The following is a 55,685-nucleotide window of genomic DNA, read 5'->3' as shown; positions in this document are numbered from 1 at the left end:
TCAGCAAGCCTGGCCTGGCCGACTCGCTGGCTGAAAAAATCACCTCGGCAGATAGTGTGCCGTTATCCTCAGTCACACCGGCGTTGCCCGTGGCGTCACCCGGCACGATCATTTGTATGGGTTTGAACTATACGGATCACATCAAAGAGGGCGGCTACGACATCCCCGAATATCCAACGCTGTTCATGCGCGGTAAGAATTCGATCATGGCGGCAGGCCAGCCTATGGTGCGGCCTGCGTGTTCGGAAAAACTCGACTACGAAGCCGAACTAATGCTGATCGTTGGAAAACGCGGCCGCCATATCTCGCAGCAGGACGCGCTGGATTATGTCTTTGGCTACACTGTATTCAACGATGGTTCGCTGCGGGACTATCAGCGCAAAACCGTTCAGTGGACGCCCGGCAAAAACTTTGATGACACGGGCGCGGTCGGTCCTTTCACCGTGACGCCGGATGAGTTGCCGGAAGGGGCATCAGGTCTGAAGATCGAAAGCCGTGTGGGCGATGAAATCCTGCAAAGCTCGAATACGGCCAACATGATCTGGGGGGTCCAGCAGGTAATTGCGACGATTTCGGAATATACCACTTTGGAGCCGGGGGATCTGATTGCGCTGGGCACGCCGCCTGGTGTGGGACACGCCAAAAAGCCCAATCCCCGTTGGTTGAAGCCCGGCGAAACCGTCGAGGTCGAGATTGAAGGCATTGGAATTTGCGCCAGCCCAGTCATTGACGAAAAAGACGCCAAGTCAAAGGTCGCCGCAGCATGACCGCACCAACCGAGGCAGAGCTGGAAGCACTGCGCGCCAAGGCGCAGCAAGATCATCGTGATCTGCGCCAGCGCATTCCGCGGTTGTCCGACGATGCAATCGCCTTGATCCTTCGCGAGTCCAGGTCTCACTATGCCTGGACCGACCAGCCGGTTTCTGACGATCTGCTCGAAGAGATTTACGACATCACGATTAACGGCGCGACCAGCATGAATACGCTGCCCGCCCGCTTCGTTTTCGTGAAAAGTGCCGAAGGAAAAGAGCGGCTTGCCAAGTCGTTGAAGTCGAAGAACGTGCCAAAAATGATGGATGCGCCGGTCACGGCGATCATTGCCTATGACATGGACTTCTGGAAGGAATTGCCTTTTCTTTTCCCGCACGAAGACCGACGGCCATTGTTTGAGAACAATCCCGAATATGTAGCCGATACAGCGTTTCGCAATGGAACGCTTCAGGGCGCTTACTTCATGATCGCCGCCCGAGCTGTAGGGTTGGATGTCGGTGCTATGTCCGGCTTTTCGAACAAGATCGTCGACGAGGAGTTCTTTGCAGGAACAACGCTCAAGTCGAACTTTTTGTGCAATCTGGGCTACGCAGATGAAACGGGACTGTTTCACAAGCTGCCTCGCTTCCCATTCGAAAAGGTTTGCTCTTATGCATGAGGAGGTGACCCAGTGGCCATGAAATTGAAACCTGTCGTCACGTACCGCACGACAGCTCAATGCCCGACGCACGCGCGTACCGAAATTCCCATTCGTGATTTGGATGTTGTCGTCGACGAACCGGTCGAACGGGGCGGAACAAATCTTGGCCCGTCTCCGACCGAAACCGCGATGGCAGCGCTGATCGCCTGCACCAACGTCATTGGGCACAAGAATGCGCACCGTTTGGGAATTGATCTTGGCACAGTGACGATAGACGCGAAATGCAGGTTGGATCGGCGCGGCGTCCTAATGGAAGAAGAGATCGATGTTCCGTTTCCGGAAATCGTACTCACCGTAAATTGTGAAACACCCGCCAGTCAGGAGGAGCTGACACGCGTTGGTGAGGAAACGGCCAAATACTGTGCCATCGCAAAGCTGTTCGAAGCGGCAGGCACTGACCTGACCGTCAACTGGGTCAAAACAAGCAGCTAAAAGTCAATAGACCCGACTTTCTGGGAGGAGAGAAATGAAAAACTGGACCAAACGCAGCCTTGTTGCGGCTGCTGTGGCAAGCGTCATGGCGATGCCTGCCAAGGCGGAAGAGACCATTTCAGCCGTTGTGATTGATGGGTACCCAGATCGGGCCCTATGGGTGAAGGAATTCACCAATTTCTTCATTCCAGAAGTGGACAAGCGGCTGGCTGAGTCCGGTAACTACAGGATGAATTGGCAAGAGAACTATGGCGGTTCGATCGTCAAGCCGAAGGGTGTTTTGGAAGGTGTCCAGCTTGGCCTTGGAGATATTGGGATCGTCACAACGATCTTCCATTCGTCAAAGCTTCCCAGTCAGGGTATCTCGGGTTCGACGCCCTTCGTTGCATCCGACGCCCGTGCTGTGGCCAAAGCCGTGGATGAAATCGCGCGTGAGTTCCCGGCGATGCAAAATGAGTTTGCCGCACAGAACCAAGTTTACCTGGCAACTGGTGTCGTGCTCGATACCTATCAGGTTTTCTGTACAGAGCCGGTTTCGGCTGTTTCAGATCTGGAAGGCCGAAAAGTGGCCGGAGCTGGACTGAACCTCAGATATCTTGAAGGCATCAAAGACGCGGCCGGGGTACGTGGTGGCCTGACCGATTTCTACAATATGCTTCAAACTGGCCTGGTTGATTGTGCGATGCTTTGGCCAGAGGCCGCCAAAACATTCAAGATCGCCGAAGTGGCTCCTTACATGCTCAAAGCTGACTTGGGTGCGGTGAATTCCAAGACGATAACTGTGAATTCTGACTATTGGGCAAAGTTGCCGGACGAAGTCAAAGACGTTCTTAAGGCCGTCGCCATCGACTACCGTGATCATGTGGCCGGTATCGCCATGGACCGCGCCGCGGCCTCAAGGGATGCCTATACCGAAGCCGGCGGAACGATTGTCGAAGTTTCGGACGAAGAACGAGCGGCTTGGGCCAACGCTATGCCAAATGTTGCACAGGAATGGGCAGCCACCCTGAATGAAAACGGAGAACAAGGCGACGCGATTTTGGCCGCTTACCTCGGCAAGCTGCAGGACGCCGGTTTCACCGGAGTTCGTGACTGGACGGCCAAATAACCAGTTGGCGATCCACGAAAGGGGCCTCTCATGCTGAAGACCGCAGTTGCTGGCTTGTCGCGGGTCGCCAATTCGCTTGCAATCGCCGCCAACGCATTGGGTACGCTCGTCGTCCTTGCGCTGGTGGTCATTCTGAATGTTGACGTCATTGCACGGGGTCTGTTTTCGGCCCCGCTGCGCGGAACCTATGAGATGGTGCAATTCTCGGTCGTGATGATCGTGTTCCTGCAGCTGGCCGACGTGGTCAGAGTGGATCGATTGACACGCTCGGACGGGTTTTTGAACCTGCTACACCATCGTCGCCCCGGTCTGACAGCCAATCTCAGGCGCATCATCAACGCGATTTCCGCAATCTTCATGGCCCTGATCGCTTATGTAACCTTCCCGGAATTTCTTCTTATGTGGGAGACACAGGACTACTTCGGAGTACCGGGTCTTTTCACATTGCCTTGGTGGCCGGTCAAACTGGTCATCGCGTGCGGTACCGCGCTTGCCTGCGTGATCTTCCTGCTCAAGGTCATCACGGCGCAGGACCGCCCGCAACTTGTCCGCACCCCAGAGCATGACGAGGCCGCAAAATGACTCCGATCGAGATTGGCCTGATCTCGGTCATCGCCATCGTCTTTCTGATTTACGCGGGCGTTTACATTCCTATCGCTCTGGGCGTGGTCTCGTTCGTGTCGATCTGGCTGATGCGGGACAACTTCACGCTTGCGCTCAACCTGTTGAAAGTGGCGGTTGGCGATAGTGCGATGGAGTATAGTTTTGCGACCATCCCGCTGTTTACTTTTATGGGGCTGATTGTTTCGAAGGCGGGTTTGGGTAGAGACATTTACGAAGTCATGACCATGCGGTTTCGAAAGGTCAAAGGCGGTATCGGTATGGCAACTGTCGGAGCCAACGCCGTCTTTGCCGCAGTTACCGGTTCGTCAATTGCATCTGCGTCCGTTTTTACCAAAGTCTCGGTCCCGCAAATGATGGCGCAGGCTTATAACCCGCGCTTTGCGGTTGGGGTTGTAGCCGGGTCTTCGGTCTTGGGGATGATCATCCCGCCGTCGGCAATGCTGATCATCTATTCCTTCGTCGCCGAACAATCCGTTGGGGACATGTTTCTGGCGGGGGTCATTCCTGGGATTATGCTGGCAATCGCTTATGTCGGCGCAATTTGGGTCATGGGGCGCTTCACCCCAGCTTTCGTCGGTGGTCGTGTTGTTGAAGACACTGAGTGGATTTCTGGGCGCGAGATCGCCTCCAAGACACTGCCGACACTGTTCATCATTACCATCGTTCTTGGTGGTATCTATACGGGTTGGTTGACAGCAGTAGAAGCAGGGGCCGCCGGGGCTTTTTTCGCGCTAATCATAGCGGTTGCCCGCAAGTCGATGTCACCACGCGCATTCTGGGACGCGTTGCTGGAAACCGGGCACATCACGGCGGCGATCCTGTTTCTGATTACGGCGGCTTCAATATACAGTCGAATGCTGGGACTGGCGGGGTTGCCCAATCAGTTGCAGGACTTGCTGGCAGGGAATTCCGCATCTTTCTGGTCGATCATGCTGCTCTATGTTCTGTTGATGCTGTTTCTGGGAACATTGCTCGACACAGCGTCGATCATTCTGATCGTTGTTCCGTTGTTCCTGCCCATGGCTGAAGCGCTGGATATGTCGCTGATCTGGTTCGGCATTATCACCGTGGTTGGAGCCGAAATCGGGCTTTTGACACCACCTTTGGGTATATCCTGCTTCGTTATCAAATCCACGATCAACGATGACCGAATATCGCTCAAGGATGTGTTCATGGGCGCACTTCCCTTTGCGTTCGTGATGCTGATCGTTCTGTTCATTCTGATTGAGTTCCCGATCCTCAGCCTTGCCCTGATTTAAGGAGGCCAAGATGCGCTCTGTCACCAAAGACAATATCACTGACGTCTTCATGGGGTACCTGTCCAAAGACACCGATCCACGGATGCGCGAAATCATGGGCTCTCTGGTCAAACACCTGCACGATTTCGCACGGGAAACCAACCTGACGCATGACGAGTGGCGGGCCGGGATTGCGTTTCTGGAAGGCTGCGCCGCGGTGGAAACCGAGGATAGGCATGAATTCGTGCTAGCCTCGGACGTGTTGGGCCTGTCGTCATTGGTTGACATGCTGCATTCCAGCCCTGACGCGACCAGCTCGTCTGTGTTGGGTCCATTTCACGTCTCGGGCGCCCCCCCGCTGCCGATCGGTGGCGATATGAAACGTAACTATGGAGGGCCGGTTCTGCTGGCCGAAGGCGTGATCCGGGATACAAGGGGCAATCCGATTGCGGGTGCCGAGCTCGACATCTGGCAAACAGCGCCAAACGGGCTCTACGCCAGTCAGGATGAGGAACAGGATATCTACTCTTTTCATGGCTTGATGACGGTCGGCTCAGATGGCCGTTACGCTTTCACCACGGTCAAACCAGTGGAATACACGGTGCCATCTGATGGGCCAGTCGGAGACATTCTGCGAGCCTGTGGTCGCCATCCCTGGCGACCGTCGCACCTGCATTACATCGTCAAAGCTCCCGGTTATCGGACTTTGGTGACCGAGGTATTTCCCGACGATGATCCCTATCTGGATGAAGACACGGTGTTTGGCGTGCGCGACGATCTAGTGATGACCTATGTTGAACGCCCAGCTTCTGAATTTCCTGATGGCATGGAGCTTTCTGGTAAGATCACTGAATCTTTCTTGCATGTGAATTTCGACGTGACGCTTGCCAAGGACTGATTGACAGATAGGAGGCTTGAGGTGCTGAAACGTATCTTCATTTTGGGCGCTGTGCTGTTTTGCAGTGCCGCCATCGCACAAGAGCGGCCCATCTTCGACGCGCATATTCATTACAGCCACGACGCCGTCGAACTGGTGCCACCAGAACAGGTGGCTAAAATCCTTCGGGATGCGGGAGTGCGGAAAGCGCTAGTTTCCAGCTCAGACGACAATGGCACTCAGCTGTTGTTGGCCGCGGCACCGGACATCGTCGTTCCAGCGTTGCGCCCGTACCGTCGTCGCGGCGAAATCAACACCTGGATGCACGATGAAACTGTAATTGACTATCTGGAAAAAAACCTGGCCAAAAACGACTACGAAGCTGTCGGCGAGTTTCACGCTTACGGCGACGATATCAAAACGCCGGTCATCCAGCGTATGATTGCACTGGCCAAAGAGCGGAACCTCATTTTACACCACCACGGTGATCGAGAGGCAGTTGACCTAATCTTCGAAACTTGGCCAGAGGCGCGGGTTTTGTGGGCGCATTCTGGCTTTGATGACCCGGCCAGTGTGTCTGACGCGTTGGATGCCTATCCCAGGCTTTGGGCGGACTTGGCTTTTCGGTCGGATATGGTGTCACGCGGCCGTTTAGATCCGGATTGGAAGGCCGCGTTCGAGGCGCATCCCGATCGGTTCATGGTCGGTACGGACACATTTGCGCCGGAACGTTGGTACTATGTTGGCCCCCACGCAGATTTTTCGCGTGAATGGCTGGATCTGCTGCCGGATCGGATCGCAGACAACATCGCCTATGCCAACGCTGAACGTTTGCTGGCATCAGAATGATCCGTTGGGTTGTCTGGCTTCTTGCTTCACCTGGCGCAGCAATTGCTTGTGACGCTGTGGGGCAACGCATGGGGTCGGAAGCCCCAGATGCGCCTGAGGTTTACTTGGATGTCATCGAAATTCCGTTGGCCAAACCGTTTTCCGTTCTGATTTCAGTCTGCGGTGAAGCAACAGCACATGAGATGCATGTTGATGCAATCATGCCCGCTCATCAGCACGGGTTGAACTACGCTCCCGAAGTTTCGCCATTGGGCGACGGAAAGTTCAGGGTCGATGATTTGCTGTTTCACATGCCGGGACTTTGGGAACTGCAGGCTGACGTTGATATTGGAGGGCGATCGTTGTCCTACACGTCAGAGATTACGCTCAAATGAAGTTCTGGGCTTTAACCGCGCTAATGACGCTTCCGGTTACTGTACACTCAGAAATTCTATTGTCCGAAGAGGAAATACAGCAAACGCTTTCCTTCGGGCCGTGGCCGCCAACATACCAGCCAGACCCCAGTAATCGCGTTTCAGGTGACATAAGAGCTATTTCGCTCGGCGCGGCTTTGTTCAACGATCCGGTGCTGTCGGTAGACGGCGCTTTTTCTTGCGCGAGTTGTCACGACCCCGAACAGGCATTTGCAACATCCGAGACGCGGGCGCTCGGCCGTGTCAGGTTGGATCGGAACACCCCATCCCTGAGAAACCTTGCGGGTCTGCGCTGGTACGGTTGGGGCGGCAAGAGCGATAGTCTCTGGGCAGCAAGTCTGCATCCGATCATCGAAGAACAAGAGATGGCTCATAGCAGCGAAAGTCTAAAGGCGGCAATTTCCGAGAGTTCTTATGCTGCTGATTTTGAGTCCATTTTTGGCAATATCCGAAATCAAGACCCGGAGTTGGTGCTGGTCAACACTGCCAAGTCTCTATCAGCCTATTTGGAGACGCTTAGAACCGAGCGGACACAATTTGACAGTTTCCGCGATGCGCTGGAACGCGGAGATCTGTTGGCGGCTGCGAACTATCCCGAAGCTGCTCAGAGAGGTCTAAAGCTCTTTCTGGGGCGCGGGAAATGTGCCCTTTGCCACAATGGCCCGGCATTTTCCAACAATGAATTTCACGACGCCGGGGTGCCTTACTTCCTAAGCGAAACCGAAGTCGATGAAGGACGGTTCGGCGGGTTGAACTTCCTGTTTTCAAGCGTCTACACACTGGACGGGGAATGGAACGACGATCCCGCCAAGCAAGGTGCATGGGCGGTTCGCAGTGTGCGTAGGCGTCATTCTGATTTTGGGACCTTTCGTACGCCAAGCCTGCGAGGTGTGGCTGAAACTCCGCCCTACATGCACGACGGCAGTCTGATCGACTTGGATGCGGTGGTCCGGCACTACAGCGAGCTTGATACCGAAAGGCTGCATGCCGACGGTGAGGCCATACTTTCGGAACTGAGCTTGTCCGAGCAGGAGATCGCTGATCTCGTTACGTTTTTGGAGACTTTGTCCGACGTTACATGGCGTTGAAATACTCTATTTCAGCCTAAGTGCCGCCCGAGTTATGCGGCACGCCGCATTTGGTTGACCCCATCTCCACGTCAGAGAGTGTGGCCATCAAACCAAGGTCGTTGCTGTCGTCCGAATGATCTATGCCGAATACCTTGTCGGCTACCGTGGTTGGGCCGTTCCCGAGTGAAATATCGTATTGCTCCAGCGCCTACCCACAAAAACTCTCGTCACGGGTCGCTTCGCATCCTGCAAGGCTGCACTAAGGCAATTGGGTTGGGCGCTATCAACAAACGGCAAATGGGCAGGTGACTCAACAACCACCTCGAGAATTCCCACCTGCCGTTTCGACGACTCGACCTCGCGTTACAGCGTTTCAAACACATGCGATATCTATAGAAATTTGCCGCCTTCAAATCCTCTGAATTTGACCACCTCAACTAGGAAAGATCGCTAACCAGCCCGGGCACCTTCAGGCTGATCCGCGCCGCCGGTCTCAGCGAGTGGTGTCAACTCTGTTCCGGACGGGTTTGGGGTTGCCGCGGTAAACTGAGACTAATTCGAATTCGCCTGACAGCGCCGCTACTCATTCCCGCCACCCTGCACTTAACTTTTCCGTCACGGGTTTCTGTCGACATTACCGTGGGTTGTGCCGCCTTCCTCAATCGGAGACGGCCCGATTTGCAGATTGAGGGCGCATTCTCGATGCAAGTCTCTGTTCCTTTTTTCGGACCAGGCCAGAGATTATTCGCTTGGAGGAAAAGACTGCATTCGGTTTCCGCTGCCGCTGCGGAATCTGGAGGATCTTGAGCACGAGCGCTGCATCGACGTGACCAATAATTCGGTACGGTCCTAGCGGCGGTTTGCGCACAGTTTGCGGCTGAGATGCGCAGGTAACACTTCCAGCTTATGCGCGGATATTCCAATTGGCGATGGCGCTTGGATGAGATGTTTGTGGGGATCAACGGCGACCGGCACTGCCTTTGCGGAGACTGGTTCTCATCCGTCCGACACCACGTTCCGGAAGACTGTTGGTTGTCCGCCCTAGGCCAAATCCAAAATCACTCCGCAGCGATCGCTTTTTCTTGCTGAGTCTTTTCGCCTTCAACCAACAGTGTGCGGGTCGGAAACGGAATATTGATATCGGCTTCGTCCAACGCCTCTTTGACCTTGCGCTTCATGTCCGCCTGGTATTGGAAATAGTCCGAAGATTTGCACCAAACGCGGACAAGAAAATCGACGCTGCTGCTGCCAAGATTGTTCACTTGGATGAACGGTTCTGGGTCTGCCAGCGAACGAGCGTCCGACATGATCGTGTCGCGAATTACACGCTCGGCCTCCGCCAGGTTGACGCCGTATCCAACGCCGAACGTCCACTCGGCACGACGGGTCTCGTAGACGGAATAGTTCTTGATGGTGTTTCCCCACACCTCGGCGTTGGGAACGATAACCTTGACGTTCCCCATATCCGCAATCTCGGTATAGTTCAGGGTGATGTCTTTGACGGTTCCGAGCACCCCATTCACGTCGACGAAATCCCCGATCTTGAGTGGCCGGAACAGGATGATCATCACGCCGGCTGCAACGTTGGACAATGTGCCTTGCAGCGCAAGTCCAATGGCCAAACCCGCGGCACCGATCAGCGCGATGATCGACGTGGTCTGCACCCCGAACGTGTTCAGAATGAACAGCCCCGTAAACGCCAGAATCGTATAGCGCGCCAGATTGCCGAGAAAGTTGAAGAGCGTATCATCCAGGCGTTCCGATTTTTCACCGACGCCCCGGATCTTCCGGCTGACATATCTTGAAATCACAAGCCCAAGAACCAGAAGGATCAGCGCCGCGATCGTGTTCGCGACGAGGCCAAGAAGGGCCTCGAGCGTCAGCAGGTCGCTTAGCGATTTCCCGTCATAAAGTTCGGTATTCAAAACTTGCGACAGTTCGGCCCAAACGGTGTTCGTCACGGTCTCTGCGGTCTGTGCAATCTCGTTTTCCATGGTGTTCCTCGTGTCTCATCGCCTGAGTTTGGGTGTTTTGCAGCGCGGTCCTGCCGCGTCAGACCTCGATCACGGCGCTAGAGGCAAAGAACATGGCCTGGCTGACGGCCGATTTGACCTGTTCTTCGGTGTAGGGTTTGGAAATCAAAAAGGCCGGTTCGGGGCCTTTGCCCGTCAGAAGGCGCTCGGGGAAGGCGGTGATGAAAATGACGGGGCAATCGCCGTGCTGGGCAATGATGCGGTTCACCGCATCGATCCCGCTGGATTTGTCCGCCAGTTGGATGTCTGACAGGATCAAGTCGAACGGCTCGCGCTCGGCCAGGTCGATGGCGGCGGTCTCGGTGCGAGCGACCCCGGTGACCCGGTGGCCCAGGTCGGTCACCATCGTCTCAAGATCCATCGCGATGATTGCTTCGTCTTCGATGATCAAAATGCGCCCAGAGGTGTGGCGGGCCATTTCCTCGTAGGCGATATCGATCAGCTTCTGAGCCTCGGCGGGTTCTATCTGCATGATCGCGGCGATATCGCTGACCGAGAACTCTTCGACCGTGCGCAGCAGCAAGGCCTCGCGCGTGTTCGGCGTCAGGCGTGCCAACTGGGCGTGAGCGCGCGATTGAATGTCAGAACTGCCGCCATCGGCGTCAACGGGCATTCCCGACGTTGACCAGATACCGTGAAAAACACGAAACAACGCGACCCGCGGCGTGAGATCGGCATCGAACTGGGCGGGATCTGCAAGGATCGCTTCAAGCGATGCTGCGGCGTAGGCGTCGCCACTGTCCTGTGAGCCGGTGAGGGCACGGGCATAGCGGCGCAGAAACGGCAGCAGCGGGCCAATTTGATCTGCGACGGAAACTCCGGTCAGCTCAGTCATCTATGTTTTCCTCATTTTTTTCTCTAAACTCGGGAACCAAACGCATACTGGGGCGTTATGGTTCCAGCAAAAGTAAAAATTTTTGATGATGCCATGACAAAACCACAGCCCAGCCGAGAACATCGGCAAGAAATAGAACAAAGGATCGACGAGAACCTCAAGCGGGCTTTCGATGAGGTTGCCAGCGAACCGGTTCCGGATCGGTTCGTCGATCTTCTTGAAAAACTGCGCAATCAGACCAGTGTTCCCAAGAGCGGTGACACGGGAGGCTCGGATGGTTGATCCCCGAGAAGAGCTTGTCGAACATATTGGCGCGATGCGTGCCTTTGCCATCAGCCTGTGCCGAAACGGGGCCACGGCCGATGACATCGTGCAGGACGCATTGATCAAGGCATGGAGCAATATCGACTCGTTTCAGGAAGGCACCAACATGCGGGCCTGGCTGTTCACCATCGTCCGGAACACCTATTTTTCCCTGCACCGCAAACGCAAGCGCGAGGTCGAGGATGTCGATGGTGCCATGGCCGAGAGCCTGTCGCAGAAGCCCGACCATGACGGACGTTTGGCCTTGAAGGATTTTGCGGTTGCTTTTGATCAGTTGACTGATGAGCAGCGCGAAGCGTTGGTGTTGGTCGGTGCACAAGGGTTTTCCTATGAGGAAGCGGCCGAGATGTGTGGCGTCGCCCTTGGAACGATCAAAAGCCGGGTGAACCGGGCCCGCGCGCAATTGGCCGAACTGATGGATTTGGAAGATGACGAACCCATCGAATTGACTGATGCGGTGACGGCGGCAATCGTTCAGACGCAACCGGCGGCCTGACGATCGATGGATGCGAAGCCGCGCAGCCTGACGGTTTATCTTGCCGCGCTGGTCACTCTGGCGCTTCTGCCGTTGGGCCTGATTGCCGTCCTCCAGACCCGTGCGGTCATCGCAGAAGCCGACGACAACTCGCGCTCTTCGGTTTTGGCCCGAACAATCGAGGCGGCCAGCCGGGAACAAGAGCTGTTGCAAAAGGCCGTGGGCGCCGGCGCCGGTTTGGCGGCGGCGCTGGCGGAGGTGCGGGAAGATGGGGTCGTCTGTTCCGCCCTTATGCAGCGGTTCCTGAAAAGTGCGCCGGAATTCGTATTTGCCGGGTTCATCCGACCCGACGGTATCATGGCGTGTTCGACAGCGGACGAAGTCATGGACCTGTCCGACGCTCCGGGCTTCTCCAAAATTATCGAAAACCCGCAGCTGACTTTTTCCGTCAACCGATCCGGCGCTGTTTCAGGGCAATCCGTGATTATCGTCACCCGACCGGTCATGGATCGGGCACAGCTGCTGGGGTTCGTATCCATATCCATCCCCCATGCCCTCGCCAGCATTCCTTTGGATGTCGAGGACCAAAAGAGCGACGTCGTCATTGCCCTGTTCGATGCGAGCGGTGAGGTGCTCTTGTCGAATGTCGGTCTGGACGAAGTGAGCGGCTATTTGCCTCCCGCGCCGGACAAGCGTTTGGTGCTTTCCAACTCGGGAAAGACGTTCTCTGACCGTACACCCCTTGGAGAGGAGCGTATCTTCGCGGTTGCGACGATCATTCCGGGTGAAGTCGCCGTGATTGGTAGTTGGCCACGAGACGTGGCCTTGGCTTCGGTCGGCGCCGGCAGTACCGCCCTGACCATTGCCTTCCCGATCCTTATGTGGGTAACGGGGCTGGGGGTGGCGCTGTGGGGCTTGCATCGGCTGGTGATCCGGCATCTCGACAGCTTGCGTTCGGCCGTGCGTCGTTTTGCGTTGGGTGAGCGCGATCCGATTGAAAGCCTGGAAGGGGCGCCGCAGGAGTTTCAGCAAATCCAGACAGCATTCAACCGCATGGTCTTGTTGATCCGCGAGGCTGAGGCGCAGCACGAACGCGATCTAGTCGAAAAAACGCTGTTGTTGCGCGAGGTGCATCATCGCGTCAAAAACAACCTGCAACTGATCGCTTCAATCATGAACATGCATTTGCGCAAGGCCGAAACCCCCGAGGCCCGGCGCTTGCTGGAACAGTTGCAGCGTCGGGTTCGCGGCCTGGCCATGGTGCACCAAACCTTGAACCAGAACTCGCAGATGACGACGATCAACACCGAGGCGCTCATCGGGCATTTGGTGGCCGAACTGGCGCATCGACCGCCAATTCTGGGTCAGGTGGTCGAGGTCGACTGTCGGATCGCTCCGGTCGAACTGGGGCAGGACCAGGCCGTCACGCTGTCGATGCTGGTGGCCGAGGCACTGACGAACGCGGTTAAATACGTAGGCGTTCCGCAGGACGGACCGCCGACAATTTCGGTGGAATTGACCCGACCCGAGGAGAACACCCTGCATCTGAAAATCTCCAACACGCGCGGGCAGACGGACGACGGTGCGGATCTGTTCCACAGTGGCGGGATCGGTCAGCGGCTGATGCAGGCCTTCCTCCGCCAATTGGACGGTTCCGAAACCATAACCGAGACGTCCTCGCATTATGTGTATGAGGTGACGTTCGATATCGCCGAAGTAGAAGGGGATAGCGAACCAAAGACCATTGCGGATGAGAGAGGCGGTGATGCCCGTGCCGCAGCAGAATGACTTTGAGGTCCTGATCACGGCCGAGCAAGCCTGGCCCGCCTTGGAAAAAGCGGTTCTGGAGGCCCGGCACCAAATCAAGGCAAGTTTTCGGGTATTCGATTTCATGACGCGGCTGCGCAGCGATGAGGCGCGCCAGATCGGCGATACCTGGTTTGACCTGATCGAGCATGTTATCCGCAAGGGTGTCTCGTTTCATTTGGTCATCAGCGATTTCGACCCGATCTTTGCGACCGAGTTGCACGAGCTGAGCTGGCGCACCAAACGGCAGGCGGTTGCGCTTGCGGAAATCCTCGGTCCCGAACTGGCCTCGCGCTTGAGCGTTCGCGTGTCCATGCATCCCGCGCGGGCCGGCGCATTGCCTTGGGCCACGCTGTTACCCGCGGTTTTGCGAAAAAAGGCGCAGCGGATGCAGGAACTGTCCCGCGAACGACGCGAACGGCAGGCGGTACGGCTGGGGTCGGACATGTTGCCCCGGCTTCACACCGTGTCGCACCATCAGAAAGTCGCCGTAATCGACAATGAGGTCTGCTACCTCGGCGGATTGGACTTGAACGAAAGGCGCTTTGACACACCGGATCACGACCGTCTGGCCAAAAACACATGGTCAGACGTTCAATTGCTGGTCCGCGGACCCGAGGCCGCCGAGGCCGCGCGCCATATCGACCGGTTCGAACATGAAATCGCAACCGGACAACCGGACCCTCAGACGACCCATCTGCGCCGCACCCTGTCCAGCCCACGCCGGTTTGCGTTCTGGCGGCTGTCGCCAAAGACCATCGCGCATGAGATCGAGGACGAGCACATCGCCGCCTTTCAGGCCGCGCGGCAACTTCTGCACATCGAGACCCAGTATTTCAGGTCAACCCGGCTGGCCGAGGCCTTGGCTGAGGCGGGCCATTCCAAGCAGGATCTGAAACTGGTGCTTGTTGTGCCAGCCTTGCCCGAGGAAGTGGCCTTTGGCGGGCATGACGGATTGGATGCGCAATTCGGGTTGGACCTGCAAGCCAAATGCCTGGAGATCATCCAGCAGGGGTTCCAAGACCGGGTTTCGGTGTCGACCCCGGTCCAACCGATTTCAGCCAGTGGGGCCGATGCCAGCGCCGAGGTTCTGAGCGGGTCTCCGATCATTCACGTTCACAACAAAGTTCTGGTGGTGGATGACCATCATGCTTTGGTCGGGTCCGCCAACCTGAACGGACGGTCTTTGCGGTGGGACACAGAAGTCGCCCTTCGGGTAACCGACCGGCAGCGGGTTGCGGTTCTGCGGCAGGCCCTGGTGGACCATTGGTGGTTCTCGGATGATCTGAGCAAACCGATCGAGCCCGATGCCATGTTCGCGTGGTGGAAGCGAGAGGTTCGCGCCAACGGCCTGCGTCGCCCCGAAGCGCGCAGTGGTTTCTTGGTCCCGCATGACGCCGATGTCGCGCGTGATATGCGGCAACCGTTGCCGGGGGTTACTGAAAACATCGTCTAGGTGTTTTCGATCGAACTCATGACCTTGGGGTTCATCAACACGCCGAACCACAACAGGATCGGCAGCGCGACGATGGCCCCGACCGGCCCCCACAGCCAAAGTCCGAAGATGATGGCGATGAACACGACCAGCGGGTTCACCTGTAGACGTTGGCCGACGAAGGCGGGTGTCACGAATTGCGCCTCGGACAAATTGATTGCGAGGAAAACCAGCGGGGGCAACAGGGCCGCTGCCCCGCCGAACTGAGTCAAACCGGCAATCAGAAGGCCGGTCATGATCATCAGAGGCCCCAGATACAGCACAAAGTTCAGAAGGCCGGCGGCCACCCCCCAGATCACGGCATCATTGATGCCTATCAGTCCCAAGGCCACGGCCGTTACCGTCCCGAGGCCGATATTGACCAACGTCACGGCAGCGAAATAGCGATAGACCGCGCGGTCGGCCAGATACAGCCGCTCCGTCAACGGGCCGGCTGCGGCATATAGCTCGGGTCGGGTCAAAACGAAGAAGAACAGCGTGCCGATGAAAATCAGGATCTTTGATCCGAAATTGGGCGCCAGCCACAAGGCATCCATCACTGACGGAAGGGCGGACTCCGTTTCCGCTGCCCCATCGGCGCCGACGGTTTCCTCGATCTCGCGTCCAAGCGTTTCGATACCCCGAATGAATTCGGACATCGCAGCGACCCAAGAGCGCAACTCGCGTTTGATGGCAGGCAACTGTTCGACCAGCGCGGACAGCAATGGTTCGAGCAGCAGGAAAGCCGCGACGATGACGGTGCTGGTCACGAACAGCAGTGACGAAGCGGATATCACACGTGGGCAACCGACCTTCTCAAGCTTGTCGGCAAGCGGGGCGACCACGACCCCCAAAACCAACGCAAAGGTGATCGGAGCGACGATGGACCGGGCCAGGTACAAAGCGGTGATGATGGCGATCCCGGTCAGGATCGCCAACATTGCACGCAAGGCCGATGGAGAGCTGAAGGCAGTTGGCATGGGCGCGCTTCACTGACTGCGCAAAGCGTCAGAGGCCCGATCAGCCGCCTCATCCAGCCGTGCGTTGGCCGCGGCATGCAGCTTGTCCAGTTCTTCGTTCAAAACCCTTTGGGCGTGTCGCATCAGCTGATCGCGCCGATGGCCCAGCAACTCGTCCTCTTTGCGGGTGTTGGGCAGCAGAGCGCCAGCCAGAATACCTACGCCCAGCGCCAATGCTCCGGCCGCCAGCGGCTGATCATGAACGAAGGTTTGCGAGGCCTTTGCCGCCTTCTGCGCACGCTTCTCGACCGCTTGCTGCGCACCGATTGCGGCCTTGCGCGCCTCGATCACACGGGCACGGGCCTGGGGTGAGAGCTTGTCCAGACCACGATCCAAGGCTGCAGACAGCACGCTGGCAGATTGGCTGTGTTCAGTCATACCGGTCATCTCCTGTTTCATGCGGCTGTCAGCGTCGGCAACACGCCGGTCAAACCCGTCGAAGGCCTGCTGCGGAGGTACGGCCTGGGGCGGGGATTGGGTGCTTTTTGCGTCAGACCCTGGACCCGCAACCAAAAGGGCTGCTCCTGCACCGAACAGAGCAAAGGCGGCCGGGTTTTTTCGAGCCGCGGACCAGAGTTGCGCACCGATCTGCCCGCCATAGGTTTCGAGCGTCGATTTCGCCTCGTCTGCCAGGCGCTGCGGTGCCAGCGTATCCGACAGAGCATTCAGCGAGCGCGCAAGGGCGCTGCGTTCATATGCGATCTGCGTTTCAAGGGGTGTCAGGTCAGACATGGGTGGACTCCTTCATCGCTTCGATGTCGCGCTGCAGGTTTTTCATGGCTTGCTCGGGAACCAAGGCGGTGGCGGACATGCGGGACCGGCCAAAAAGCGCCAGGCACGCAGCAACCAGTGCCAAGCCCGCGCCAACGAGCAACGAGGCCATACCCACCGATAAGCCATTGGCGGTGATATACGCGACCAGGGCTGTGACCATGAGGTTCAGCGCGATCATCAACAGGATCAGAGCAATGCCAATGCAGGCCAGCCCTACGCCCGCTCGCGTCAGGTTTCGGGACAACTCCTCCCTCGCAAGCTTCGCCTCAGCCTGAAGCAAACCTGACAGATGTTTGAGCGCGTGTGCCAAAAGCCCCGGTGCAGATCGCAGATCGTTGGGGTTATGCATCGCGGCCACCATTCATTCGCGCCAACGCGCTGGTGTGGCCCGAGGTATCGACCGAGGTCCCATGCAGCGGCGACGGATCAATATCCCAAGGATCTGCACCAAAAGATGCGGATTGGGCCGCGCCCGTATTGCGCGCGCTTAGGAAACGGGCTGCGGCAAACCCTGCCAAGGCAGCCGATCCGACGAACAACAGCGGGTTTTCCCGGGCGAAATCAGATACCTTTCGGCTCATACTGGCCAAGTCGGCAGAGCGCACCTGCCCAGCCACGGCCTCCATGTTGTCGGCAATCCTCGACAGGACCTGATGCTGCACAGATTGGTCGGGAAATGCATCGGCAGCTGCCTCGGCTGCATGAGCGGCACTCTCCGCCTCCTGCGCTGCGCTGTCTTTCAAGGATTCGGCCCGGGCCGATGCCTCGGCGGTCACGGTGTCCTTGACCTTGCCGGCCAGATCCTGGGCATGGGCTTTTGCTTTCTCCGTGGTCTCGGTTCGACGTGGCATGGTTCGATCTCCTGTGTTGAGGTCTCGGTCGTTCAACGCATGGTCGGCGAGATTGTTCCCAAGACCAGTTCGAACGCCACGGTGGACCCAGTTCGGTTTCTGTTCGATCCCCCCTTTTTGCGACCAATGCAGAAAAATTTCCGGCGCCCGGAACCAGCTCGCGTTTGGCGCGTTTCACTGACAGCGACGAAGCAATCGAAAGGAAATTACGATGAACTGGGACCAAATTCTTGGACGCTGGACCGAATTCAAAGGCAAGCTGATCGAGCGTTTCGGCGATTTGACTGATGATGAGATCGAACAAGCCCGGGGCGATCGCGAGCAACTGGAAGGCATCATCCAAAAGAAATACGGAGATTCGAAAGAAGACGTTCGGGAAATCGTGGATCGCCTGATGAAGGACATGTAGCCCAAAGGTAGATGCGCACATCGCGTGGGGTGGCGTCAGACCAATGGCGCCCCACACACTCCCAAAATCGACCCCAAAGGTAATCACGAGCGCCATGAAGCTGTCTGACCTCATCAACACGCCCGTTGTCCCAGCTGGAGCCGACCAAGCGATTGGTCGCGTTTCCGATATCGCCATCCGCGCTGGGCAAACCGAGTTGGAGTACGTCTTGGTCAATCTGAGCCTCACCGGAGGGAATGACCCGGTGGCGTTCACGGCCGATACGCTCGAATTTGGCGCAAGCGAGGTAACGTGCGCGATTTCCCAACAGCAAGTGGATCATCTGCGCCAGCGCAAAGACGACGAAGATCCCCTTGCAGTGGACATCGAAGGCCTGCCGCCCTTGGTCGTAGGGCCGTTCGGCAACGCGATTGCGCCGATTGTGATGGGGGCGGTCCTGAACGACGCCCTACGCAAACGCCCGCAACCCACGCCACCCGGAAGCAAATTCCGATGGTTTACGAAGTTGCAGGGCAACCCCGTGTTTGACGCGACTGGTGAGTTGGGCAGATTTTTGGATATTGAGATCGACCCAGACACCAAGACTCTGCGGTTTCTCCTGATCGACGGGCGACCAGCTATCCTGAGTTTTCCGTTCGCTGAACTACGCAATATTCCGGACGACGAACACTACATGGTTCTATCTAGGTCTTCCGACCCGCTGCACCCGGCCTGAGTATCTGGACACAACTTGTCAAACCGCGCAGATGCGCGGTTTTTTCTTTTTAAAACAAATATTTTTTGCATTTTTCTGGGAACAAGTCGCGGCGTCATTCGTTTGTTCAACAAGACCGCGGGAAATGCGGTCAGAACAGACCAAAGGAGTGAGCTATGAAACGTTTTGTGACCACAACTTCGATCGTTCTGGTGATGTCGGCATCGGCCTATGCAGAAAGCTCGAATGTCGAAGAAGTCGGCAAGAACCTGGAAGAGGCAGCCGAGGCAGCCGGTGATGCGCTGTCGAATACCGCGCAGGACATCAAGAACGCTGCCCAGAACACGGCGGAAGACGTCGACCAAGCAGCCGAAGCAACCGGTGAGTACATCAGCGAAAAAGCTGGACAGATGGCCGATGCAGTTGATCCCACCACCATCGACATCGAAGGTTATGTCCCCGTTGCCCAAGGCACCATCCCGGCCGAAGATCTGACCGGCATGCGCGTCTATGACGTCTCGCAAGAGTGGATCGGTGAGATCGAAGAGGTTGTCGTCGACATGGACGGATCGGTCGATGGGGCCGTGATCGGCGTCGGCGGGTTCCTCGGCTTGGGGGAAAAGGATGTTCTGATCGATTTCTCGCGCGTGTCGCTGATGCGTGAAGTCGATGGTGACACCACCTATGCCTTCGTTCACGCTGACAAAGAGATGCTGAAGGACATGCCGGCCTACGAAGGGTCGTAAACCGGCTCCTCAGTCGCAAAGAATGTGATCAAGCCGCCGGCCGATTTTTCGGTCGGCGGTTCTTTTATTCCTGTCCATCCGCCACGTTTAGATCAGCGGGCGCGGAACGGCTTCGGTGATTTCGACCAAGCCAAGCTCGGCTAGACCCTCAAGATCGTTAATCTGCAGCACATTGTTGGCCCACTCGGCCAGGCCGAGATCTTTCAGGCGGCGCAGGGTCTTGTTTGTGTGAACCAGCGACAAGCCCAACGCATCCGCAAGATCCTGCTGCCGGTAGGGCAGCGGACACCGCAAGTCTTTGGCCAATCCGACGGCCTGGGACCGTGTGTAGAAGCGGTGCAGGCTCCACGCGATCTTCTCGATCGCGCCGCGCTGGCCAACGGTTGTCAGGGCGTCGCCCAAGAAATGCTCTTCGACGGCGGCCAGGAATGTCAGGTCAAAGGCCCGATCTGGCTGGTTCTGATACAACTCGAACAGCCGCGAGCGATTGAACACGCACAGCCGCATCGCGGTTGTCGCTTCGACGGAGTGCCGCATCTCGCCCATGACCCCAGCCTGCAACCCGACCAGATCGCCGGGAAGCACAAAGCCGATGACCTGCCTACGACCGTTTTCCAGCGTTTTGTAACGAACGCCCATCCCGCTCAGAACCGTGAACAGATGCGCGGATTTCGCACCCTCGATGAACAGTTGTGTTCCGGGTTCGGCCTGCATCTCGCCGGTTTTGAAACTCTGCATGAACCTCAGGTCGTCTTCCGCGAACGGCAGGAAGACGTCCATCTGCCTCAGCGGACAGTCCGCACATGCGATCAGAGAAATTTTCCGTTGCTGTGTCATAGTTTATTGCGGCGCTGCGGGATTGGCCTACGGTGGCATCGAACAGATTTCAGGAAGGTATTGATGAAAGCCTCTTCCCGCAGCGTAGCAGATGTTTTGATTGTTACGGAAAACTTTATCGAAGCAGCGGACATCAGTGACGCCATCCCCGGAGTTTCGCCCGATCGCATTGTCCATATCCGCGAGCTGCACGCGGGCGGGCATTTCTGGCAGGATCCCAAATTCGCCCCGGCCTTAGGCGTTCTGAGCTATCGCAGAAGTGAGACGTCATTCAACGCCGTCGCACGGCTGTTGGTTGAACGCGGCAGTGCACTGTTGCTGTTGGACCCGTCCCCCGAGGTGCAAGCTCAATTTGAATGCGCGGCTCTGACACGGCCTTTCACGGCCGCGGATCTTACCCGCACGATTGCATCCATTGATTTCAGTGGGAACGGCTTGAAGATCGGTTCTGACACTGGGTGAAACGGCGCAGGGCGCGTTGTGCCTCCAATATCCTTGAACGAAAAAAGCGCGGCCGATGCCGCGCTTTGTTTTGTACTGACAATTTCCGAACTGATCAGATCGCGCTGCGCGCGGCCTTCGGGCCAAAGATCAGCCAGCAGATGAATCCGATGACCGGAAGCAACAGAACGAAAAGGACCCACAGGATTTTTGCACCGGTCGTCGCAGACGAACCGATGATCGAGATAATGGCCCAGATCGACAAAACCAGGACGATCAGACCGCCAATGCCATATACTTCCACCATACCGAAGTTCCTTTCGAATTACGTGTCGTTGTTCCTACGAGGATACAACGCGATAGGTGGCTGAAAGTTCCCGACAAAGATCTGGGTGTGATCCCAGTTCTCGTAGAAGTCTTGAGGATTTCTTCGCCTGACGGAACCAAAACGACCGGCAGAACGTTGGGATTGAAGGTCGATACATGGGGTCAAAATGTCCAATACACACGAAGCGCCGCGAAAAGATCTTGTCGAGAAAGAAAGCGAGCGCGAAGCGGTCGAAGAAGCGTCTGGGCTGTCTCCGCGCCTGATATTCGAGACCATCCGCCAAAACGGCGAGGAGGAACTGGATCGCCCGACCAAAGCGTTGTTCTGGTCCGGGATTGCCGCAGGAGTGCTGATCAGCTTTTCGGTGCTGGGCGAAGCGATCTTGCGGGCACATCTGCCCGACACCAGCGGTCGGTTCCTGATCGAGAACCTGGGCTATTCTCTCGGCTTTGTTCTGGTCATTTTGGGGCGGATGCAGTTGTTCACCGAGAACACGATAACGACCGTCGTTCCAGCCATGATTAATCCGTCTGTTGCCTGCTTCACCAAAACCGCGAGGTTGTGGGCAATCGTTCTGGGTGCCAATGTGCTTGGGGCGTTTGCGATATCTGCCTTCCTGATCCATACGCCGGTGTTGTCGCCCCAGCTCGTCTCAGTCATCAACGACCTGAGCCACCACGCCACTGGCATGGGCGCCTGGGTTGGCTTTCTGCGCGGAATACCGGCGGGGATCCTGATTGCGGCGATCGTTTGGATGCTGCCATCGGCACAGAACAACGAGGTGCTGGTCATCGTAATCTTCACTTGGATGATTGCGGCCGGTGACTTTACCCACGTCGTTGCCGGATCGGTGGAAATGGCGGTTCTGATGCTTCAGGGGCAGTTGCCACCAGGCGCAGCCGTTTTCAGCTTTTTCCTGCCCGTTCTGGCCGGCAACATCATCGGAGGAACCGCTGTCTTCACGATGCTGGCCTACGCCCAGATCAAACCCGAAATAGAAGAAGACCCAAAGCGCGGCTGAGGCGCTTTGGGTCTTTGGATCGCGGGTTGGTTGGCGTGGCAGTGACGAATAGCGGTGTCAGCGATTCCTGATGAAAAACCAGATCAGCAAACCGGCCAAACCCAAGCCGAGCATGGCCGGCAAGACGTATTCGATGCCCATATCGGTGGCGGTGTACCGCGTGTTCTAACCGCGATCCGCCTTGCGCAACGCGAGCCCCAGCAGGACACCCACGCCCAACGCTCCGACCATTGCCAAGCCCGGGTTCTCGCGAACGAATGCGGCACTTTTCTCGGATGTTTGCTTCAGCTGCTTTTGCGCCTCGTCGCGCGCCGTTTTCAACGTGTCACGCGTTGCGGTTACGCCATCTTCCAACGCTGATTTGGCCTCCTTGGCCACTTCGTCGATCCGCGCCGCCATCTCCACATGCGGAGTGTCCTGAGGGGCCTTTTTCGCCGTTTTCTGTGTCATGTCAGATCTCCTTTCACCGACCCAACGCGAGCGGTCGCCAATGGTTCCACCAAAATGATCCGGAACCATTCTGGGGTTCCAAGCGTTGACCCGTCAGTAGCCACAGAAATGAAAGGAAATCCCATGTTGTCCTGGGCGCTGATTTTTTTCGCACTTGCTATCGTTGCTGGCATCTTCGGGTTTGGCGGCATCGCGTCGGCCTCGGCCGGTATCGCGCAGATCCTTTTCGTGATCTTTCTGGTCCTGTTCATCGGTTCGCTGATCTTGCGGCTGATCCGTGGGTAAGCCCCCGCGCATCCGCACTCCCTGAAACAGTCCCCCGAGGTTCAAAGCCCTATGAAAGATGCCGTCCATACCCAAACCGCCGCCGAATTGCTGATTGCCTGCCTCGAGGCCAACGGCGTGACCTGTGCATTCGGTGTTCCGGGTGAGGAAACAACCGATCTGATCGCCGCAATCGACAAGTCGAGCATCGACTTTGTCCTGTGCCGGCACGAGCAGTCGGCGGCGTTCATGGCATCGGTTCACGGTCGATTGACGGGGAACCCGGCGGTTTGCCTTTCGACGCTTGGACCTGGAGCGACCAATCTTGTCACCGGTGTGGCTGACGCCACGCTTGACCATGTGCCGCTGATCGCCCTCACAGGACAGGGTGCGCGGTCCAGGCTGGGCCGCGAAAGCCATCAGATCATCGATCTCGAAGCACTCTTTGCGCCAGTCACCAAGTTGAGCCGAACGCTGATGGTCGCGGACGAAATTCCCCAAGTCGTTGCCGAGGCCGTGCGAATGAGCAAGATCAACAAACCCGGAGCCGTCCATCTTTCCCTGCCCGAGGACCTGGCCGAGGTCCCGACACTGGCCGAACCTTTCGTGGCCCCGCCGCCAGCCGAGGTGCGACCGGCGGCCGATGCGGTCATCCGTTCCGCGCGCCTGCTGGCCGAGGCGAAAAAGCCCTTGATCCTTGCAGGACATGGGGTGATCCGATCCGGCACCGCAAGCGACGTTCGGGCACTTGCGGAAAGCCTTTCCGCACCGCTCGTCACGACATTCATGGCCAAAGGCGTTTTGCCACCGGGGCACCCGCTCTCGCTGCATTCGATCGGTCAACCGGGCAAGGAATTGGCGTCTGAAGCCTTCGACCTGTGCGACCTGATCATTGCCATCGGGTTTGACCCGGTTGAATATCCACCCTCGAACATCTCGATGAGCGGTAAGAAGCCGGTACTCGAGATCACGGACGTGGCCTCGACTGTTGATGTGGACTGGCCGGTAAAGGCCGCTCTGACTGGGGATCTTCCGCACTGCATCGACGTTCTGGCCAAGGCCACCGCCGAACGTCCCACGCAAAGCTGGTTCAAAGGTCTCCAGCGGAGGATTGACGCCTCGCTGGAGGGTGGACCAACAGCTACCGATGCCGCCTGCGTCGCGCCGTCGGACATTTGTCAGGCGATTTCCGAGACGCTTCGCGAAAGCGACGTTCTGTTGTCTGGCGTGGGCCTGCACAAACTTTGGGTCGCCAGCAAGGTTCAAGCACGCCGAGCGGGTCAAATCATCATTCCGAACGGCCTGGCCGGTATGGGCCTTGCGCTGCCCGGAGCGATCGAGGCTGCCCGCCTGTTGGACGAGGGTCGGGTGATCGCCGTTTGCGGTGATGGGGACTTCCTGATGAACGTTCAGGAGATGGAGACGGCGGCCCGGTTGTGCGTGCCCGTGACCGTTCTGATCTGGGAAGACAACGGCTATGGTCTGATCGATGAAAAACAGCCAGGTGCGCGCGAGTTTTCCTTCGGCAACCCCGATTGGGAGTCACTTGCCCGATCCTTTGGCTGGGTCTACCACGACATCGAAAGCCACAGCAAACTTGCTCCTGCTCTGCAGGCGGCTGCCGACGTCGCCGTTCCGACATTGCTGCGGGTGTCGGTCGACTATTCGGCTGATGGCGGGATGCCCACTGTCACCTGATTATTTTCGTCGAAAGTGGAACCAAATCCGCCTTTGGCCGTTTCTTCCCCAGTAGAAAAAAGGAGTTGTCATGACCGACGCATTGAACGTTGTCCCGAACGAAAACCCCGTTTCGACTGGCGTGCGCGACACCGCGCCCTTGGCCAAGGGTCTGGCTGATGTTCTGGCCGACACCTACCGGCTGACTTTCAAGACACATGCGTATCACTGGAACGTGGAGGGCCCGCTGTTCTATTCGATCCACAAGCTGACGGAAGAACAGTACGAAAACATGTTCGCCGCCGCTGATGAGATCGCGGAACGCATTCGCGCGCTGGGCCATCTGGCGCCCTCGCGGATGTACGACATCCTGGATTTCTCGGCCATCAAGGATCGCGAAGGGGACCTGCCCGCCGCCGAAATGATCGAAGATCTGGCTGCTGATCACGAGCGGGTGGCGCACCGCCTGCACGCCCTGACCGAGCTTGCAGGAAGCCGCAAAGATGTCGTGACTGAAGATCTGGCGACCGAACGTTCAGCATTTCACGAGCAGGCAGCTTGGATGCTGCGGGCGATCTCGAAATCAAGCTGACGCGGTGACCGTGCGCGTGTGTCGTTTTGCGACCCAACTGTGCGCGTTTAAGGTCTTGTGCAGGCTTGCCGAAAAACCGGCAAGCCTGCACATTCCGATCTGGTGACTAGTCCAAAGGGCGGCAATGTCTGAAAAAAACACGAAAAGCCAAAACTTGGCCGAGGAGCGGACCGACTGGGCCGAAGACCGCACCATTTTGGCAAATGAGCGCACATTTGCGGGATGGATGAGAACCGGAATGGCATGCGTGGCCATCGCCCTTGGCCTCAAGGCCGTATTTTCCGCCGTCGAGCCCGAGTGGCTGGCGAAAGCCGCAGCCACTCTTTTTGTGTTGATCTCGCTGCTGATCTATTGGGGAGCGTGGATGAACGCCCGCCGCGTGTATTCCCGATTGGAAGCGCACAGCGCCCAACCGGCATCTCGCTTCCACTTGCAACTGGTTGTCGGAAGCCTGTCCCTAGGTTCCGTCGCATGTTGCCTTGTGTTGTGGTTGGTTTAGACGCCCTTGTGCCGTCGTTGTTTGACTTCGTTTACGGTGCGGCCAAAGAAAGCCAACCCTAATTTCCCGCTTGCCTGATCCCCAGTTGCTCTGCCTGCACTGGTCCAGGAAAAATCCAGCTTTCGGCGGTCCAATGCCGGGGAGCAGTGCACTAATTTTTGTTTGTTTTGCAGCATCGAAATTTTGGGCTCGAAGCGGCCCTTCGCGGAATTGCTTTGTGACCGCTCATTGGAGCTATCGGCCGTTTGCCCAATAGCCCGGGCTATTTAGAACGCGTCGATAGAACGAACCCTGACTTCGCGCCCGTATATCTTGCCTTCTGTGCACAGTACAAATTCAGATCTTCTGAGGTTGCGGTTTGCCTTGCGATTTTGGACAGGGTGCTTCGTCAGGCGATCAAATTTTTTAGTATGACAGGCTGACTGGCTTTGAGCCGCAATTCCTCTGGAACGACACTACTCCAGGAAACCTCCCCACCTTTCTCGGAACATACTTGCAATCGTGCCTCTTGGCGTAGTCACCTGCGGATGACGATCGGAGGAAGTCGATGAAGCCTTGGACAATCATGTTTTGTGCGTTCTGCACATTCGCTCTTGTCGCTTGTGCCCCGAAAGTTCGTACATATGAGAAGGTTAATTCGGTTTCATTTTCGGCTAGGACAAACAACGCACTTGGGCAGGCGGCGACCCGGCTTGGGGACCCAAAAGACGGCCGGTCCGGTGTCAAATTGATCAGCGACGGTGAACAAGCCTTGGTGTCACGGCTTCTACTCGCTGCAGCAGCTGAACAATCGATCGACGCTCAATACTACCTTTTGCATAACGACCCGACAGGTCATCTCTTTGCGGCCAGTCTTTTGCAGGCGGCGGACCGAGGCGTACGTGTTCGCTTGCTTTTGGATGACATGGACACATCCGGATATGACGCGATGACAGCCGCATTGGACTACCACGAGAATATTGAAATCCGTCTGTTCAATCCTTTCTGGCGCAACCAAAGCCTGATCATCGCCGGGCTCACGGATTTCAAGCGGATCAATCGCAGAATGCACAATAAGTCGATGACCGCAGACAACGTGTTCACAATTGTCGGTGGTCGGAATATAGGCGCCGAGTACTTCCTGGCACGGGAGGAAATGAACTATGCGGATCTGGATGTTCTGGCAGCCGGTCCCGTCGTAAATGAAGTTTCCAAAAGCTTTGACGAATATTGGAACAGTGAGTTCGCGGTTCCGGCCCGCGTGGTCGTCGCACAACCTGAAGAATTATCGCTTGGCCAAGCGCGAAGCAGACTGAATGAGCTCGTGGAGGCGGCAAAGCAGACCCAGTACGGCGAAGCTCTCAGAAAATCTGCAAGGGAGAGTTTTGCAGACGGCACGCTTTCCTTGGATTGGGTGCCTGCAAAACTCTACGCCGACCCGCCTTCCAAAGCCGCAGGGCTTGATAACTCAGGTCCAATTCTCGCGTCGCAATTGCTGCCGTATTTCGAGAGTGCCGACAGGGAGGTCAATATCGTTTCGGCCTACTTCGTGCCACGCAACAACGGCGTGAAGTGGATGACCGAACTTGAAAACCGAGGTGTCGAAGTCAAAGTCGTAACCAACTCGCTTGCTTCAAACGACGTAGCGCCAGTCTATGCGCACTACGCCAAGAAACGCCGGGCTTTGCTGCGCGGTGGTGTCGAGCTTTATGAATTGCGGCCTGACGCTTATCAGGTCCAACGTCGTGGAATAAACTGGGCTCAATCTCGGTCAGGTCTTCACTCCAAAGCGTTCGCTGTCGATGACCGATATCTGTTTGTCGGTTCGTTCAATTGGGACCCTCGTTCAGTCAACATCAACACGGAAATGGGCATTCTCATCGACTCTCCAGCGCTTACCGCACAAACGATGGGTGCTTTGGACGATGCGCTTCCAGCATATACATATCATGTGACGATGGAGAGTGCTGGCCAACTTAAATGGAGTACCCGGGGCGAGAACGGAGAAGTTCTCGAATATGACTCAGAACCAACGGGTTCGGCTTGGGATCATATCGTGGCTGGGTTTTTCAGTATTCTACCAATCGGCTCTCAGCTTTAGTAGCGTGGGAGAGGGTCCGTGAGAGCGGAGACGCTCAACCAGGTCCCTATCCGGGAAGTCGGTCGAGTGCTTGGAGTGCGCCATGTTCTCGAAGGTTCGGTCAGGCGCGCAGGTCAGCGCGTCCGGTTTACGGGCAAGTTTATCGATGCAGAAGGCGGCAGTCATCTCCAGGCAAATCGCTTCAATGGCCCTCGGCGGTCCAGACGATTGAGCCTAATGGCGGCAACTCTTGGGCAATCTAATCGATCAAGAAATTGGGTCACGCGTGTCTGACTTGCTCGTGCTTCGAGAAGGTCCGTTCTTCTGCTGTGCTGTTGACGTTCTATCAATTGCATCGCGCTTGTGGCAGTCTTCTTCGCATTTGAAGAAAAGTGGATAAGCAGGAGGGGCACATGGAAATTCGAACCACATCAGGGCGCGGCCGTCTATACGACAGCGTCCTGGACACGGTCGGCAACACGCCGTGCATTCGCATCAACAAAATCGCGCCGGCCAACGTGACGGTCTACGTCAAGTTTGAAGCCTTCAACCCCGCGGGCTCGGTCAAGGACCGCCTTGCGCTGAACATCATCGAAGCTGGTGAAAGGGAAGGTCGGCTTAAACCCGGGCAAACGGTCGTCGAGGCTACCTCGGGAAATACCGGGATTGGTCTTGCGATGGTATGTGCCGCAAAGGGTTATCCGCTTGTGGTCACTATGGCTGACAGCTTCTCGGTGGAACGCCGCCGGTTGATGCGGTTTCTTGGGGCCAAGGTTGTGCTCACGCCTCGTGCGCTCAAGGGTTTTGGGATGTACTCCAAGGCCAAGGAGTTGGCCGAGGCAAATGGCTGGTTTCTCGCCAGCCAATTCGAGACAAGTACCAATGCCGACATCCACGAGGCCACGACAGCGAGGGAAATACTGAGCGATTTCGAAGGAGAGCGGCTGGATTACTGGATCACCGGTTATGGAACAGGCGGTACCGTTTCGGGCGTGTCGCGCGTTCTCAAGCGCGATCGCCCTGACACCAAGATTATCCTTACCGAACCTGCAAACGCTGCGATTGTCGGGTCTGGCTACGTGAACACCCGCAACGAGGCCCATCAGCCCACTGAGAGCCATCCGGCCTTCGAACCGCATCCCATTCAGGGCTGGACGCCCGACTTCATCCCGTATGTGCTTCAGGAAGCTCTGGACAATGCTTATTATGATGACCTGCTTCCCGTCGCCGGAGCGGATGGTATTGCCTGGTCCAGACGTCTGGCCGCAGAGGAGGGGATCTTCACCGGAATCTCAGGGGGATCCACATTTGCCATCGCAATGGAAGTGGCCAAAAGCGCCCCGGACGGATCGGTGATGCTGGTGATGCTGCCCGACACAGGCGAGCGGTATCTTTCGACACCGCTGTTTGACGGGATTGCCGAAGATATGACGGATGAGGAACGAGCGATTTCCATGTCGACACCAACGGCGCAAATGCCGTCTGAGTGAGCCAGGTCTCGTCGCTAATCGAGCTGGGTATTAGACCGTGCGATCCGCGGCGTTGATGCCGTTCTTAGTCTTGCGGTCAGCGGGGTTTTTGCAACGCGTGGCTCGACGATCAAACGCTCCGGTTGGGTCGCGATGCAGACGTTGAGGGACTTCTTTTTTGAATGCCGCGTGTCCTTATTCAAGCTGCGCCTGGTCGGACAAGTGTCGCAATGAAGCGCCGATCGAGAGTACCAGAACGTTATCCAACGATTGTCTGGTCTAGGCCGTGAGTGAACACCGGCCCGCCAACTGAGCAGTGCCTAAGCGCCCTTCCGCAGGGCGGATTGGGTGATCCAGCACCTCCGCGACCTCAGGTTGGGGTGTATCATCTTCTGGGGCATTCGATGGGCGGCATGATCGCTCAGGAAATCGCCCGGCGGGATTTTGAAAGGGTGGACCGATTGGTGTTGTACGCAACCGGCGCGATTGGCGTTTTGCCCGAGCGGTTCGAGACCATTGAGGAAAGTAAAAAGCGTGCGGCAGAGGACGGCCCCGCCGCAACCGCCCATCGGATCGCTGCAACTTGGTTTCTGGATCGTGAAGCCGCACAAGGGTTTGAGCACTGCGCCGCCGTCGCCGCGCAAAGCAAACTGGCTGCAACAAACGCTGGCCTGGACGCGATGTACTCTTGGTCCGGAGAGCAGAACCTCAGCCAAATCCGGCAGGAAACACTTGTGCTTTGGTGCGATCGGGATCGGACTTATCCGTGGAGCCAGACTCATATGCTTTGGCAAGAAATCCCCAAGACCTCGCTTGCGGTCGTGCCGGGTTGCGCCCATGCGGTTCATGCCGAGAAGCCTGAACTATTCCAGCGTCTGGTCTCCGACTTTCTGGAGTGATGGGCGCTGCAGGCGGCAGGGTGCTCTGCAGGAAACAACCGAGCTCAGGCTGTTGAAGTTTCCTTGGCGTCTATTCGAGCGGGAAGCAGAATTATCTTCGTGCCAGTCGCAACGCACAGGTTTCCGGTGCTGGGCCAGAAAAACCTATGTGAGTCGCTCGTGGCTTGATTTGACGGCGACACGGGGCCCACACTCAAGTCTCACGAAATGCTTTCGCAAAGTAGTCGCTGAACGGTTTGATCAGGTAGGCAATAGGTGTTCTGTCCTGCGTCCGTATGAAGGTTTCGACCGGCATTCCAGGGACCAGAGGTATTTCCGCGGGCAGTTTTTTCTGCTCGCCGGCGTTCAGTGCGATCTCGGCGGTGTAGTAGGTCTGGTTTGTCGAAGCTTCCTCGAACGCATCCGCAGAAACCAAGGTGACCCGTCCTGTCAATTCGGGCGTCTCGCGCTGATCCATGGCCGAAAAGCGCAAAACGACATCTTGTCCGACGAACATCTGGTCGACGTGGATGGGGTCGACGCGGGCACTTATGATCAGCGGACGATCCTGCGGAACCAGGTACAATACCGGGTCAGCCGGCTTTACGACCGCACCAAGGCTGAAGATGTTCAATCCGTGTACGACCCCAGAGACCGGCGCCGTGATTTCAAGGTTGGCGATACGCTCTGCAATATTCGTCGTTTCCTCGCGCAACTCCAGTTCCCGATATCGCAGGTCCCTGAGGCGCGTAATGGCATCTTCGCGGCGTTTGCTTTGCAATTTGAGGATTTGAATCTCGATTTCGGTCTTTCGCCCTTCGGATTCAGCGATACGGGCGGTCAGATCACCCATCGTGCCGCTCAGGCGTGCTTCTTCCCGTTGCAATGACAGGACGCGGGATGCGGGCGCCAATCCGCGCTCAAACAAGGACTCCTGATCCGTCAGTTCCTTTCGTATCAGGTCCAGCTGGGTGGCAAGCGCCAGTTTTTGAGCATCAATCCCGACAATCTGGCTGTCGATCTGACCAACCCTTTTGAGTTGCTGATCAATCTCCTGCGCGATGGATTCCTTGCGCGCCGCAAACAGACGTTCCTGACCATAGACCAAGTCCGCGATGTCGATGTCCAAAGATGCGGCTTGCTGAAGTATGGGATCAAAGCGGATTTCTTCGGTTCCGTCTCTTTCCGCCTCAAGACGACCACGGCGGGCCATGAGTTCGTAAAGCTCTTTTTCGGCGATCGCCAATTTGGTAGCAAGGTCATTGGATGCCAGCTTGATCAGGACGTCACCGGCCTCGACCAAGGACCCTTCGTCGACAAGTATCTCGGCGACCACGCCGCCATCGGGGTGTTCCACAACCTGTTGATTTTGATCGACTTCAATTCGGCCGCTGGCAACGATTGCCCCGGCAATATTGGTCGTGAAGGACCAATATCCAAAGCCCCCAAGCAACAGTATCAGGCCCGCAAGACCCACGAGTACTGGTCCGCGCGCAGACCACGACAGGGACGAGTTTACGTCGGACCGTTCCGGTTTCATTTCAGGCCTCCCTGTCTGGCGGTTTTTGCGATTTGTTCGTGGTTGATAACGAGTTTCCGAAGAACGTCTTTCTTGGCGCCAAAGTCCCGGACGGTGCCGTTTTCAAGCATTATCAGCTTGTCGCATTCCTGGATTGCGGCCGGCCGGTGGGCCACGATCAACACGGATTTTCCGTTTGCCTTGAACTCTTCAATTGCGCGATTGACCGCGGCACTGCCTTCCACGTCGAGGTTTGAATTTGGTTCGTCCAGCACCAGCAGAACGGGGTCGCCGTACATGGCGCGGGCAAGGCCGATACGTTGCATCTGACCACCGGACAGTTGCCCTCCGTTCGCCGATACGCAGGTGTCGTAGCCATCAGCGAGCCGCAGTATCATCTCATGCGCATCTGCTTTCTTTGCGGCTGCCACGACGGCGGCATCGTCCGGCTCGGGCGCCATTCGGGCAATGTTTTCGGCAATGGTGCCGTCGAACAGTTGAAACCGCTGCGGAAGATAGCCGATGAGGCTGCCAAGTTCGGTCGAGCCGTATTGATCCAGCGCGGCGCCATCCAGCCGGATCGTGCCGCTGTGCGGACGCCATACGCCAGTCAAGGATCTTGCGAGTGTGGACTTCCCCGCGCCGGATGATCCAATCAAGCCAACCGCTTCGCCTGGGTTCACGCTGAACGAAACGGATTTCAGAGCGGCTTGCCGTGAGTTCGGCGGAAAGACGGTCAGGTTTTGAACAACCAACTTGGCTTTGGGTTTCGGCAGTCGCGTATTCACACGTTCGGGCGGTACGGTGCCGAGCAGTTCGGCCAGACTGTCCCAGCCCTTTTTTGCGGTCTGAACCAACTGCCATTGCGCCACAAGCTGCTCCATGGGTGCCAGCGCTCGGCCCAGCAGGATTGAGCTGGCAATCATTGCGCCTGCAGTCAGTTCCCCCTGAAGCACAAGAAATGCACCGACGCCAAGGATGGCCGACTGCAAAAACAACCGGAAAGTCTTTGTTACATTGGCAAAGCTGCCGCTTACGTCGGCTGAGCGGATCTGCTCCTTCAGCGCCCGGTCGCGCAACGTCTTCCACCGCGTGAAGGTCGCATCGCGCATACCCATCGCCTCAACGATTTCGGCTTCGTTCCGCAGCTGGTTGGACATTGCTTCGGACGAGGCGACAGCACGGCTGGCATTCGACATGGGCTGTGCCGAAAAAACTCGGTTCAAACCCGTCAGTGCCAAGATGAGCAAACCACCCAACGCAGCAACAGCGCCAAGCCACGGGTGGAATATCCAGATGCCCAAGAGGAAAACGGGCGTCCAGAATACGTCGAAAAAGGCCATTGGAACCGGAGATGACAGAAGCCGCTGAACAGCCTCAAGATCGCGCAGGCCGGTTTCCGTTTGATCGTCCGGAGCGACCGAGGCCTTACGCTGCACAGCTTCGAAAACCCGACGGTCAAGGCGTGCCTGGAAACGCGCCGCGACGCGTCCGAAAATCCTTCCCCGAGCATATTCAAGCAGGCCCAGAATGCCGTACAAGAATGCAACAAGCACAGAGAGAGCGACCAGCGTTTCCACCGATCGGCTGCCCAGTACTCGGTCGTATACCTGCAGCATATACAATGGCCCGGTCAGCATAAGAAGGTTGGTGAAGCAACTGAGAACACCGACAAAAACGTACAGCCGCCAGCTTTCCCGGCGCACTTCGCGAAGTTCCTGACGCCCCGTTTCGACTACGAATTTGGGTTTTCCCATTGGCCGTCACCTTTGTTCTCAACTGATGACCGATACGCTGATCAGACCCGGTCGGATTTGTTTTTTGATTTTGGCCTCAGCGGGCGCGGGAACGATCCACGCGGTGTCGCGAGGAACATATCGTGATTCATAAATATTTGATCCGAACGGCCTGTGCGCTCCGTACCAGCGGTAAGCCAATCATTGGCTTGCAAATCTCAGGTGGAGGAAATTATGACGACAATTGCAGGAATTGCCGCAGGAAATCCAAGCTTTAGCATTCTTGTCGCAGCAATAGGTTTTATCGATGACCAGAAGGGGACTGACTACCTCGGTGTCCTCAGTGGAACGGCCGGTGACCCTTCTGCGACCTACACGGTTTTTGCCCCAACAAACGCGGCATTCGGGCAGCTCGCAGCTGATCTGGGTTTTGCGGGCGACGCTACCGACACCGCAGCCGTAACCGCATTTCTGACCTCTTTGAACGAAGATCCCGTCGAAACCGCAACGCTGCTTGAGACGATCGTCACCTATCATGTTGCAGCTGGCACCCAAGGGTCGTCCGAGATTGCGTCGGCGGGTTCGGTGACCTCACTTCAGGGCGGAGTGATCGACGCGTCCGAACTGCCGACACTTGGCGATCTGGAGCCGGACCTCATCAACCCGTCGCTGGTGCAGACAGACATTCTGGCGGACAATGGCGTGGTCCACGTGATTGATCGCGTTCTGCTGCCGATCGATCTGCCAGGCAATGACGCCCCGACGATCACCGAAACCGTTCTTGCGGTAAGCGGCGCATCCGGTTTTGACGAAAACGGAGGTGATTTCGATATTCTTCGAGAAGCCCTGATCGCGGCTGATCTGGCGGGCGCCCTGAATGACCCGAATGCCGACCTTACCGCCTTTGCGCCGACCGATGACGCGTTTATCGCGCTCTCGAACTCGCTGGGATACGAAGGCAGCGATGAGGGCGGAGCGTTTGCCTATCTTGTTGACGCACTGCGTTTGCTTAACGGCGGAAACGATCCCATCGAACTGTTGACGACGGTGTTGACCTACCATGTCTCGGGTGAAAGCCTGCAGGCCAGCCAGGTTCTGGCATCTGAGGAAATCGAAACGCTCCAAGGCGGCACGATTGGCGTGGATGCTGAGACCCTTACCCTGGTTGATGCCGATCCGGACGTTCAGGATCCAAGCCTCATCGCGACCGACATTCAGGCGTCGAACGGTGTGATCCATGTGTTGAACGGCGTTCTGCTGCCCGCCGATCTGCTGCAATCTGACGGTTCAGGGGCAGTCGATTTCGTCATCGGAGACGATGGTCGCGAAGTCATCCGCACGGGTCGGGACAATGATCTGATCGATGCCAAAGGCGGCAACGATATCGTTTTCGCAGGACGTGGTGACGATCTGGTTCTCGCTGGTGACGGTCGGGACAAGGTCTTCGGCGGCAAGGGTGACGACACCCTGAACGGAGAGGGTGGAAACGACATCATCTTCGGCGGCCGCGGAAATGACGAGATCGCGGGCGGTGCCGGAAACGACAAACTCATCGGCGGCTCGGGCTCTGACAGCTTCGTCTTCGAACAAGGCGGCGGTCATGACACTGTGTTCGGCTTTCGCGCAGGTCGCGACAAGATTGACCTCAGCGCCTACGGCTTCACAGATTACGAGGAAGTCGAGGATGCGATCAGCGGCCGTTTCTTCAAGACCAAGATCGATTTGGGAGACACGGAAATCTCGTTGTTCGGCGTCCGCGCCAGCAGCCTAGACGAAGGTGATTTCATACTCTGATGGGCAAGCCCGCCTAGACTGGTCAAAACTGTTTGGGCGGGCTTTTCTTGTTGAAATGGCTTCACTACATTTTTCGTTAACAGTGTTTTGGATGTGTCTGGCGACAGCCGGGGCAAACCCCGCTACTTTCCTTAAGTCATTAATTTTCAATGATTTTATTTTGCAGGCCCGCGTGTATCATGCAAGACGCAGGCACCCAATCAAGGCCGAAAACTCGTGATTACAGCGGTGCCGGGCGAGGTCGGACCACGCATCGCGCGAAGCTCACCGCTGGCGTCCTCAAGGCGGACCTCCCTGGCCACCATCGGCTGTATGTCAACGTCACCCCGCTCGATCAGTCCAAGCAGACGCGGGTACTTCCAAAACGGCATGCCCCGGGTGCCAAAAACCGAGAGCTGTTTGGAATAGATCGCGCGCATGTTCATGCGCATCCAACCGTCACCCGACGGCATCCCAATCTGTACGTGACGGCCCAAGATCGCGAGGCACTCCAGTGACGCGTTCGTCGTTGTTTCGATGCCAAGAGCTTCGATGGAAACTTGCGCTCCTCCACCGGTGATTTCCAGGATCGCGGTCGCCGCATCCTCCTTGGATGCATTGACCGTCGCGTCCGCGCCGTGGAGATTTGCGTGCTCGAGTTTCTCATCGACGACATCCACCACGACAACCCGGCATCCCAGCATTTTCGCAAGCAAGAGGACGGACAGACCAATTCCACCGGTTCCATGGACGGCAACCCATTCGCCCGCAGCAACATCTGCTCGGTCCGTCAAAGCATGCCATGCGGTGGTGACGCGGCAGCCCAGGCCGGCGGCGAGGGCAGGGGAGAGTGTGTCTGGCAAGTGAACCAAGTTATGGTCAAAGGGCACCGCAACATATTCCGCATAGGCGCCCGGTGCGCCAAATCCGGGAACGATCTGGTTGGCGCAGGTATTCGACACTCCGGTTTGACAGGCATGGCAACTGCCGCAGCCTAGGATGAATGGGGCGATGAGGCGATCACCCACCTTGTGTTTCGCATTGGACCCGGCCTCGACCACGGTGCCACAGTATTCGTGCCCTAGGATGGAGCCGTTTTGAACTTTCGGGTGGGCACCGGACCAGCCGTGGTAGTCCGAGCGGCACACGCCGCAGGCGGCGACCTCCAAGACCACTCCGTTGTCGGGGCAGGTTGGGTCCGGGACCGTTTCAATCGAAAGGTCCTCGTTGAACTCTCTGACGACTGCAGCTCGCACTTCGCGCTCCCAAAATGGTTTCTTCGACCGTGAAATCCTGTCCAGTCGAAACTAGACGGGGCGGTCGCCTTTCACGGTTACACGCCGCCCCTTTCGTTCCGCGGGCCAATAGTCCCAGATGGCGCGATGCATACAGCAACGATTGTCCCAAAACGCCATATCGTTGAGCGACCACCGGAACCTGATTTGATAGTTGATCTGTTCGGCATGCTCGAAAAGCATGTTGAGGATCGCCTCACTTTCCTTGTCCGACAAGCCGATAATCTTCGTTGTGAACGTTCGGTTGACGAACAGCGATTTTCGTCCTGTCTCGGGGTGAGTTCTGATGATCGGATGAATTGCTTCGGGGCAATCAATATCGGCGTCCTTTTGGCCCCGGTCGCTGTACCGGCCTTTGTATATGTGCTCGGAGCTGTGGAGGGCGGACAGGCCGTCGAGCATGCTTTTGATCGGTTCGGACAGATCGTCGTAAGCCGCATACATATCGCTGAACATGGTGTCCCCGCCGCAAGGCGGGGCAATGTGGATTTGAAGCATTGTACCCAATGGGGGCTTTTCATCACATGACACGTCCGAGTGCCAGAACTCACCGTTGGCCACCTTTGAGTTTTTGGTGGCATGGATCTCGAATATCTCTGGGTATCCTTCCATCGTTGGGGCTGCGGGGTGTGCGTGGAGCGGCCCGAAGCGTTTTCCAAACTCGATGTGCTGCGCAGGCGGTATCTCTTTCTGCTCTTTGAAGAACAGAACCTGATAGGTGTGAAAGGCATCGCGGATTTCGGCGAACTGTTCGTCGGGCACAGGCTGGCTCAAATCGACCCCATAGATCTCGGCCCCGAGGTTCGGAGCGAAAGGCTTGGCAACGATGGACGTGTAGGTGTTGGACTTTGGGGCAACCATAGGGACCTCGGGGCGCTGTTTCATTGAGCTTGTTTCGCGCAGGTTACAGATCAAAAAATGTAAACAAAAACGAAAATGATTTGATCTATCGGTGAAAATCTCTCACCTTTCGTGGACCCGGACAAAGGTGGCGAGGCCTTTGAGATGAGCATTCGAGCGCTGCGAACACTGATCGCGATACATCGGCATGGAAGCTTTCGAGCCGCATCGGAGGCCGAGCACCTGACGCCGTCGGCGGTAAGCCATCAGATGCGGAATCTTGAAGCCATGTGGGGGCTCGACTTGTTTGACCGGTCGGCGAAGACACCCAAACTGACCAGTGCGGGGCTCATGCTTGTTGAAGAAGCGGCGGCGGTCGTCGCCGCCTATGACGGCCTGACCGACAAGGTGAGATCAGACAAGGAACTTGCAGGCGAGATAATCTTGGGTGCAGTTCCAACGAGTTTGACGGGTTTGGTGCCTGCTGCGTTATCAAGGCTGAAGTCAGAACATCCTGACGTGCGTGTCAGACTTGTTCCGGGCTTGACCAATCAACTGCTGTTGCAGCTGGACCGCAAGCAGGTTCACGCAGCAATCATCTCACGCCCGGATATCCTGCCGAAGTCGCTGGAGTTCTCGGAAATCGTGACCGAGAAACTGGTCCTGCTCGTCTCGGAAAACACTCCGGACCTTTCTCCCGAAGAACTGCTCGGCGCGTTGCCGTTTATTCGGTTCACTCGCGACGCGGTTGTGGGGAGGCAGATCGAGACCTGGCTGCAAAGGATGGGCATAGAAGTCAAAGACGCCATGGAGCTTGAAAGCCTCGAGGCAATATCAAGCATGGTCGCCGCTGAACTCGGAGTCTCGATCATACCTGACAGTCGTCTGGCGTCTAATGACCATTTGCGGCTCAGAAAAATTCCTCTGGAGCAGTTCGGACCCCGACGCATCGTCGGTCTTGCGAGTGTGGCAATGTCAACCCGTGCCAGAATGGTAGACGCAGTCCGGGGCGCGCTGCTGGATGCGGTGGGCACCTAGTCGGTTCTCAGGCGGAGCCGTAGCCGCTGATTGCTTTCGAGGAATGCTTTGGTGGCTACACGTCGTTGAAGTCAGAAGCCGGTAGAGGGGCGGCGATGATTTTCGCTGCACCCAGAAGCAGTTTCGTCATCGACGGGCGGGCTGCCGTTCGCTCGAAAACTGTGCATTTCTTGGTAGGCCGCCAACTGGAAAAGCCCGTACAACTTGCAAACTTTGAAATGATCGTCACACTTCTCGTATGAGCGAGTATTTTGATGAGATGTTCAACGGCGACGGATCTCTCAGAGGTCCTTACGAAGAGATCGGACGTTGGTTCAATGCGGAAGATGTCTCACGGCTGAGGGCCAAACAGCGCGAAGCCGAAGAAGTTTTCAGGCTGACGGGGATTACTTTCAACGTTTACGGCAAGACCGAGGCCGAAGAACGCTTGATCCCATTTGATATCGTTCCGCGCGTGATTTCAGGGCGCGAATGGCAACGTCTGGAGCGTGGCATTGAACAGCGGGTTCGGGCGATCAATGCGTTTCTTCACGACATCTATCACCGTCAGGAAATCGTGCGTGCCGGTCGCGTGCCGGCAGAGATGATTGCCAGCAACGAAGCCTTCCTGCCGCAGATGCTGGGTGTCTCACCGCCGGGGCAGGTCTATACCCATGTGGTCGGCGTCGACCTGGTGCGTACCGGGCCAGACGAGTTCTTCGTGTTGGAAGACAACGCCCGCACCCCGTCCGGGGTCAGCTACATGCTCGAAAACCGGGAAACGATGCTGAAGATGTTCCCCGAGCTTTTCAGCGCCACGAATGTTCGCAATGTATCCGACTACCCCCGCAATCTGAGACGCTCGCTTGCGGCCAGTGCGCCGGCCTGCGCGGATGGCGAGCCGACCGTCGCGGTATTGACACCGGGGATCTACAATTCAGCCTATTTTGAACATGCGTTTTTGGCCGATCAGATGGCCGTTGAACTGGTCGAAGGGCACGACCTGCGGGTTGTTGATGCGCGCGTCTGCATGCGCACCACGCGAGGCTACAAACCAATCGACGTTCTTTACCGCCGGGTTGACGACGATTTCCTGGACCCGCTGAACTTCAACCCGGACAGCGCGCTGGGCGTTCCGGGAATTCTGGACGTCTATCGGGCCGGGGGCATTACAATCGCCAACGCGCCGGGCACGGGCATTGCCGATGACAAGGCCATCTATTCCTACATGCCTGAAATCGTTGAGTTCTACACGGGTGAGAAGCCCCTGCTTAAAAATGTTCCTACGTGGCGCTGCAGCGATCCCGAGTCGCTGTCCTACGTATTGGACAATCTGTCAGATCTTGTCGTTAAAGAGGTGCACGGCTCGGGCGGCTATGGGATGCTGATCGGTCCGACCGCCAGCAAGAAAGAGATTTCGGCCTTCCGCGACAAGCTCAAGTCGCGGCCGTCTAACTATATCGCGCAGCCCACATTGTCTCTCTCGACGGTGCCGATCTTCGCCCGTTCGGGACTTGCCCCCAGGCATGTCGATCTGCGGCCGTTTGTTCTGGTGTCCCCGGATGGGATCGAGATCACCCCCGGCGGCCTGACGCGCGTTGCGCTGAAAAAAGGGTCCCTGGTCGTGAATTCAAGCCAAGGCGGCGGGACCAAAGACACCTGGGTTCTGGAGGACTGACCATGCTGGGAAAAACTGCTGGCGGGTTGTTCTGGATGTCCCGGTTTCTTGAGAGGGCGGAAAACACGGCCAGACTGCTTGAAACAGGCCAGAGGATGGCACTGACCCGGACCAAGAACTCCGATGCGGAATGGGGCTCGGTTCTGAAAACCGCCGGCGTTTTCGGCGGTTACAGCGCCAAATATGATGAGATTTCAAAAGACAATGCCGTGGATTGGATGTTGCGTGATGCCGACAACCCATCCTCGATCAAGTCCGTCATCAAGCAGGCGCGAGACAACGCGCGTCTTGTTCGAACCGCATTGACCCATGATGTCTGGAGCGCGGTGAACGCCACATGGATGCAGATTGATCAAGCCATGAAGCGCCGCGTGAATGAGAGGGACCTGCCGGGAACGCTGGAGCTTATTCGTCAACAGGCGGCTCTGGTTCGTGGTGCGACGCTGGGGACCATGCTGCGCAACGATATTTTCGATTTCACCCGGATCGGCACTTTTGTCGAGCGGGCCGACAATACCGGGCGCATCCTGGACGTGAAGTACTATGTCCTTCTGCCCACGGCCTTTTCGGTCGGCTCGTCACTGGACAACATCCAATGGGAAAGCATTCTGCGGTCCGTGGGTGCGGGCGGTGGCTATCGCATGACCCACGGCCAGAATACCCGGCCGTCGGAAATCGCTCAGTTTCTGATCCTCGATCAGCGGATGCCCCGCAGTCTGCATTTCTGCTGCAGGAAAATCCAAGAGAACCTGTCCTATCTCAGCAAAGACTATGGTTTTATGGGGCCGTCGGTTACGGCAGCCGATGCGCTGTCCGAAAAATACCTCGACCGGCAGATTTCTGATATCTTTGACCTTGGGCTGCACGAGTACATTCAGGACTTTTTGAAGGATCTTGGGAACTTGAGCCGCCAGATTGAAGTTGACTACCGGTTCTATGAGTGACCAATGAAACTGCATATTCGCCATGAGACACGATACGATTTCGACGCGCCGGTTCCCTTTGGCCTGCAGCAGCTGAGAAAGACGCCCAAATCTTTCCGCAATCAGAATATCCTCTCTTGGAGCACCGAAGTGACCGGGGGGCGCAAGGAACTGAGCTTTGAGGACTACCACCGCAACACGGTGGAGCTGATCAGTTTCGAAGCGAATACACAAAGCATCTCATTGATCTCCGAAGGTGTTGTCGAGGTTGAAGACACGCATGGTGTGTTGGGACGTCACGAGGGCTCGACGCCGTTGTGGCTTTTTCAGCGGAGCACGCCTTTGACAACGCCGGGCAAGGGTGTTGCAGACGTAATCGCCGAGTTGCCGGATGGTGAGCCGCTTGAGCGGATGCATGCGCTGTCCGAAAGAGTTCGGGCTCAGGTTTCTTACGAAGTGGGAGGCTCGCACCCGGACTGGAGCGCAGAAGACGCTCTCAAGGCCGGGCGCGGCGTGTGCCAGGACCACGCGCATGTGTTCATCACCTGCGCGCGGAAGATCGGCGTGCCGGCCCGCTATGTCTCGGGTTACCTGATGATGAACGAAACCGAATTGCAGGATGCCACCCACGCGTGGGCCGAAGTTCATTTGGACGGGCTCGGCTGGGTTGGATTCGACGTGTCCAACGGGATTTCACCCGATGATCGATACGTGCGTGTCGCAACCGGTCTGGACTATGCCCAGGCGGCCCCGGTAATAGGAAACAGAATTGGGGCAGCGGGCGAGCAGTTGACGGTTCAATTGCAGGTCGCACAGCAGTAACGGAGAACCTGATGACCTATGCTGTGGGCATGCGGTTGAACCGCGGACTGGTTTTCATGTCGGACACGCGTACGAATGCAGGTGTCGACAACGTGTCCACCTTCAACAAGATGTTCAATTGGACCCTCGAAGGCGACCGTTCGATCACCTTGTTGTCGGCCGGCAACTTGGCGACTACCCAAGCTACCATAAGCCTGCTGGAAGAACGCACAAAAGCCCCGGAAGACCGGTCGCCGTCGATCCTTGAGGCGCCGACGATGTTTCAGGTCGCCCAATTGGTTGCGGCAACGCTGAACGACGTCATCGAGGGGCATTCCCGAGCGGGCCAGCAGGCCGACAGCGCCTTTCACGCAACCCTGATCCTGGGGGGGCAGATCAAAGGCGGCCCGTCGCGCCTGTTTCTGATCTATCCCGAGGGCAATTTTATCGAGGCCGGTGAGGACACCCCGTTCTTTCAGATCGGTGAGACGAAATACGGCCGCCCCATACTGGTACGTGCGTTTGATCCGGACATGAGCTTTTCCGAAACGGTCAAGCTGTTGCTGGTCAGTTTCGATTCAACGATCAAGGCCAATTTGTCCGTCGGTGCACCGCTTGATCTGCTGCTTTATGAGGAAGACAGCCTAACGGCCGGTACGCGTTCAAGGTTCGAGCCTGACGATCAGTACTTTCGGACAATATCCGAAGGGTGGGGCGATGCGCTGAAGGTCGCCCTGTCAAAGCTTCCGGCATACGAAGCCTGAGGAGCGAGTTCTTGTGCTCCTGCGGGGTGCATTTCGGGCTGCCAGACCCTCAGCAGGCATTTGACTCAGGGTCGCTCAGGTAGGCGATCATCTGGTCCAGGTCGCGGCGAATCCTGTGCAGGTCTTTGATCTTTTGATCCACATCGGCCAACTTGCTTCTTAGGTTCGCGATCACCTCGGGTCGCGGGATGGTGTTTTCCGGGTCTTCCGGTAGGAAGCGCTTGATTTCCGACAGAGAAAAGCCAAGCGACTTGCTCATTGCGATGGTCTTGATGCGGGAAATCATTGCTTCGGGATAGTCGCGATAACCGTTCTCCAGACGCTCGGGCGGTGGGATCAGGCCGTGTTTTTCGTAGAACCGAATGCTTGACGCTGACACGCCCGTGGCTTCTGCCAATTTTCCGATCTTCATGCCCTTGACCTTCAACCATTGTTGAAGGTTTATATCACCAGGGATCGAGAAGAAAAGGATCCCAAGATGACTGTTTCACCGCTGTTTGAACCGCTCACATTGCCAAATGGCGCGGTTCTCAGAAACCGTCTGGCAAAAGCTGCAATGGAAGAAAGCCTGGCGGCTTTCGGACAGGTGCCAGACGAGAAAATTCACCGGCTTTACCGCCGCTGGGCCGAGGGCGGCGCGGGCCTGTTGATCACTGGCAACGTAATGGTCTCGGCTGATGCACTGTCCGGCCCGGCCAGCGTGGTTCTGGAAGACGGAACTGATCTTGCGCCTTTCCGGGAATGGGCCGAGGCAGGGCAGATGCGCGGCGGAGCAATCTGGATGCAGATCAATCATCCCGGTCGTCAGGTCCTGGCGAGCCTGGGAGAAGAAGCGCTGTCGGCATCCGACGTTCCGGTCGAGATCCCCGGCATGTCCAAAAACTTCAAACCGCCGCGGGCCCTGACCGAGGCCGAAATCGAAGGCTTGATTGCCCGCTTTGCCCGAACAGCCGCGTTGGCCGAAGAAGCTGGATTTGGCGGCGTTCAGATACATGCCGCCCACGGTTACCTTATCAGCCAGTTTCTATCGCCCTTGACGAATCGCCGCACCGACCATTGGGGCGGCTCTTTGGAGAATAGGGCGCGTTTCCTGTTTGAGGTCGTTCGCGCGATCCGGGCCAGCGTGTCCAAGGGTTTCACCGTTTCGGTGAAGCTGAACTCGGCTGATTTTCAGAAAGGTGGATTTGGGCAGGATGATGCCAAATGGGTGGTCGACCAACTTGGCGATACGGCTATTGATCTGGTCGAATTGTCCGGCGGTTCCTATGAGAGTCCGGCCATGCAGGGCAGGCAGGAGGATGGCACCAGCACGGCCCGGCGCGAAGCCTATTTTGTAGACTTTGCGCGGGACATCGCTGCTGACTCGAAAATACCGATCATGGTGACCGGCGGCATTCGCTCTCGGGCTGTTGCCGAGGATGCATTGGCCAACAACAGGGGCGGGATTGGCGTCTCGGTTCTGGGGGTGGCCCGCGCGATGGCGTTTGAACCTGATCTTGTCGAAAACTGGCGGAATGGCAAATCAGAGTCGGTCAATATCCCGGAAGTGTCTTGGAAAAACAAAAGGCTGGCGGGGTTCGCCTCGATGGTTCTGGCATATTTCCAACTTGAACGACTGGCAAATGGCAAGCCACCGAAAGTACCGCACTCGGCGTTTCTCGCGCTGATGCGAAATCAGATGCGGGCGAAGCGATGGACGAAACGATACCGTTCTTGGCGCGATGTCCGGGCATAGTGTGGTCTGGGACGCCTAAAGCAGGGAGCCAACGGCGTTTGTGCGGGTAATCACCGTGTGGCGGCGCCTTTGACGCTCAGCTTCCGGCATCGACCGCAGGTGTTTCTTCCGTTGCCGCCAGTGTTGGAAATGGGCGCACCTTTAACCAAGGTGCGTCCGGATCTTTTGCCTGCTTGCCCTTGCTATCCAAGCAACCCCGGCAGAGTCAGCGAGATAGCGGGCACAAAGGTGATCAGCATCAGGGCGACCAGAATTGCGAGGTAAAAGGGCCATATTGTCCGAACCGCCTTTTCCATCGGCAGTTTGCCGACGGCGCAGCCGACAAACAGGCAGGAGCCAACCGGAGGGGTGCAAAGTCCCAGGCCCAGATTCACCAGCAAGATCATTCCGAACTGCAGGGGATCAATACCAAGGCTGTTGGCAACCGGCAGGAAGATCGGCGTGCAGATCAGGATCAGTGCCGCCATGTCCATGATCATGCCCAGAAGCAACAAAACCGCATTGATCATCAACAGGATAAGTATCGGGTTTTCCGTCAGGCCTGTCAGCAGATCCACCGTTTTGTCCGGCACTCTGTAGAAGGTCAGCATGTAGGCAAAGGCGCCGGCGCAGGCGATCAGGATCATGACCATGGCCGTCGTGCGTACGGCTGATGCAACCGCGATGCAGAACTTCTCCCAGGTGATGCTCCGATAGACCACGAGCGTGACGACAAAGGCATAGATTGCGCCGAACGCCCCGGATTCGGTGACCGTGAAGATGCCCGACAGTACACCTCCGACGATGATCACCGCAGTCAGCAGCCCGGGGATTGCGCTGAGAAAGCTGATGACCAGAGCCTTCCAGCCCGGAAAGGTTTCGGCCTGATACCCTCGGCGCACTGCAACAAGATACGCGGCGACGGCAAGGCAGAGGCACATCAATACGCCGGGAACTACGCCCGCGAGGAAAAGCTTCGAGATCGAAATGCCGCCGCCTGCTGCAATGGCGAAGATGATCATGTTGTGGCTGGGAGGGATGATGATCCCTGCGATCGACGACGTGACAGTCACATTGACCGCATAGTCCGCGTCGTAGCCTTTCTCTTTCATCACGGGAACCAGGATGGAGCCCAGGGCAGAGATATCGGCAATGGCCGATCCGGAGATTCCACCAAACAACATCGACGAAAACACATTCACGATGCCCAACCCGCCACGAACAGCGCCAACCGCGGCTGACGCGAACCGCACCAGACGCATGGCGATCCCACCGTGGAACATCAGTTCACCGGCGAAGATGAAGAACGGGATTGCCATCAACGAGAAAACGTTGATGCCCGAGACAATTCGCTGGAACCCGATCATCAGCGGCAAGCCTTCGAACCAGAAGGCCGAGATGGCGGCAATGCCCAAGGCGAAGGCCACGGGGGTTCCGATCAGTACACACAGGGCAAATACGCCAAGCAAAAGAAAAATTCCCATGATCCGCCTCTATTCGATGCTGTCTTTTCGCTCGTCAAAGCCGACGCAGAGGCGGATCAGGTGACCAACGGAAAACATAAGGATAAGGCCCCCGCCAATGGTCAGGGGCAGTGACCGCAAGCCTTCTGGAACCTGGATCAAGGGGATGAGCGACCCCCATTTAAACATCGTAAGCCGCGCCCCGAACACCAGCATCAGAGCACCGAATCCGGCCATGATCACGTCTGTACAAACGACCAGAGCCGTCCTGACTCGCCGCGGAACCGCCGAGCGCACGAGGGACACGGACAAATGCGTGTTGTCGTGCACACCGACCGCCGCGCCGATGAACGCGATTGTCATGACCAGTAGCAGGGCGACCTGCTCGACCCACGTTGGCGTTGCGTTCAGGACGTAGCGGCCGAAGACGAGCCACCCGAAAATGACGGTGACCACGACCAGCGCGACACCGGTCACGATCCGGCATGCATCGGCGATGCGGTCTAGGATCCGGACCATCTTGCGCAGCGCGGACGGGGGCGGAGATGTATTGCTCATAAGCCTGAAACTCTTGATCAGATGTCCGGCCCCGCATTGGCAGGGCCGGGCGGTGTCAGATCCGATGCGGTCCGATCACTCGGTCGCCTGGATGGTTTCAACCAACGGGCGGAGGTCAGGGTTCGTTGCGAAATAGGCCTCGTAGACCGGGGCCATCGCGGCCTGGAACGGCGCTTTGTCGGCCACTTCGTTCACTACCACACCCGCAGCCTCGACCGCCGCGCGGCTGGCCGCTTCACGTTCGGCCCACAATTGCCGCTGCAATTCGGCGGACTCTTGCGCCGCCTCTCTGACGGCGGCCTGCAGTTCGGGCGACAAGGCGTTGAATTTGTCGGTGTTGACGCAAACGCATTCAGGAATGATCAGGTGCTGGGACAGCGAGTAATAGCCGGCAACCTCGAAATGGCCGGTCGACTCGTAGGATGGCCAGTTGTTCTCGGCGCCATCGACGACCCCGGTCTTCAGCGCCTGATAAACCTCGGCGAAGGCCATGGGCGACGGGTTGCCGCCAAGTTCGGCGATCATGCCGGTGAACAGGTCGTTGTTCATGACCCGAACTTTCATGCCTTGGACATCGGCCGGGGTATTGATCGGCTTGGTGCCATTGTAGAAGGATCGGGCGCCGGCGTCATACCAGGCAAGCGGGGTCAAACCCTTGGCTGCCATACCGGCCGCGATCGCGGCGCCGCCCTCGCTGTCCAGAACGCGGAACATGTGAGGGACGTCCTTGAAGATGAAGGGCAATGAAACGACATTTGCCTCGGCGACAATCGGTCCGATCGGACCCAGGTTGAAATTTCCGACCTCCAGAGCGCCAGCGCGGACCTGTTCGACCGCATCTGGCTGGCTGCCCAATGTGCCGCCGTGGAACATTTGCAGGTTGATTTCACCGCCGGTCTTTTCGGTGACCAGTTCGGCGAATTTGTCCATCGCTACAGTATTCGGGTAGCCGTCTGCGTGGATGTTCCACCCGCGCCAATCCTCGGCCAAAGATGCGCTGCCGGTCATGACGACCATGGCTGCGGCGCCAATCAGTGTTTTTGTAAGTTTGGTGTTCATGCTTTCCTCCCTAGAAGCAGACAGATGTTTTTGGTGATCGGTCGAAGCCGGCTATGAAAAGAGCAAGCCTCCGTTGATGTCGATGTTCGCGCCCGTAATGAATGCGGCGGCGTCCGAGGCCAGAAACGCGACGAGGTTTGCCACATCCTCTGACGTGCCTTCGCGTTTCAGCGGTGTGGCGCTGGCCACGTTGGTTCGGACTTCGGTCTTGGTGAAGACATTGTGGAAATCTGTGTCGATCATGCCCGGGCAAACCGAATTGATCCGGATGTCGGGGCCCAGTTCCTTGGCCAGCCCACGTGTCATCGTCATGACCGCCCCCTTCGAGGCCGCATAGGCGACCGCGCCGGGACCGCCTCCGTCACGACCCGCTTGACTTGCAAACCCGACGATTGCGCCACCTTTTTTCATGTGCGGCAACACCGACTGAACGGCACGGGCAAAAGAAGTGGTGTTCAGGTCCATAACGTAACGCCAATGGTCCATGTCCATCTCGGACAGGGTCTTTCGGGCCACCAACCCTCCGGTCACGTGGACAAGAATGTCGATCCGGGGCCCGAAGGCGGCAATCGTTTCTGAGACCAGCCTGTCTACATCTGCGCCAGAGGTCATGTCGCCCTGTACGGCGATCGCTTGACCGCCGGCAGCCGTTATCTCCTGGACCGCCGACTCTGCACCCGTGGATGAGCTGTGATAGTTGATTGCGACCGACGCTCCGGCCTCGGCCAGTTTCAGAACACAGGCACGGCCAATGTCCCGTCCGCCGCCGGTCACGATCGCAACCTTTCCTGCAAGGTTCCGGTTCAGGCCAATCTGTTCAGCGTTCAATTCGGTCATTCTCTTGTCCCTTTGGATCCCCGGTCAGCCTGTTGGCGCGCCCGTTCCGAACTTTGAGTCCCAACAGGCATGGAGCAGTGTTGCATATTTTAGTCGACTAGGATACTAGTATTGTCAACAACTTTGTTTGGGGATCACAAACGGCATCGCACGACGCGTGCCAAATCAATTGGCTAGAGATACATTGAGGAGTATCGAGGGAGGGGCCTCGAGCCTCAGAAGATCGCCCGAGTTGGTCACGCGCAGAAAAAGGCAGGAAATGCAAAGTATTACGGACAAGATCGAGCGGCGCACAACCACCGACATCGTTTATGAGAGCCTGTACGAGGCGATCGTTTCGCTTGAAATCCTGCCGGGGACGAAACTGTCCGAAGCAGACATCGCAAAAAAATTTGAGGTGTCCAGACAGCCTGTCCGCGATGCTTTCAACAGGCTCGAGGCGCAGGATTTGCTGCTGATCCGGCCTCAGAAAGCCACCCGGGTACGTAGCTTTTCAATGGAACGGATCGGTCATGCACGCTTTGTTCGCCTGGCCGTCGAGTTGGAGGTGGTGCGCGCTGCATGCCAGGTCTGGAAGCCCGAATACTCGAAGCTGCTGGAAGACAATCTCAAGCAGCAGAAAGACGTGGTTTCAAGGAGCGACGCCGAAGAGTTCCATCAACTCGACTACGACTTTCACCGGTTGATATGCGAGTTGAGCGGCAACCCGCTGGCCTTCGACACGATCCAGGAATGCAAAAGAAAGATCGACCGCCTGTGCGTTCTGAGCCTCGGGCGCGAGAGCGAGGCCGAGACTCTGGTTCGGGATCATGTGGCGCTGGCCAAGGCGCTTGCAGACCGCGACGAGGCGATGGCAAGCGAAACCATTCGCCGTCATCTGGGCCGTATCGACAAGACCATCGAGGAGGTTCACGCGAAACATGCCGAGTATTTCGAGTGAAATGAACGCCGCCGCCTGACCGAGGACACTGCATCATGACAAAAAGCTATCCGATTGTGTCGCCCGCGCCGGGCGTCTCGCGCCAGGTTTTGGCAGATCACGAAGACCTCATGATGGTGTCCTTCCGGTTTGCGAAAGGTGCCGAAGGCGCACTGCACGACCACCCGCATGTGCAGTCGACATTTGTGCGGTCCGGGCGGTTCAATTTCGTCATCGGAGATCAGGAGCGAGAGCTGGGGCCCGGCGACAGCCTGATCATTCCGTCCGGCGTAAGCCATGGTTGTGTTTGCCTGGCGGCCGGAGAGTTGATCGATTGTTTCACGCCCAGGCGGGACGACTTTCTGTAAGGCGCTTTCCGCGAGCGCCCTTGCTTCGGGCTGCGATTTTCTTGAAGCCTTGCGGCTGGTTAATCTGTTTTTTGGCGAGACGGGCGGGGCAGGGGGCATATCATTGCGCCGGAAATCGGATCAACCGACAGCGGCCCCGCAGCTTGGGCTAGGAATTGCGGTCCTCGCGTGCTGATCCAATGCCAAGGATCAGGTCAGCACATCGTTCGCCCAGCATCATGGCGGGTGCGTTTGTGTTGCCGGCGTTGATATCCGGCACGGCGGACATGTCGCACACCCGCAAGCTCTCGATCCCACGCACGCGCATTCTGGCGTCCAGCACGGCCATACCGTCGCCGTCCTGGCCCATTTTGGCGGTGCCCGCCGGGTGATAGTTGGTTTTCACGAACCGCTTGCAATGTGCTCGCAGCGTCTGATCGTCATCCGCTGTTGGAATGACGATTTCGCGGATCCTTCGCGCGAGCGGGCCGGACGTGAATGCCCGGCGAAAGAAACGCTGTCCCCGGATCATCTCCTGCATGTCGTCTTCATGCTTCAGAAGGTTCGGCGAAACCACCGGCATGGCGTCGGGGTCTGCCGAGCGAAGCCGAACCTCTCCGCGTGATTTCGGTTTGACCACGACGGTCGTGACGGTCAGGCCAAAGTCATCCTGCACCTCGTCCAGCGCGTCGCGATCCAGATAGACGATGGGAACGCAAAAGGCCTGGATGGTCGGTTCTCCATCTGGGTTCGACGGATTGACGAACGCGCCGGCTTCTACCCCGGCCGAAGTCACCGGGCCGCTGCCGAACAGCTTGAACTGGATGCCGTTGCGCAGCATCCGCCAGCCCTCACCTTGCTTGAAATATCCGTAAGGGCCGTTGGCAAAGGCGGTGATCGGAACCTCGGGGTGGTCGACCAGGTTTTGGCCGACCCCGGGCAATGGGCAGACCACGGAAATATCGTGTTCGGCAAGATGCGCATCCGGTCCAATTCCCGACAGCATTAGAATTTTCGGCGTGACCAGGGCGCCAGCCGCAAGCACAACCTCACCATCACACCGGACGGTGTGGGCCCCGCATTTGTCGCGATACTGCACGCCGACGGCCCGGTCGTTTTCGATGATGACTTTGCTGACCTTTGCGCCAAGCCGGATGGTCAAGTTCGGGTTCGTCTCAAGTGGGGCGAGGAAAGCGTAAGCTGACGAGCTGCGCTTTCCGGCGCGATTGGTGAATTGATAGAACCCGACACCGCGCTGCGTTGCGCCGTTGAAGTCCGTGTTGAATGGTTCGCCAAGGGCCTGCACAGACTGAACGAACCAACGGGACATGTCGTCGATATGCCCCGGATCCGAGACCTGCACCGGACCGTCGCTGCCATGCAGGTCGTTGTGAAGCCTGTTGTTGCCTTCCATCCTGCGGAAATAAGGCAGCACATCGTCCCATCCCCAGCCGACCCCGTCGTTGGTCTGTCGCAGCAGGTCGTCCCACGAATCATAGTCGGAAGGCCGGCCACGCATATAGACTTGCGCATTCACGGACGACCCGCCGCCCAGCACGTTGGCCTGCGGAATGTCATGCACCCGACCGTCCAGATGGTCCTGCGGTTCGGTCTGGTGGTAGGTCATGAACTTGGACCCGTTGATCATCTTGAAGATACCCGGCGGCATGTCCAGCAGTGGATGGCGATGCGAATGCCCCGCCTCCAGCACCAGAACCCCGCACTTGCCTTTGTTGACCAGCCGCGCTGCTGCCGCGGCGCCGGCCGAGCCGCCGCCGATGACGATGTGATCGAAGGTTTCCGTCATGATTTCGCCTTCAGGTCCGGCGTTTGGGTTCGCTGATCGAGTCGCGCTCGACCAGTTCGCATTCAAGCTTCACGAGTGGGTGCCGCTGACCGTCCGTCGGTCCGTGGAACAGCTGTTCGACGACCCAGCGTCCCATCGCCCGGGTGGGAAGGATCATCGAGGTCAGGGGCGGCGACAGGTGCCGCGCGGTTTCGTCATCGTCAAATCCGATGACTGAAATGTCCTCGGGGATGGACAGGCCAAGTTCCTTGAGAGCCTCATAGCAGCCGATGGCCATGCGGTCGTTCTGGCAGAAAATGGCGGTTGGCGGAGAGGGCAGGTCCATCAATTCCCGCGTGGCGGCGTAGCCTGCGCTGGGCAGCCAGTTGCCCTCGATGACCAAATCCTCGTCAAATGGGATGTCGGCGGAAGCCAGGGCGTTTCTGTACCCGGTCGTACGCCCGGCGGCGCATTCCATGAACGGCTCGCCGGTGATGGTGGCAATTCGTTTGTGCCCGGCCTTGATCAGGGCGTTGGTCGCCGTATGTCCGGCAGCTACTTCGCCGGGGATCACCGCAGGAAAAGAGAGGTCGTCGCAAAAGCAGTTCAACAGCAGAACCGGGGTGGCCGTCTGCCTGAGGATCTCCGGCACGACCACCCGCCGCGTAAAAACAGTCGCGTAGATGATGCCTGCAACCTGTTGGTCCAGGAAATACCTCAGCGTTCTGGGCTCGACCTCGGGGTCGTTTTGAGTCTCGGCCAGCAACACAAGATTTCCGGTGTCCCGAACGGCCTGTTTCACGCCGTTGAACGCGTTCACCATTTCGGGGCTCGACGCCAGATCATCCACGACGAAAGCGATGGTTCTGTCCAGCGCCGCGGGCCGGCGCGCGCTGTCCTGGGGTTTCCTGAGTTGAGAGGGCATGGCGTATCCAAGCGTGTTGGCGGCATCCAGGACCCGTTGCTTGGTATCCTCGGAGATCTTGACGGAATCATTCTTGTTGAGAACCAGCGAGACTGTCGTCTGCGAGCACCCGGCGACGCGCGCAATGTCGTGCATCGTCACGCGCTGCCGGCCCGCGACTCGTCCTACACCCCTGTGCTGCCCGGCTTTGTTCGCTTGATCGTTCATCGCTCAACCTTTTTGTTCGCATCCTTTTTATCGACTATGCGGAGGGCGTGCAACTAATATTAGTAGATGATAAATAATATTAGTGTTGACGAAATAATATTATTAGTGTTTTGATCGGCGGTGCGGTCGCCAGTGTGATCTGGCCGAGCAAATGCGGGAGGCGAAATTGCGGTCTGTAGTGGGGGAGTTGGGTCAAGTCGTTCGTCATTCGATGTTCATCGATGGCCGCTTTGCCGACTTTGACGCGGACGCGGTCGATGTCGAAAACCCTGCAAATGAAGAGATCGTAGCGCAGGTTCCAGATGGTGGTGCCATGCATGCCGATGCAGCGGTCGAGGCGGCCCGCCGGGCTTTTGGTGCGTGGTCTGCGCGCCCGGCGATCGAGCGGGCGCAAAAGGTCCGAAAGCTCGCCGAGGCCATTCGGGTCGACGCCGCGCGTCTGGCTGCTTTGATCACAGCCGAGCAGGGCAAGCCGATCTCGCAAGCCCGAGGTGAAGTGGATGCCGCCGTCACCTTTCTTTGCCATGCAGCTGAAGAGGCCCGGCGGATTTCGGGTGACATAGTGGCCTCGGACAACAGGTCCGAAGAAATCCAGGTACGACGCCATCCCTATGGTGTTGTCGTTGCGCTGACGGCCTGGAACTATCCCTTGGCATTGGCCGCCAGGAAAATCGGGCCAGCGCTGGTCGCGGGCAACACCGTTGTTTTGTTGGGGCATGAAATCACGCCGCTGTCGGGTCTTGCGATTGCCGAACTTGCGGACAAGGTCGGCTTTCCGCCCGGTGTTCTGAATGTTCTGACGGGGAGAGGGCCGGTGGTTGGGCAGCGGTTGGTCGAGCACCCCGATACGTCGCTGATCACGATGACCGGCAGCACGCGCGCCGGGAAAGAGATTTTTCGCACAGCGGCCGACCGGATCAAGGTTGTCCGGCTCGAGCTTGGGGGCAAAGCTCCGTTCATCGTGATGGAGGATGCGGATGTTGACGCCGCCGTTTCGGCCGCCATTGCCGCCCGGTTTGCCAATTGCGGCCAGATCTGCACCTGCAACGAGCGTATGTATCTGCATCGCGGCATTGCAGACCAGTTCTTGGAAAAATTTGTGTCAGCAGCCCGCGCATTGTCGATCGGGGATCCGATGGAGGACTGCGACCTGGGGCCCAAAGTCAGCAAGGTCGAAGTGACCAAGGTCGCCGAAATCATCCAACGCAGCATCGCAGAGGGTGCCACGGTGCATCTCGAAGGTGGGCCTTTGACGGACGGCGCGCACGGCAAAGGGCACTGGATGTCCCCGACCGTTCTCGAGGTCTCCGACAACGGCAATGCCGCGATGCAGGAGGAGGTCTTTGGTCCCGTGGCGACAGCCATGCGAGTCGATGATTTCGATCAGGCGATAGCCTTTGCAAATGACACGTCATTCGGGCTGTCCGCCTATCTCTTTACGGCATCGCACCGCCGATTGATGGAGGCCCCGAGCCGTTTGAAGTTCGGCGAACTGTACCTGAACCGTTCGAATGGCGAAGCCGTGCAGGGGTTTCACACAGGTTGGGGGCTGTCCGGGGTTGGGGGCGAAGACGGCGCCTATGGCTTCGATGGCTATCTGAGGAAACAGACGACTTACATGAATTGGGCATGACCTGAAAACTCGCGGTCAAAACGGAGGCGACCGCACCAATGGAGGAGGAATAACCATGAAACGCAGAACTCTTTTGATCTCGACGGTTGTCGCAGGTGCGCTGTTGGGCACCACGGCGATGGCACAGGATCTGCCGCCGCTTGAGCAGAAAGATCGCTACAAGGTCGGCTTTGCGCAGATGGAGTCGAACAATCCCTGGCGCATTGCCGAGACGAAATCGTTCCATGACACGGCCGAGGCCTGCGGCTGGGATCTTATCGCGACGGATGCGGCCGGATCTGCGGCCAAGCAGGTTGCGGATGTGGACAGCATGATCGCCCAAGGCATCGACGTCCTGTTCCTGCCCCCGCGGGAAGAAAAGCCGCTGATCCCGGCCGTTATGAAGGCTCGTGCCGCCGGCATTCCGACCTTTCTGGTGGACCGCTCGGTTGATCCGGCCGTCGCCAAGCCGGGCGAACATTTCGTGGCATTCCTTGGATCGGACTTCATTGATCAGGGCAACCGGGCCGCGCAATGGCTGATGGAGAATTTCGAGGGCGACAAAGGCATCATCGTCCAGTTGGAAGGCACGACAGGGTCCTCGCCTGCAAATGACCGCAAAAAGGGTTTCGACGACGCGATCGCAGCGGATGACCGTTTTGAGATCGTGGCCTCTCAGACCGGGGACTTTGCGCGCGACCTGGGTCGTCAGGTGATGGAAACCCTGCTGCAGGCGCATCCCGACGTGAACGTGGTCTACGCCCACAATGACGAGATGGCGATCGGCGCGATCCAGGCTCTTGAACTGGCCGGCCGCAAGCCCGGCGAGGACGTGACCATCGTGTCGATCGACGGGACACGCGATGCGCTTCAGGCCATCATCGACGGCAAGATGGGCGTCACGGTTGAAAGCTCGCCCTTCTTCGGCCCACTGGCCTGTGAAGTCATGAAGAAATACGCGGCTGGCGAGACGATCCCGGAATGGGTGAAAGTCGAAGATCGCATCTTTACCAAGGACAACGCGGCCGATCACATCGACGAAGCCTATTGATTCTCCCTGGTGGGTGGTGCTGGCCTGTGGTCGGCGCCGCCTGCAAGCAATCGGAGGAAGACATCTCATGAATGCGCTCGTCTCGATGTCGGGAATTGAAAAGTCCTTTGCCGGCGTACCGGCACTCAGCCAGGCCAGCCTGGAGATCGCACCGGGCGAGGTTCATGCGCTGATCGGTCAGAACGGTGCCGGCAAGTCGACGATGATCAAGGTCCTGACCGGAGTTTACGACCGGGATGCCGGAGACGTCCATCTGGCGGGTGTGCCAAGTCGCATTTCCACCCCGCGCGAAGCACAGGAATCCGGAATTGCTACGATCTATCAAGAGCTCAACCTGGTGCCGCTGCGGTCAGTGACCGAGAATATCATCATGGGGTACGAGCCCAAACGTCTCGGCTTTCTGGTCGACTGGCGCGAAGGCAACAGGCGCGCACGCGAGGTTCTTTCGCGCTTTGGCATAGATATCGACGTGACCGAGCCGCTGGGAAATTTCTCGACAGCGATCCAGCAGTTGGTTGCGATTGCGCGGGCTGTGTCATTGGACGCAAAGCTGGTCATCATGGACGAACCCACCTCGTCATTGGATGCCAGCGAGGTCAAGGTTCTGTTCGGTGTGGTGCGCGAGTTAAAGAAACAGGGCGTTTCCGTCCTGTATGTCTCGCATTTTCTCGATGAGTTGTTCCAGATCTGCGACCGGGTCACAACGATGCGAGACGGGCGTACCGTCAGCACGCGCAACGTGCAGGACACGACCAAACTGGAAATGATCGCGGACATGCTGGGCCGCAACAAGGACGAGATCGCGGCAGACGGACTCACGGACT

The 55,685-nt window shown here is 57.6% G+C and carries 58 protein-coding genes (2 of these 58 cut by a window edge); 38 read left to right on the top strand and 20 right to left on the bottom strand.

The features are described 5' to 3' along the window. The 10 genes in view from AC2FNZ_RS09610 to AC2FNZ_RS09565 are tightly spaced (at most 34 nt apart) and all read left to right on the top strand, a layout consistent with a single transcriptional unit that may run on beyond the window. On the top strand, positions 1–767 hold the 3' portion of the coding sequence (locus AC2FNZ_RS09610; RefSeq protein WP_496840391.1) for a fumarylacetoacetate hydrolase family protein. The gene continues 118 nt to the left of window position 1, outside the view; only the last 767 of its 885 coding nucleotides appear in the window; the start codon falls outside the window, past its left edge; it ends in the stop codon at positions 765–767. After that, positions 764–1,429 (top strand): malonic semialdehyde reductase, encoded by a 666-nt coding sequence (locus tag AC2FNZ_RS09605; protein WP_496840390.1) that lies wholly within the window; start codon positions 764–766, stop codon positions 1,427–1,429. Before AC2FNZ_RS09610 ends, AC2FNZ_RS09605 begins: the two co-directional genes overlap by 4 nt. Positions 1,430–1,447: 18 nt before the next feature. Next, positions 1,448–1,903 carry an OsmC family protein gene (locus AC2FNZ_RS09600; RefSeq protein WP_170366812.1) on the top strand — a complete coding sequence of 152 codons (456 nt, stop codon included), beginning with the start codon at positions 1,448–1,450 and terminating at the stop codon, positions 1,901–1,903. A gap of 34 nt (positions 1,904–1,937) precedes the next feature. Beyond that, positions 1,938–3,011 (top strand): C4-dicarboxylate TRAP transporter substrate-binding protein, encoded by a 1,074-nt coding sequence (locus tag AC2FNZ_RS09595; RefSeq protein ID WP_170366813.1) that lies wholly within the window; start codon positions 1,938–1,940, stop codon positions 3,009–3,011. Between the two features lie 30 nt (positions 3,012–3,041). After that, entirely contained in the window at positions 3,042–3,593 is a 552-nt protein-coding gene (locus tag AC2FNZ_RS09590; RefSeq protein ID WP_496840389.1) for a TRAP transporter small permease subunit, read from the top strand. After that, positions 3,590–4,894: a TRAP transporter large permease gene (locus tag AC2FNZ_RS09585; protein WP_496840388.1), complete on the top strand. Its 1,305-nt coding sequence runs from the start codon at positions 3,590–3,592 to the stop codon at positions 4,892–4,894. Before AC2FNZ_RS09590 ends, AC2FNZ_RS09585 begins: the two co-directional genes overlap by 4 nt. Before the next feature lie 10 nt (positions 4,895–4,904). Next, on the top strand, positions 4,905–5,771 hold the full coding sequence (locus AC2FNZ_RS09580; RefSeq protein ID WP_496840386.1) for a dioxygenase family protein: 867 nt from the start codon (positions 4,905–4,907) through the stop codon (positions 5,769–5,771). A gap of 21 nt (positions 5,772–5,792) precedes the next feature. After that, positions 5,793–6,599: an amidohydrolase family protein gene (locus tag AC2FNZ_RS09575; protein WP_496840385.1), complete on the top strand. Its 807-nt coding sequence runs from the start codon at positions 5,793–5,795 to the stop codon at positions 6,597–6,599. Then, on the top strand, positions 6,596–6,973 hold the full coding sequence (locus AC2FNZ_RS09570; protein ID WP_141138453.1) for a hypothetical protein: 378 nt from the start codon (positions 6,596–6,598) through the stop codon (positions 6,971–6,973). Before AC2FNZ_RS09575 ends, AC2FNZ_RS09570 begins: the two co-directional genes overlap by 4 nt. Beyond that, on the top strand, positions 6,970–8,100 hold the full coding sequence (locus tag AC2FNZ_RS09565) for a cytochrome-c peroxidase (protein WP_496840384.1): 1,131 nt from the start codon (positions 6,970–6,972) through the stop codon (positions 8,098–8,100). Before AC2FNZ_RS09570 ends, AC2FNZ_RS09565 begins: the two co-directional genes overlap by 4 nt. 1,040 nt (positions 8,101–9,140) lie before the next feature. On the opposite strand, the gene AC2FNZ_RS09560 is transcribed toward AC2FNZ_RS09565, so the two are convergent. Both AC2FNZ_RS09560 and AC2FNZ_RS09555 read right to left on the bottom strand, forming a co-directional pair. Next, the gene (locus tag AC2FNZ_RS09560; RefSeq protein WP_170339317.1) at positions 9,141–10,076 is read right to left on the bottom strand and encodes a mechanosensitive ion channel family protein; all 936 of its coding nucleotides are present in this window, start codon (positions 10,074–10,076) and stop codon (positions 9,141–9,143) included. A 58-nt stretch (positions 10,077–10,134) separates the two neighbouring features. After that, positions 10,135–10,950, bottom strand: coding sequence for a response regulator (locus AC2FNZ_RS09555; RefSeq protein ID WP_093961657.1), 816 nt, complete (start codon positions 10,948–10,950; stop codon positions 10,135–10,137). 57 nt (positions 10,951–11,007) lie between these two features. Between AC2FNZ_RS09555 and AC2FNZ_RS09550 the strand changes: the two genes are divergently transcribed. Genes AC2FNZ_RS09550 through AC2FNZ_RS09535 form a run of 4 tightly spaced genes read left to right on the top strand, consistent with a single transcriptional unit; the run spans position 11,008 to position 15,011 of the window. Beyond that, positions 11,008–11,232: a NepR family anti-sigma factor gene (locus AC2FNZ_RS09550; RefSeq protein ID WP_254430821.1), complete on the top strand. Its 225-nt coding sequence runs from the start codon at positions 11,008–11,010 to the stop codon at positions 11,230–11,232. Then, a complete protein-coding gene (locus AC2FNZ_RS09545; protein WP_005982020.1) occupies positions 11,225–11,770 on the top strand; it encodes an RNA polymerase sigma factor in 546 nt (181 codons plus the stop codon). The genes AC2FNZ_RS09550 and AC2FNZ_RS09545 overlap by 8 nt, the downstream gene beginning before the upstream one ends. Positions 11,771–11,776: 6 nt before the next feature. Further along, entirely contained in the window at positions 11,777–13,537 is a 1,761-nt protein-coding gene (locus AC2FNZ_RS09540) for a sensor histidine kinase (protein WP_496840382.1), read from the top strand. After that, positions 13,515–15,011, top strand: a complete 1,497-nt coding sequence (locus AC2FNZ_RS09535; protein ID WP_496840380.1) for a phospholipase D family protein — start codon at positions 13,515–13,517, stop codon at positions 15,009–15,011. Before AC2FNZ_RS09540 ends, AC2FNZ_RS09535 begins: the two co-directional genes overlap by 23 nt. Here AC2FNZ_RS09535 and AC2FNZ_RS09530 read toward each other — a convergent pair. Genes AC2FNZ_RS09530 through AC2FNZ_RS09515 form a run of 4 tightly spaced genes read right to left on the bottom strand, consistent with a single transcriptional unit; the run spans position 15,008 to position 17,673 of the window. Further along, positions 15,008–16,009 (bottom strand): AI-2E family transporter, encoded by a 1,002-nt coding sequence (locus AC2FNZ_RS09530; RefSeq protein WP_170339312.1) that lies wholly within the window; start codon positions 16,007–16,009, stop codon positions 15,008–15,010. The two genes, AC2FNZ_RS09535 and AC2FNZ_RS09530, sit on opposite strands and share 4 nt — an antisense overlap. Before the next feature lie 9 nt (positions 16,010–16,018). Continuing rightward, positions 16,019–16,780, bottom strand: a complete 762-nt coding sequence (locus tag AC2FNZ_RS09525; RefSeq protein ID WP_170456357.1) for a DUF883 family protein — start codon at positions 16,778–16,780, stop codon at positions 16,019–16,021. Further along, entirely contained in the window at positions 16,773–17,183 is a 411-nt protein-coding gene (locus AC2FNZ_RS09520) for a phage holin family protein (RefSeq protein WP_496840378.1), read from the bottom strand. The genes AC2FNZ_RS09525 and AC2FNZ_RS09520 overlap by 8 nt, the downstream gene beginning before the upstream one ends. Next, on the bottom strand, positions 17,164–17,673 hold the full coding sequence (locus tag AC2FNZ_RS09515) for a hypothetical protein (protein ID WP_496840376.1): 510 nt from the start codon (positions 17,671–17,673) through the stop codon (positions 17,164–17,166). Before AC2FNZ_RS09515 ends, AC2FNZ_RS09520 begins: the two co-directional genes overlap by 20 nt. 211 nt (positions 17,674–17,884) lie before the next feature. Here AC2FNZ_RS09515 and AC2FNZ_RS09510 point away from each other — a divergent pair, with 211 nt between their 5' ends. The 3 genes from AC2FNZ_RS09510 (at position 17,885) to AC2FNZ_RS09500 (ending at position 19,522) form a co-directional block, all read left to right on the top strand. Beyond that, positions 17,885–18,082 (top strand): CsbD family protein, encoded by a 198-nt coding sequence (locus AC2FNZ_RS09510; protein ID WP_093961665.1) that lies wholly within the window; start codon positions 17,885–17,887, stop codon positions 18,080–18,082. A gap of 94 nt (positions 18,083–18,176) precedes the next feature. Continuing rightward, the gene (locus AC2FNZ_RS09505; RefSeq protein ID WP_496840374.1) at positions 18,177–18,797 is read left to right on the top strand and encodes a PRC-barrel domain-containing protein; all 621 of its coding nucleotides are present in this window, start codon (positions 18,177–18,179) and stop codon (positions 18,795–18,797) included. A gap of 155 nt (positions 18,798–18,952) precedes the next feature. Then, positions 18,953–19,522 carry a PRC-barrel domain-containing protein gene (locus tag AC2FNZ_RS09500; RefSeq protein ID WP_496840372.1) on the top strand — a complete coding sequence of 190 codons (570 nt, stop codon included), beginning with the start codon at positions 18,953–18,955 and terminating at the stop codon, positions 19,520–19,522. An 87-nt stretch (positions 19,523–19,609) separates the two neighbouring features. Here the strand turns inward: AC2FNZ_RS09500 and AC2FNZ_RS09495 are convergent, their stop codons facing one another. After that, complete coding sequence (locus AC2FNZ_RS09495; RefSeq protein ID WP_496840371.1) at positions 19,610–20,302, bottom strand: Crp/Fnr family transcriptional regulator; 693 nt, start codon at positions 20,300–20,302, stop codon at positions 19,610–19,612. Positions 20,303–20,419: 117 nt separating this feature from the next. Here AC2FNZ_RS09495 and AC2FNZ_RS09490 point away from each other — a divergent pair, with 117 nt between their 5' ends. Continuing rightward, positions 20,420–20,821, top strand: coding sequence for a hypothetical protein (locus tag AC2FNZ_RS09490; RefSeq protein WP_496840369.1), 402 nt, complete (start codon positions 20,420–20,422; stop codon positions 20,819–20,821). 94 nt (positions 20,822–20,915) lie between these two features. Here the strand turns inward: AC2FNZ_RS09490 and AC2FNZ_RS09485 are convergent, their stop codons facing one another. Continuing rightward, positions 20,916–21,107, bottom strand: a complete 192-nt coding sequence (locus AC2FNZ_RS09485; RefSeq protein ID WP_093961670.1) for a PLD nuclease N-terminal domain-containing protein — start codon at positions 21,105–21,107, stop codon at positions 20,916–20,918. 187 nt (positions 21,108–21,294) lie between these two features. Here AC2FNZ_RS09485 and AC2FNZ_RS09480 point away from each other — a divergent pair, with 187 nt between their 5' ends. After that, positions 21,295–22,149: a formate/nitrite transporter family protein gene (locus AC2FNZ_RS09480; RefSeq protein WP_496840367.1), complete on the top strand. Its 855-nt coding sequence runs from the start codon at positions 21,295–21,297 to the stop codon at positions 22,147–22,149. Positions 22,150–22,314: 165 nt separating this feature from the next. On the opposite strand, the gene AC2FNZ_RS09475 is transcribed toward AC2FNZ_RS09480, so the two are convergent. Then, a complete protein-coding gene (locus AC2FNZ_RS09475; protein WP_496840365.1) occupies positions 22,315–22,599 on the bottom strand; it encodes a hypothetical protein in 285 nt (94 codons plus the stop codon). 123 nt (positions 22,600–22,722) lie between these two features. On the opposite strand from AC2FNZ_RS09475, the gene AC2FNZ_RS09470 reads away from it, so the two are divergent. From AC2FNZ_RS09470 to AC2FNZ_RS09440, 7 genes are all read left to right on the top strand, one after another. After that, on the top strand, positions 22,723–22,884 hold the full coding sequence (locus tag AC2FNZ_RS09470; RefSeq protein ID WP_093961673.1) for a DUF1328 domain-containing protein: 162 nt from the start codon (positions 22,723–22,725) through the stop codon (positions 22,882–22,884). Positions 22,885–22,935: 51 nt separating this feature from the next. Continuing rightward, entirely contained in the window at positions 22,936–24,561 is a 1,626-nt protein-coding gene (locus AC2FNZ_RS09465; RefSeq protein ID WP_496840364.1) for an acetolactate synthase large subunit, read from the top strand. 70 nt (positions 24,562–24,631) lie between these two features. Further along, positions 24,632–25,132: a Dps family protein gene (locus AC2FNZ_RS09460; RefSeq protein WP_496840363.1), complete on the top strand. Its 501-nt coding sequence runs from the start codon at positions 24,632–24,634 to the stop codon at positions 25,130–25,132. A 124-nt stretch (positions 25,133–25,256) separates the two neighbouring features. Beyond that, positions 25,257–25,631, top strand: coding sequence for a YidH family protein (locus AC2FNZ_RS09455; RefSeq protein WP_170339287.1), 375 nt, complete (start codon positions 25,257–25,259; stop codon positions 25,629–25,631). A gap of 547 nt (positions 25,632–26,178) precedes the next feature. Further along, positions 26,179–27,711, top strand: coding sequence for a phospholipase D family protein (locus tag AC2FNZ_RS09450; protein ID WP_496840361.1), 1,533 nt, complete (start codon positions 26,179–26,181; stop codon positions 27,709–27,711). Positions 27,712–28,103: 392 nt separating this feature from the next. Continuing rightward, positions 28,104–29,180, top strand: a complete 1,077-nt coding sequence (locus tag AC2FNZ_RS09445) for a PLP-dependent cysteine synthase family protein (protein ID WP_496840360.1) — start codon at positions 28,104–28,106, stop codon at positions 29,178–29,180. A 383-nt stretch (positions 29,181–29,563) separates the two neighbouring features. After that, complete coding sequence (locus tag AC2FNZ_RS09440) at positions 29,564–30,058, top strand: alpha/beta fold hydrolase (RefSeq protein ID WP_496840359.1); 495 nt, start codon at positions 29,564–29,566, stop codon at positions 30,056–30,058. Between the two features lie 193 nt (positions 30,059–30,251). On the opposite strand, the gene AC2FNZ_RS09435 is transcribed toward AC2FNZ_RS09440, so the two are convergent. Further along, entirely contained in the window at positions 30,252–31,577 is a 1,326-nt protein-coding gene (locus AC2FNZ_RS09435; protein WP_496840357.1) for an HlyD family type I secretion periplasmic adaptor subunit, read from the bottom strand. Next, the gene (locus AC2FNZ_RS09430; protein ID WP_496840356.1) at positions 31,574–33,313 is read right to left on the bottom strand and encodes a type I secretion system permease/ATPase; all 1,740 of its coding nucleotides are present in this window, start codon (positions 33,311–33,313) and stop codon (positions 31,574–31,576) included. Before AC2FNZ_RS09430 ends, AC2FNZ_RS09435 begins: the two co-directional genes overlap by 4 nt. Before the next feature lie 213 nt (positions 33,314–33,526). On the opposite strand from AC2FNZ_RS09430, the gene AC2FNZ_RS09425 reads away from it, so the two are divergent. After that, entirely contained in the window at positions 33,527–35,086 is a 1,560-nt protein-coding gene (locus AC2FNZ_RS09425; protein ID WP_496840355.1) for a fasciclin domain-containing protein, read from the top strand. Between the two features lie 200 nt (positions 35,087–35,286). Here AC2FNZ_RS09425 and AC2FNZ_RS09420 read toward each other — a convergent pair whose 3' ends face one another. Together AC2FNZ_RS09420 and AC2FNZ_RS09415 are read right to left on the bottom strand one after the other, a co-directional pair. Then, positions 35,287–36,321 carry a zinc-binding dehydrogenase gene (locus AC2FNZ_RS09420; protein ID WP_496840354.1) on the bottom strand — a complete coding sequence of 345 codons (1,035 nt, stop codon included), beginning with the start codon at positions 36,319–36,321 and terminating at the stop codon, positions 35,287–35,289. Between the two features lie 51 nt (positions 36,322–36,372). Further along, a complete protein-coding gene (locus tag AC2FNZ_RS09415) occupies positions 36,373–37,245 on the bottom strand; it encodes a TauD/TfdA dioxygenase family protein (RefSeq protein WP_496840353.1) in 873 nt (290 codons plus the stop codon). 120 nt (positions 37,246–37,365) lie between these two features. Here AC2FNZ_RS09415 and AC2FNZ_RS09410 point away from each other — a divergent pair, with 120 nt between their 5' ends. The 5 genes from AC2FNZ_RS09410 (at position 37,366) to AC2FNZ_RS09390 (ending at position 42,383) form a co-directional block, all read left to right on the top strand. Next, entirely contained in the window at positions 37,366–38,238 is an 873-nt protein-coding gene (locus AC2FNZ_RS09410) for a LysR family transcriptional regulator (RefSeq protein ID WP_496840352.1), read from the top strand. A gap of 238 nt (positions 38,239–38,476) precedes the next feature. Next, a complete protein-coding gene (locus AC2FNZ_RS09405; protein ID WP_093961682.1) occupies positions 38,477–39,895 on the top strand; it encodes a circularly permuted type 2 ATP-grasp protein in 1,419 nt (472 codons plus the stop codon). A 2-nt stretch (positions 39,896–39,897) separates the two neighbouring features. Continuing rightward, complete coding sequence (locus AC2FNZ_RS09400; RefSeq protein ID WP_093961683.1) at positions 39,898–40,839, top strand: alpha-E domain-containing protein; 942 nt, start codon at positions 39,898–39,900, stop codon at positions 40,837–40,839. Positions 40,840–40,842: 3 nt separating this feature from the next. Continuing rightward, positions 40,843–41,640, top strand: coding sequence for a transglutaminase family protein (locus AC2FNZ_RS09395; RefSeq protein WP_496840351.1), 798 nt, complete (start codon positions 40,843–40,845; stop codon positions 41,638–41,640). Between the two features lie 11 nt (positions 41,641–41,651). After that, the gene (locus tag AC2FNZ_RS09390; RefSeq protein ID WP_496840349.1) at positions 41,652–42,383 is read left to right on the top strand and encodes a proteasome-type protease; all 732 of its coding nucleotides are present in this window, start codon (positions 41,652–41,654) and stop codon (positions 42,381–42,383) included. A gap of 49 nt (positions 42,384–42,432) precedes the next feature. Here AC2FNZ_RS09390 and AC2FNZ_RS09385 read toward each other — a convergent pair whose 3' ends face one another. Continuing rightward, positions 42,433–42,795 carry a MerR family transcriptional regulator gene (locus tag AC2FNZ_RS09385; RefSeq protein ID WP_496840347.1) on the bottom strand — a complete coding sequence of 121 codons (363 nt, stop codon included), beginning with the start codon at positions 42,793–42,795 and terminating at the stop codon, positions 42,433–42,435. Between the two features lie 66 nt (positions 42,796–42,861). Here AC2FNZ_RS09385 and AC2FNZ_RS09380 point away from each other — a divergent pair, with 66 nt between their 5' ends. Next, a complete protein-coding gene (locus AC2FNZ_RS09380; protein WP_496840346.1) occupies positions 42,862–44,118 on the top strand; it encodes an NADH:flavin oxidoreductase/NADH oxidase family protein in 1,257 nt (418 codons plus the stop codon). 182 nt (positions 44,119–44,300) lie between these two features. Here the strand turns inward: AC2FNZ_RS09380 and AC2FNZ_RS09375 are convergent, their stop codons facing one another. The 4 genes from AC2FNZ_RS09375 to AC2FNZ_RS09360 form a co-directional block, all read right to left on the bottom strand. Next, positions 44,301–45,581: a TRAP transporter large permease gene (locus tag AC2FNZ_RS09375; protein ID WP_170586035.1), complete on the bottom strand. Its 1,281-nt coding sequence runs from the start codon at positions 45,579–45,581 to the stop codon at positions 44,301–44,303. 9 nt (positions 45,582–45,590) lie between these two features. Next, positions 45,591–46,118, bottom strand: a complete 528-nt coding sequence (locus tag AC2FNZ_RS09370) for a TRAP transporter small permease (RefSeq protein WP_093961688.1) — start codon at positions 46,116–46,118, stop codon at positions 45,591–45,593. Between the two features lie 75 nt (positions 46,119–46,193). Continuing rightward, positions 46,194–47,177, bottom strand: coding sequence for a TRAP transporter substrate-binding protein (locus tag AC2FNZ_RS09365; RefSeq protein WP_093961689.1), 984 nt, complete (start codon positions 47,175–47,177; stop codon positions 46,194–46,196). Positions 47,178–47,228: 51 nt separating this feature from the next. Then, entirely contained in the window at positions 47,229–48,014 is a 786-nt protein-coding gene (locus AC2FNZ_RS09360) for an SDR family NAD(P)-dependent oxidoreductase (protein ID WP_093961690.1), read from the bottom strand. Positions 48,015–48,273: 259 nt separating this feature from the next. On the opposite strand from AC2FNZ_RS09360, the gene AC2FNZ_RS09355 reads away from it, so the two are divergent. Together AC2FNZ_RS09355 and AC2FNZ_RS09350 are read left to right on the top strand one after the other, a co-directional pair. Continuing rightward, entirely contained in the window at positions 48,274–48,954 is a 681-nt protein-coding gene (locus AC2FNZ_RS09355) for a GntR family transcriptional regulator (RefSeq protein ID WP_093961691.1), read from the top strand. Positions 48,955–48,989: 35 nt separating this feature from the next. Continuing rightward, positions 48,990–49,301 carry a cupin domain-containing protein gene (locus tag AC2FNZ_RS09350; RefSeq protein WP_496840344.1) on the top strand — a complete coding sequence of 104 codons (312 nt, stop codon included), beginning with the start codon at positions 48,990–48,992 and terminating at the stop codon, positions 49,299–49,301. 148 nt (positions 49,302–49,449) lie between these two features. Here the strand turns inward: AC2FNZ_RS09350 and AC2FNZ_RS09345 are convergent, their stop codons facing one another. Then, on the bottom strand, positions 49,450–51,087 hold the full coding sequence (locus tag AC2FNZ_RS09345; RefSeq protein WP_496840343.1) for a GMC family oxidoreductase: 1,638 nt from the start codon (positions 51,085–51,087) through the stop codon (positions 49,450–49,452). 10 nt (positions 51,088–51,097) lie between these two features. After that, positions 51,098–52,198, bottom strand: a complete 1,101-nt coding sequence (locus tag AC2FNZ_RS09340; protein WP_496840342.1) for a LacI family DNA-binding transcriptional regulator — start codon at positions 52,196–52,198, stop codon at positions 51,098–51,100. 166 nt (positions 52,199–52,364) lie between these two features. On the opposite strand from AC2FNZ_RS09340, the gene AC2FNZ_RS09335 reads away from it, so the two are divergent. From AC2FNZ_RS09335 to AC2FNZ_RS09325, 3 genes are all read left to right on the top strand, one after another. Further along, a complete protein-coding gene (locus tag AC2FNZ_RS09335) occupies positions 52,365–53,831 on the top strand; it encodes an aldehyde dehydrogenase family protein (protein WP_496840341.1) in 1,467 nt (488 codons plus the stop codon). A gap of 55 nt (positions 53,832–53,886) precedes the next feature. Next, a complete protein-coding gene (locus AC2FNZ_RS09330) occupies positions 53,887–54,861 on the top strand; it encodes an ABC transporter substrate-binding protein (RefSeq protein ID WP_093961695.1) in 975 nt (324 codons plus the stop codon). 67 nt (positions 54,862–54,928) lie between these two features. Then, positions 54,929–55,685 carry the start of a sugar ABC transporter ATP-binding protein gene (locus AC2FNZ_RS09325; protein WP_496840340.1) on the top strand. 779 nt of this gene lie beyond the right edge of the window, so 757 of the gene's 1,536 nt are visible here — the first part of the coding sequence; the start codon lies at positions 54,929–54,931; the stop codon falls past the right edge of the window.

This window comes from Ruegeria sp. SAZA006 (assembly GCF_059613465.1).
The sequence above is the reverse complement of the archived record's forward strand: the minus strand, read 5'-3'. Positions and strand labels throughout refer to the sequence as shown.

Coding starts and splice junctions, on each gene's coding strand:
- AC2FNZ_RS09605 (WP_496840390.1), top strand. CDS start 764: ATGACCGCACCAACCGAGGCAGAGCTGGAAGCACTGCGCGCCAAGGCG.
- AC2FNZ_RS09600 (WP_170366812.1), top strand. CDS start 1,448: ATGAAATTGAAACCTGTCGTCACGTACCGCACGACAGCTCAATGCCCG.
- AC2FNZ_RS09595 (WP_170366813.1), top strand. CDS start 1,938: ATGAAAAACTGGACCAAACGCAGCCTTGTTGCGGCTGCTGTGGCAAGC.
- AC2FNZ_RS09590 (WP_496840389.1), top strand. CDS start 3,042: ATGCTGAAGACCGCAGTTGCTGGCTTGTCGCGGGTCGCCAATTCGCTT.
- AC2FNZ_RS09585 (WP_496840388.1), top strand. CDS start 3,590: ATGACTCCGATCGAGATTGGCCTGATCTCGGTCATCGCCATCGTCTTT.
- AC2FNZ_RS09580 (WP_496840386.1), top strand. CDS start 4,905: ATGCGCTCTGTCACCAAAGACAATATCACTGACGTCTTCATGGGGTAC.
- AC2FNZ_RS09570 (WP_141138453.1), top strand. CDS start 6,596: ATGATCCGTTGGGTTGTCTGGCTTCTTGCTTCACCTGGCGCAGCAATT.
- AC2FNZ_RS09565 (WP_496840384.1), top strand. CDS start 6,970: ATGAAGTTCTGGGCTTTAACCGCGCTAATGACGCTTCCGGTTACTGTA.
- AC2FNZ_RS09560 (WP_170339317.1), bottom strand. CDS start 10,076: ATGGAAAACGAGATTGCACAGACCGCAGAGACCGTGACGAACACCGTT.
- AC2FNZ_RS09555 (WP_093961657.1), bottom strand. CDS start 10,950: ATGACTGAGCTGACCGGAGTTTCCGTCGCAGATCAAATTGGCCCGCTG.
- AC2FNZ_RS09550 (WP_254430821.1), top strand. CDS start 11,008: ATGGTTCCAGCAAAAGTAAAAATTTTTGATGATGCCATGACAAAACCA.
- AC2FNZ_RS09545 (WP_005982020.1), top strand. CDS start 11,225: ATGGTTGATCCCCGAGAAGAGCTTGTCGAACATATTGGCGCGATGCGT.
- AC2FNZ_RS09540 (WP_496840382.1), top strand. CDS start 11,777: ATGGATGCGAAGCCGCGCAGCCTGACGGTTTATCTTGCCGCGCTGGTC.
- AC2FNZ_RS09535 (WP_496840380.1), top strand. CDS start 13,515: ATGCCCGTGCCGCAGCAGAATGACTTTGAGGTCCTGATCACGGCCGAG.
- AC2FNZ_RS09530 (WP_170339312.1), bottom strand. CDS start 16,009: ATGCCAACTGCCTTCAGCTCTCCATCGGCCTTGCGTGCAATGTTGGCG.
- AC2FNZ_RS09525 (WP_170456357.1), bottom strand. CDS start 16,780: ATGTCTGACCTGACACCCCTTGAAACGCAGATCGCATATGAACGCAGC.
- AC2FNZ_RS09520 (WP_496840378.1), bottom strand. CDS start 17,183: ATGGTGGCCGCGATGCATAACCCCAACGATCTGCGATCTGCACCGGGG.
- AC2FNZ_RS09515 (WP_496840376.1), bottom strand. CDS start 17,673: ATGCCACGTCGAACCGAGACCACGGAGAAAGCAAAAGCCCATGCCCAG.
- AC2FNZ_RS09510 (WP_093961665.1), top strand. CDS start 17,885: ATGAACTGGGACCAAATTCTTGGACGCTGGACCGAATTCAAAGGCAAG.
- AC2FNZ_RS09505 (WP_496840374.1), top strand. CDS start 18,177: ATGAAGCTGTCTGACCTCATCAACACGCCCGTTGTCCCAGCTGGAGCC.
- AC2FNZ_RS09500 (WP_496840372.1), top strand. CDS start 18,953: ATGAAACGTTTTGTGACCACAACTTCGATCGTTCTGGTGATGTCGGCA.
- AC2FNZ_RS09495 (WP_496840371.1), bottom strand. CDS start 20,302: ATGGACGTCTTCCTGCCGTTCGCGGAAGACGACCTGAGGTTCATGCAG.
- AC2FNZ_RS09485 (WP_093961670.1), bottom strand. CDS start 21,107: ATGGTGGAAGTATATGGCATTGGCGGTCTGATCGTCCTGGTTTTGTCG.
- AC2FNZ_RS09480 (WP_496840367.1), top strand. CDS start 21,295: ATGTCCAATACACACGAAGCGCCGCGAAAAGATCTTGTCGAGAAAGAA.
- AC2FNZ_RS09475 (WP_496840365.1), bottom strand. CDS start 22,599: ATGACACAGAAAACGGCGAAAAAGGCCCCTCAGGACACTCCGCATGTG.
- AC2FNZ_RS09470 (WP_093961673.1), top strand. CDS start 22,723: ATGTTGTCCTGGGCGCTGATTTTTTTCGCACTTGCTATCGTTGCTGGC.
- AC2FNZ_RS09465 (WP_496840364.1), top strand. CDS start 22,936: ATGAAAGATGCCGTCCATACCCAAACCGCCGCCGAATTGCTGATTGCC.
- AC2FNZ_RS09460 (WP_496840363.1), top strand. CDS start 24,632: ATGACCGACGCATTGAACGTTGTCCCGAACGAAAACCCCGTTTCGACT.
- AC2FNZ_RS09455 (WP_170339287.1), top strand. CDS start 25,257: ATGTCTGAAAAAAACACGAAAAGCCAAAACTTGGCCGAGGAGCGGACC.
- AC2FNZ_RS09450 (WP_496840361.1), top strand. CDS start 26,179: ATGAAGCCTTGGACAATCATGTTTTGTGCGTTCTGCACATTCGCTCTT.
- AC2FNZ_RS09445 (WP_496840360.1), top strand. CDS start 28,104: ATGGAAATTCGAACCACATCAGGGCGCGGCCGTCTATACGACAGCGTC.
- AC2FNZ_RS09440 (WP_496840359.1), top strand. CDS start 29,564: ATGGGCGGCATGATCGCTCAGGAAATCGCCCGGCGGGATTTTGAAAGG.
- AC2FNZ_RS09435 (WP_496840357.1), bottom strand. CDS start 31,577: ATGAAACCGGAACGGTCCGACGTAAACTCGTCCCTGTCGTGGTCTGCG.
- AC2FNZ_RS09430 (WP_496840356.1), bottom strand. CDS start 33,313: ATGGGAAAACCCAAATTCGTAGTCGAAACGGGGCGTCAGGAACTTCGC.
- AC2FNZ_RS09425 (WP_496840355.1), top strand. CDS start 33,527: ATGACGACAATTGCAGGAATTGCCGCAGGAAATCCAAGCTTTAGCATT.
- AC2FNZ_RS09415 (WP_496840353.1), bottom strand. CDS start 37,245: ATGAAACAGCGCCCCGAGGTCCCTATGGTTGCCCCAAAGTCCAACACC.
- AC2FNZ_RS09410 (WP_496840352.1), top strand. CDS start 37,366: ATGAGCATTCGAGCGCTGCGAACACTGATCGCGATACATCGGCATGGA.
- AC2FNZ_RS09405 (WP_093961682.1), top strand. CDS start 38,477: ATGAGCGAGTATTTTGATGAGATGTTCAACGGCGACGGATCTCTCAGA.
- AC2FNZ_RS09400 (WP_093961683.1), top strand. CDS start 39,898: ATGCTGGGAAAAACTGCTGGCGGGTTGTTCTGGATGTCCCGGTTTCTT.
- AC2FNZ_RS09395 (WP_496840351.1), top strand. CDS start 40,843: ATGAAACTGCATATTCGCCATGAGACACGATACGATTTCGACGCGCCG.
- AC2FNZ_RS09390 (WP_496840349.1), top strand. CDS start 41,652: ATGACCTATGCTGTGGGCATGCGGTTGAACCGCGGACTGGTTTTCATG.
- AC2FNZ_RS09385 (WP_496840347.1), bottom strand. CDS start 42,795: ATGAAGATCGGAAAATTGGCAGAAGCCACGGGCGTGTCAGCGTCAAGC.
- AC2FNZ_RS09380 (WP_496840346.1), top strand. CDS start 42,862: ATGACTGTTTCACCGCTGTTTGAACCGCTCACATTGCCAAATGGCGCG.
- AC2FNZ_RS09375 (WP_170586035.1), bottom strand. CDS start 45,581: ATGGGAATTTTTCTTTTGCTTGGCGTATTTGCCCTGTGTGTACTGATC.
- AC2FNZ_RS09370 (WP_093961688.1), bottom strand. CDS start 46,118: ATGAGCAATACATCTCCGCCCCCGTCCGCGCTGCGCAAGATGGTCCGG.
- AC2FNZ_RS09365 (WP_093961689.1), bottom strand. CDS start 47,177: ATGAACACCAAACTTACAAAAACACTGATTGGCGCCGCAGCCATGGTC.
- AC2FNZ_RS09360 (WP_093961690.1), bottom strand. CDS start 48,014: ATGACCGAATTGAACGCTGAACAGATTGGCCTGAACCGGAACCTTGCA.
- AC2FNZ_RS09355 (WP_093961691.1), top strand. CDS start 48,274: ATGCAAAGTATTACGGACAAGATCGAGCGGCGCACAACCACCGACATC.
- AC2FNZ_RS09350 (WP_496840344.1), top strand. CDS start 48,990: ATGACAAAAAGCTATCCGATTGTGTCGCCCGCGCCGGGCGTCTCGCGC.
- AC2FNZ_RS09345 (WP_496840343.1), bottom strand. CDS start 51,087: ATGACGGAAACCTTCGATCACATCGTCATCGGCGGCGGCTCGGCCGGC.
- AC2FNZ_RS09340 (WP_496840342.1), bottom strand. CDS start 52,198: ATGAACGATCAAGCGAACAAAGCCGGGCAGCACAGGGGTGTAGGACGA.
- AC2FNZ_RS09330 (WP_093961695.1), top strand. CDS start 53,887: ATGAAACGCAGAACTCTTTTGATCTCGACGGTTGTCGCAGGTGCGCTG.